The sequence below is a fragment of the Nocardia aurantiaca genome (genome assembly GCF_009708175.1).
Taxonomy (GTDB): Bacteria; Actinomycetota; Actinomycetes; order Mycobacteriales; family Mycobacteriaceae; genus Nocardia; species Nocardia aurantiaca.
In genome coordinates, this window is record NZ_WMBB01000010.1 from 115,344 (window position 1) to 172,604 (window position 57,261).

The window sequence follows — 57,261 nt, forward strand, 5'->3', positions numbered from 1 at the left end:
AGCGGACGCCGGACCATCGGACAAACAACCGGCCGTCTCCGATACACAACCAACAGTTGTCCAGCCAGGCCGGAATGCGGGACAGTGTGGCCGCAGCGGGTGAAGCGTCCGGGCGTGTCGCGGTCCAGGTCGAAATTCCCTGAAAGCCAATGGTGTTCGGTGCGAAATCTGGCTCGCAATCTTTCGACGCGGAGGGGCTCCCGATCCCGTGCCGGAGCTTTGGGTGCGATACCCTCCACAACCAACTGTTACGCGGATGCGGTATTCGAGGGAGGTGGAGTGACAGACCTGGACCTGGCGGCCGTGCGGGCCTTCGTGACGGCGGTCGACGAGGGGCAGTTCGGATATGCGGCGGCCGTGCTGGGGCTCACACAGCAAGCCGTGTCCAAGCGTATTGCGAAGCTGGAGGGCCAGCTCGGGGTGAGCCTGTTCGACCGGGCGTCCTCGGGCAGCGTGGTCAGCGCCGCCGGGAAGCGGGTGCTGCCGCATGCGCGGTCGCTGCTCGAGATCGCGGCCGATACGGTCGTCGCCGCGCGGCCGGAGACCCGTCCGCTGCGGATCGCCGTGCAGAGCGAGCGAGAGGCGGCGGCGGATTTGGTCCGCTATTACGCGGATCGGCACCCGGAGGCGGACATCGAACTCGTGATCGGCACCGCCTTCCGATCCGGGCGCGACGCCCTGCTCAACGGCCGCGTGGATGCGACCTTCGCCCGCCCGTACGGCGGCCCGCGCCGGCTACCGTCGGGAATCGGCATCGTCGCGGCGCTGGTGGACCCGTGGCATCTGCTGGTCGGTAAGAAGCATCCGCTCGCCGGGCGCCCCGCGGTCACTCCCGCCGACATCGTGCCCTACCCGAGTTGGGCGCCCGGCGCGTCGGTGCCCTCGGAATGGGCGGACTACTACGGGGATTGGGCAGAATTCAGCGGAATCACGATACTCACCGGCCGCGAACCCGGCGGCGAGCCCGAACGGGAGGACGACCGAGCTCGCGGATTGTTCGGTAAGTCGGGTGTGCTGGACCGCATCGCCGCCTCGGATTCGCTGTCGATGTTCGCCGCCGCAGGTCTGCATCTCCCATGGCATCCACACATCCGCCGCCTGCCGGTCCTGGACCCCACCCCCGCCTATCCTTACGCCCTGCTCTGGTCGACCGCCGATCCCCACCCTGCGGCGCCAGACCTGATCGATCATGTCCGGGATAACTACAGCGCCGACATCCTGGCCGACTGCTGGATTCCGGAGTCGGATCGCGCGATCTTCCAGCCGTGAGGCGCGAGGTCCCCTCGACAGGACCGTCAGCATCAATTGGCACTCAACTCGGCATGATGGCTCGGACCGGCAGGGCCACTTGATCTTCCACTGCCAAGCACTGGCAGGTTCGAACCGCACGCCACGCGGCATGTGCGGACATCCAGATCAGCGACGCCGATCCGCCAGAGCAGAACGCGCGGGACGCGGCAAGAGCGGACATTCAGCCCTCGCTGCTCGTACCGCACCAGAATGCATTGGCGCAGATGCCCTCTCGATGTTTTGTCCGTCAGGATGCGTGGTCACCGAGCGGCCCGATAGGGTCGATCTAGCGCAAGAGATGGGGACAACGTGGCGATCTGCTTCGAACGGTGGTCAACTTCGGCGACAACATCGAAGCGGCGCGCTCAGCAGCGCTGAGTCGATCGGCCCCCGCCCCGACCACCCTATCCGTGAGCGGGCGCCGGGTTCCTCTCCACGCACCGATACTCAGCACCGACGGCCCCTACATCGAGTTATCGATCCTGCCCGTAGCCGTCGGCCTCGGCGTCTCACTCGATGGTGACCTTCCTAGGTTCGCCCTGACAGCGCAGGAATTGACCGAACTCGCCAACCAGCTGTACGAGATCCTCACTGGCTTCGATGGCTACGTCGCTGCCATCGTCGGTTGGGATCCAGAATGGATAGCAAACATCGCTGCCCTCGAAACGGAGAACATCGACGACCTCAGGACCGGCGCCTTCCACGGTCTCGTTCTGTGCGAGGCACTGCACACCAAACTCGGCCTGGGGCAGGATTACGTCACCTTTCAACCCGGATACCGCTGGGTGCCGTATCGCGGTGAGGCAGCGACCACCCTCCCCGCCGACTAAGAAACGATCTCCAAGGGCCTGCAAAGATTGGTGCAGCCAACCCCATTGCACCCTCATATAAGCATCCTCAACTCGGCATTTCAGTGCGTTCGGCGGACGCGCCCGGGGCAGCCGCAGAGGCCGGCTGGTGACGTAGATTTCGCGGATGCCGGCACCCGGTTACAGAGCGTCCTCGTCTCGGATCGTGTTGCGGCTGGTTCGGTCTCGCGCCTTTCAAGCGCCGTAGGCTGCTCGGGCGGCCTCGACATCGTCCATGTGTTGTTCGGCCCAGGTCTTGACGGCCTGCATGAGCGGCAGCAGCGAGCGCCCGAGCGGGGTGAGTTCGTAGTCCACGCGGACCGGCACGCTCGGTTGCACCGTGCGCGTGATCAGGCCGTCGCGTTCGAGGTTGCGCAGGGTCTGGGTGAGCATCTTCTGGCTCACGCTGGCCAGCCTGCGCTGCAGGTCGCTGTAGCGCTGGGGGCCGTCGGCCAGGGCGTTGATCGCCAGACTCACCCACTTGTCCGAAATCCGGTCCAGCAGTTTGCGGGCGGGGCATTCGGCTAGGTAGGCGTCGTAGGCAGCGCTGCGTTCGGCGCGCAGCTGCGCCGCGGTACGAGTGGGCATGGCGAACCTCCGGGTGCGGTGGGCACTTCGAAGTAGGTACTTCCTATTGAAGAGTAACTCCCCAAGAGTTATGTGCATGAACAGTGCTGAGATGATGCGAGCCGTCGTTGCTCACGGATACGGTGGGCCCGAGGTGTTGCGGCTGGTCGACGTGCCGGTTCCGGAACCCGGACCCGGCCAGGTCCGGATCCGGGTGCGGGCGGCGACCGTCAATCCGGTCGACCTGGTTACCCGCTCCGGCGCGTTGGTCGAAGCCGGGTTGATGGCGCCGCGCGAGATGACGGGCATCGGTTGGGATATGGCCGGCACGATCGACCGACTCGGGCCGTGCGTGGATGGATTCACGGTCGGGCAGCGGGTGATCGGCTTGCGCGACCTGCTTGACGTCTCGCTCGGCGCCTATGCCGAGTACGCGGTGCTCGACGCTGATGCGGTAGCCGCGGCCCCGGCCGAGTTGACCGATGTCGAGGCGGCCACCCTGCCGCTGAACGGTCTGACCGCCGCGCAGTCGCTGGACCTGCTCGGCCTGTCGGCGGGCGACACGCTCCTGGTGACGGGCGCGACCGGCGCGGTGGGCGGCTTCGCCGTGGAAATCGCGGCGCAGCAGGGCATCCAGGTGATGGGCCAGGGCCTCGACGCGGAGTTTCTCCGCTCGGTCGGCGCGCGGTGGACCCTCGCACGCGATGCCGATGTGGCCGCCGAGGCCCGCCGCCTGGTCCCCGGTGGCGTGCACGCCGCACTCGACACCGCCGGGCTCGGCGGTCGAGCTCTCGCCGCTGTCCGCAATCGCGGCCAGTTCGTCACCGTTGTCGGCGGTGCCGATCCGATCCCGTTGCGCGGCATCACTGTCCACCACGAATGGATTCACGCCGACGGTCAAGCTCTCGCCCGCCTTGTCGAAAGAAAGCTCACCACTCGCGTCGCCGCCACCCTGCCGCTGCACGCCGCGGCCGAGGCCCACACCCGCCTCGCTGCGGGTGGTCTTCCCGGCCGCATCGTCCTGACCCTGTGACTGCTTTGGGGCAGGAGTGCCGCATCGAGCACAGTATCGGTAGACCGCCCAACCATTTCCGAACGCTGGAGGGTTCTCTCGGCCAGGTTGGTCTGTCCCTGCCCGATTCGAGGCGGGAGCTCGGCTGGATCGGTCGCGCTGATCGCATGTACGTTCCGTGTTTCGCGCCGGCGCGTGCCACCTCCTGGCCTACGCCTTTCTCGAAGAGCATTCCAACCGCTCCGGCCGTCGCCGCGGCGCACCTACATGCCGAAATGCGTCCGACGGACCGCCTCGACCGCTTCGACGGGGCCGCTGAGTTTGACCTCTGCGGCGCTTCGACGGCCGAAGAGATATAGCAGCAATTCGCTTGGAAGGCCGGTGATACGCGCTGTGGGATTTCCTCGCCGGGCTCGGATGGTCTCGGCTGTGCCGGTCCACTCGAGTTCGAGTCCCGCACCGTGCAGGCGGCGGGCGAGTAGCCATGGCGCGCAGGCGACGTTATGCCAGAGCGCGGCATCCATGGCGGACGAGTTCCCACGGGGACGGCGGCCGTTGGCTCGGCGGACATCTTCATGGTGAACGAAGAACTCGTTGAGGTTGGGGACGCGCCGCACCCATCCGATCCGGAAGAGGCCCGGCGGCGGTCCGGATCGAATGGTGGACACCAGCGAGCGGAAGTCCTTGCGCGCGAGCACCCTTCGCCGCCGCTCAGCGAAGCGACCCCAGGCACCCCGAAGGACGAGTCCGGGTCCGGCCAGCGGGTCGTGTTCGCGGAGCACGAGGTGCGCCGCGAGATCACGCGTCGTCCATGGGGTGAGAAGCGTGGGCGCCGCGGGGCCGAGCTCGTCGAGCAGATCGGCAAGCTGTTCTCGTTCGACGGCATCGAAGAACGGACCGGCCACGCACGAAATTATAGCGAGTGTCGATCTGACGAGCTTCGTTCTGCAATAAGAACATTCGAACGTCGGCATGCACGAGGCCGTCTATCGTGCAGGTCCTGTTCCTCGTCCGAGATTATTCGGATTCAGAACTCGGGTCGAAAGAGCCACGGCTCGCCGACGGTGAGATCCGCTGAAATGCCTGTGCGGAAATTCCTCGAGGATCTCGTATCGTGAGCGGAGCTGGTGGATCAGCCTTCGTCGATAGCCGAGGGGAGCCGGGTCGGGTCGGCGAAGTACACCTGGCCGGCGATGAGCAGATCGCCGGCGGCGGTGAACATCTCGGCCGTCGGCATGGCGACGACCCTTCCCGTCGTACGCCTGGCGAACTCCACGGTGCAGCTCAGGACCGCGTCGGAACCCTCGGTGATGATCCGCTCGCGGACGAAGGCGATGTCGAACAACCCGCCCATCCGGGTCAGCAGGGCGATGTAGGCATCGATGCCGGTGTGGATTCCACCCCGGGGTTTCAGGGACCGGACCGAATTTGGTCGACTAGCCGAGGTAGGGCTACGGCGAAGGCTTGTGCGGCGAACTTCCAGGTGTGGTCGCCGGGCAGGATCGTGAGTTCGGTGGGGATGCCGGCTCGCCGTGTGGCGGTGGAGAGTTGGCTGGCGTGGCGGATGTGTGCCGGCTCGGCGGTGCCGCAGACGAACAGCCCCGTCACGTCGTGGTAGGGACCGTGGTGGGCGAGCACGGTGAGTGTGTCGTGCGCGGCCCACGCCGCGGCATCACCGTTGAACAGTTTGCTGATCGTGCGCTGTTTACTGCCCAGGTTCGGGCCGAGGTCGCCGGAGATGTCGACGAAATGGTAGAAGGTGTCGGGGTGCTCGACGACCAGGTCGACGGCGCAGGTGCCGCCCATGGACCAACCGAGGACACCCCAGTCGCGGGGCGAGGGCTTGGCGTCGAAAGTGGACACTATGTAGGCGGGGATGTCCTTGACGAGGTGGTCCTCGGCGTTGCCGGCGGTGCCGTTGACGCATTCGGTGTCGGTGGTGACGTGGCCGGTGGCGTCGGTGAACGCGAGGATCGGTGCGAGCCCGCTGTGCTGATGAGCGTAGGCGTCGGCGGTTTCGATTGCGTGGCCCGCGCGGATCCAGTCGTCCGGAGCGGCGAACACACCGCCGATCAGTTCCAGTACCGGCAGCTGTGGTCGAGGCCGGTGAAACCAGGCCGGGGGCAGGTAGACGAATTCCCGGCGGTGTCGGAAGTGGCTGAGCGTATCCGGAATAGCGACGGCCACGAGCCGGCCGGTCGACGTCGTGGGTGGAACGGCGCCGAGCTGGGAAAGGTCGACCGCGGCGGGCATCGGCGCATGGGATATCGTGCGCCAGGCGTCGCGGAGCGTGGGGTAATAGCCGATCGCGGCGTTGACGGCGTTGACCGATGTTGCGGTGGTCAGCATGATGGCGAGCAGCGCGACTCCGCGCCGCCACCAACGGTTGCCGCGCCAGCCGACGATCAGCGTGAGCGCCGCGAACAGCAACACCGCGAGCCAGATCCACGCTTCGGTCGGTACGGGTTCGGTCAAGGCCAGCATGGCTGGGACAGCGACCCACGCCCCGAAGGCCCCCACTGCCGCCGCGCCCGCAGTAATCGGCAACCATCGCGCGCGCCATCGGCGATCGCGCCAACCGGTGGCGAGCACCACCAGGATCGCTGACGCGATCCGCAGTGCCCAGGGAAACCACCCGTCCAGTAGCGACACCCTCATTTCGGCCACCTCGCGGGTGTGGTGGTTGTGTAGCCGCGGCTGGCTGCCTTCGGCGCGACAGGTTCGCGACCGAGGAACTCGCGGTCGGCAATTCCGCCGATGCGTGGGTCGTCCGGCGCGGAACACGGATCCGTTGCCATGACCCGGCCCGGTTCATCGACTGCGGCGGTAACCATCCATGTCGCGATCCTACCCGCGGCCCGCTGGCGATACCGCCATACCACCAGCTACTTGCCCCTGAGAAAGTATGTCGAGTAGCTGGTGCCGCCCGTCGATGCCGATGTGGTCACGGATGAACGCCGACAGCCGTTCCGCGCCCGGGCAGCACTCGCCAACGGTGGCGTCCTGCACGCGGGCGAGCAATCATTCCGGACCCAGATCCCGTGTGCCTCATACCATCTCGACCAGGCCGCGACCACGCCATTGCCGGCTACCGGGACTGATCCAGTCCCCGCCCGATCCGACGAGCGCACTCGGGGATCTGGCGCGCTTGCTCGGCCATGAGATCCAGCAGCCCCGTTCCACCGCGAGCACCGCGCTCAGCCGGCTGCTCGACCTGATTCTCATCCGCCCGTTCGCGACGAGACGAAGCCGAAGGGCTGAGTTCGGCGACGTCTCAATGTGATTGATCGTCCGGGCATCGGCACCCATGTCCGGGAGTCGATCGATACGAAACTCGCAAAAAACCATCACGGTTGGTTTGCTATGCACTATTGTCACCCCCGAAGCGCCGAATTTCCGAAAAATAGTGCAGGCCAAGGGCATTGCGGAGGTAGGGCGCAGGGCGGCGGGCCGAGCGGCAAGCCGCACTGCCGGCGCTTCGTGTGGAAGCCGTGAATCCGTCCCGGACAGCAAGGACACACCGTGTACGCACGCAACCTCGTCACCTCCCTCGGTGCGCTCGCCGCCGCCACCGCCCTCGCCTCCGGCACCGCGAACGCCGCGGCTACCCTCACCGTTGACTCCGCCCGCGAGACCAATGGCAATGCCGTGATCAGCGTTTCGTACCAGTGCACCGCCGGGCTCGGCGCGGAACTGTCGATCACGGTCCGCGCCACCCCCTTCCTGGGCTCCGCGGTCAACGGCAGCTCCCTCGCACCCGCCAACTGCATCGGTCAGCCCCAACAGGCCACTGTCACAGTGAATCCCGTCCAACTGTTCGGCGACTCCGCCACATTTCAATCCGGATCCATCACCGACATCACGGTCACCGTCCTCGACCTCACCCTGAATTCGCCCGTCACGACTACGAAGAAGCGATTCGACCACCTCGGCTGACAGGGAGGCCGCACAGAGCCGCGCTGCTGCCGTCCACCGGGGACGCGGACGCGGGCAGACAACATCTACGCCGATGGGCTGGCGATCAAGCACCACAGGGCGATAGCGGGGTCGAGGTTGCACAATCCGCCGGCAACCGGCTCGGCCGGCGCCGGAGCCGGCGATTCGAGCGGAAGGGGGGCGGCCATGGCGGCGCCGCCGCCGACCAGGGTCGCCGCGCCGATCAGGACCCCGACGAAGATTCCACGCCGTGCGAACATTTGAAACTCCTCTGAATATGGGGCGGTTGCGACCGAGAACCAGGGTGGTAGCGAATCAGATGGCGACGCAGGCGGATCCGAGGTTGACGCCGGTGCCGACATCAACGGGCAGCCGGATCTGAGCCGACGCGTTGGGCTGGACGGCGTAGATGTAGGTGATCTTCGTCGAGGACGGAATCCATGTCGCCTTCGCGACGCCGCCGGAGGGCTTCGCCTCGGCGAATCCGCTGGGCCCCTGCCCCTCCTCGAAGAAGTAGACCGTCTGGCTGTCGTCGTCCACCGTGACGGTCACTGTGTACGAACAGGTCGTTCCGTACCGGTGTGCGCCGAGGGTGGACGCGGGCGCGATCGCGATGCCGGTGACGGTCGCCGAGGCCGACGGCGCGGTCAGCGCGGTCACGCTCGCGACGACGCCGAGTGCGGCAACGCCCGCGGCCATGCCACCGGCTCTCGCCGAGAACTGTTGAACCTTGCGCTTTTTGGGGCTCATGGTCCATTCGTCGGATGATCCCCGGACATCGTTAGCACCAGTGCGGCCCCCAAAACCAGGGGCCATCGAGCCACCACATCGGATGCGTCGTCGACCAACTCCGGACCGGCGGTGAGCGGTGATCCGCACGGCGCCTCATCGGGGCCCGATCCCTCGAACCGGCGCCCAGCGTTGTTCGAGCTTGGCCCAGCGCCAGTAGGCGACGGCGATGATCCAGGCGAGGACGAACAGGCCGACAATGCCGAATCCGACGTTGTTGAGGTTGATTCCGGCGATCCAGTCGGTGATGGGGTTGACGAAGTCGGCGTCGTCGTGGAGGACGGTGATGAGTTCGATCGAGCCGACTATCAGCGCTACGGCGATCGACAGGGCCGTGATGGTGAGGTTGTAGTAGATCTTGCGGATCGGTTCGGAGAAGGCCCAGTCGTAGGCCACGTTCATGAACAGGCCGTCGAGGGTGTCCATCAGGCTCATGCCCGCGGCGAAGAGCAGCGGCAGCACCACGATCGCGTACCAGGGCAGCCCGGCCGCGGCGCCGGAACCGGCGAGGGCCAGCAGGGCGACCTCGGTGGCGGTGTCGAAGCCCAGACCGAAGAGCACGCCCACCGGGTACACCTGCGCCGGGCGGCGTACCGCCCGCATGATGGGGCCCAGGATGCGGGCCAGCGCGCCGCGCGCCTGCAAGGCGGCTTCGAGCTCCTCGGCATCGAATTCGCCGCGGCGGGTGCGCTGGAACACGCGCCAGATCCCGATCAGCGCAACCACATTCAGCAGGCCGATCAGATACAGGAACGATCCGGACGCCACCGTGGACACGATGCCGAGGGTCTTGCGGGTGGGCGACTCATCGTCGACCAGTTCGCCGACCACCCGCGCACCGGCCACCACCAGCAACGCCAGCACGAACACGATGGTCGCGTGCCCCATGGCGAACCAGAATCCCACCGACTTGGGCCGCTGCCCGTCGGCCATCAGCTTGCGGGTGGTGTTGTCGATCGCGGCGATGTGGTCGGCGTCGAAGGCATGACGCAGACCGAACGCGTAGGCGGTGAAACCCAATCCGACGCCGAAGACCTGGGAGCCCAGCTGATAGCTGTGCGGCGCCACCGCACCGAACAACAACCCGAACGCGACCACGTGAATGGCCGCGACCACACCGAGCAGCACGCCCGCCTCGATCCAGTCCCGCCGCGACCAGTCGTGCAGGACATGACGCAGACGCCGGCGCGCAGCGGTATTCGGACGGGGTTCGACGGACATGCTCGCTGCGACCTTCTCGGGGAACCCGCGTCCCCGCACGTAGGAATGTGGCGAGGCGAGGTCTGACTCCCGAGCCGTGGTGGCCCGGACACAGTGGCGCGACCGTCCCGGATTTGCACCGGATTCCCGACATCGTCACAAGATGTCCGCCCGACTATACAGAGGCGCTGGAGACCGGCCGTGAGTACTCGAGTGCGGCAGATTCGCGGGCGTCGCGATCTTCATGACGTTTGTCGTCATCAAGTGCACACCACCGAGGAGAACGACGGTGATCCGCGCAAACAAGCTGCGAGTGATCGATCGGGATCGCTCGCGCTCGAGGCGAAATTCGGGGTTCAGGGCCTTGCAACGCGAACAGCGCCCGTGGCGTTCGGCCGCGGGCGCTGTCGACTTCTCAGCTGTCAGTCCTTGACCAGCTCCGGTGCGTGCACGCCGGCGGCGTCCAGCGCCTCGGCGGAATCCTCGATCGGCTCCGGGGATTCGGAACGGTTCGGGAGCAGCACCGCCATGACGATGACGATCACCGCGAGGGCAGCGGAGACCGCGAAGGCCAGCCGCATGCCGTCGAGGTGAGCGTTCAACGGGTTGGCGCCGCCGTCGACCAGGTGGGTGGCCCGCGAGGTCATGACCGTCACGACGAGCGCGGTGCCGAAGGCCGCGGCGACCTGCTGCAACGTGCCCAGCATGGAGCTGCCGTGCGAGTACAGGTGCATCGGCAGCGCGCCCAGGCCCAGGGTGAACACCGGGGTGAAGGCCGCGGCCAGCGAGGCCATCAGCAGCATGTGCAGCGCCAGCAGCACCGCGTACGGCGTGGTCAGCGAGATCTGCGTGAAGCCGGCGAGCGCGGCGGTGACGCCGATCGCGCCCGGAATCACCAGGACACGGCCACCGAACCGGTCGAAGACCCGGCCCACGGTGGGCCCGAGCAGACCCATGGCCAGACCGCCGGGCATGACCAGCAGACCGGTCTGCAGCGGGCTCAGCCCACGCAAGTTCTGCAGGTACAGCGGCAGCAGGATCATCGACCCCATCATGGCCAGGAAGGCCACGGCCATCAGGACGAGCGCCTTGGCGTAGGTGCCGGACAACAGGATTCGCAGATCGAGCAGCGGGGTGCCGTTGCGCTGCAGGTACACCTGGCGGAACACGAAGATGGCGACCAGGGCCAGACCACCGGCGACGATCAGCGCCGGGGAGGCCGCATTGCCCGCGCCGAACTTGCTCAGGCCGTAGACCAGGCTGCCGAAACCGAAGGCCGCGAACGCCACGCTGAACCAGTCGATCGAACCCGTCTGCGGCTCACCGACGTTCTCCAGCTTGCGCAGGCCGAGCGCGGTCACCGCCGCGGCGATGGGCAGCACCAGCGCGAACAGCCAGCGCCAGGAACCGATCTGGAGCACCAGGCCGGAGATGACCGGACCCATGGCCGGAGCCACCGATATGGCCAGGGTGACATTGCCCATCACGCGGCCGCGGTCCTGTTCGGGGACGACGGTCATCAGGGTGGTCATGAGCAGCGGCATCATGACCGCGGTACCGCCGGCCTGGACGACCCGGCCGATCAGCAGCACCGTGAAGGACGGCGCGATGGCGGCCAGCGCGGTGCCGGCCAGGAAGACGCCCATGGCGAGGGCGTACGCGTTACGGGTGGTGACGCGCTGCAGGAACCAGCCGGTCACCGGAATGACCGCCGCCATGGTGAGCATGAACGCGGTGGACACCCACTGCGCGGACCGCTCGGTCACATGGAGATCCGTCATGAGCCGCGGAATCGCATTGATCATGATGGTCTCGTTCAAGATCACCGTGAAGGTCGCGAGCACCAGCAACCGGATGACCGTTGGCGTCCGCTGCTTGGTCGAGCTAGCGGATATGTCGGGCATCGAAAACCTCCGGAGGTGTTCGTATTCGAGGAGTAGCGGTGGCCCGATACGGAGTCGGCGACTGCGCCTTCCGGCGCGCCACATGGATGCAGACGGGCACAGGTCGCTCAACTCATCGGTCGCGGACGAGTATTCCGGCGGGGTCCGACAGAATTCATCCGAATTTCAGTCGTCCGGCAGCCCTGGCGAAGACCGAAAACGGGCTACCACCAGCACTTATCACCACCATCGAGATCGGATAGTGAACCAGGTCACGTAATCTGGGCGCGAGCTCCGATCAGCGCGGAATCGGGCACCGGCCATGATGGATGAGGATGCCCCGGCGCGGTGTGGCGGCTGCGGGGCGGGAGGATGTGAGAACAACCGTGGCCGAACAGGATCCGCCGCTCCGTGGACGGGAGCGGGAACAGGAGGCGCTCGACGCCCTGATCGCGGGCGCTCGCGACGGGCACAGCGCGGCGCTGGTGCTGCGCGGCGAACCCGGGATCGGCAAGACGGCGTTGCTGGAATATGCCGTCACGCACGCGGATGGGTTGCGGGTGCTGCGTGGCACCGGCGTCGAGGTCGAAGCCGAATTGCCTTTCGCCGGACTGCAATTGGTGCTGCGTCCGGCTCTGGAACGACTGTCCGGCCTGCCGGAGCCACAGCGGCAGGCACTGGCGGGAGCCCTCGGCCTCGGGCCGGGCGGGCGCGAGCCCATGCTCACCGGTCTGGCGGTGTTGTCGCTGCTCACGGACTATGCCGACGGCGCCGGACTGCTGGTGGTCGTCGACGACGCGCAGTGGCTGGACCGGGCTTCGCAGGACGCGCTGCTGTTCGCCGCACGGCGACTGCACGCCGAGGGCCTGGCCATGCTGTTCGGTGTCCGAGAGGGCGAAGGGTCCTTCGAGGCCGTCGGACTGCCCGAGCAGCGACTGACCGGTCTATCGCACGAGGCGTCCGTGGCTCTGCTCGATGAGCACACGCTCACCCCGGCCGTGCGCTATCGACTGCTGGCCGAAGCACGTGGCAATCCCCTTGCCCTGCGGGAACTGCCCCTCGCGATGGCCGCCGAGTCGACGCCCGATCTCACCGCCGGCGCGCTGCCGCTGACCGATCGGCTGCGCCTGGCCTTCCACGGCCGCATCAGCCGATTGCCGGAGTCGACCCAGATCCTGTTGACCGTGCTCGCCACCGATGAAACCGGCGAGCCCGCCGTCGTGCTGCGCGCGGCGGCGAGCCTCGGTGCCGGTATCGATGATTTCGCACCCGCCGAGGCGGCGGGTCTGTTGCAGCGCGGAACGGGTACCGACCTGTCGATCACGTTCCGCCACCCGCTGATTCGAGCGGCGGTCTATCAACGTGCCCCGATGGGTCAACGTCTGGCGGTGCATCGCGCCCTGGCCGAGGCCCTCGACGCGCCCGAGCAGGCGGATCGCCGGGCCTGGCATCGGGCGGCCGCGACCCTCGGTCCGGATGCCGAGGTGGCGGATGCCTTGGAGCGCAGCGCCGTTCGGGCGCGCGAGCGCGGCGGGCACAAGGCGGCGGCCGCGGCCTACGATCGGGCGGCCCGGCTCAGCGATCGGCCGGAGGATCGGACGCGACGCCAGGCTCTCGCCGCGCAGGCTGCGCTGGAGTCGGGTGATGTGGAGCGGGCCGCGGACCTGGCCCGGCGCACGGCCCGCGAGGTCGGCTCGGAGTCATTGCGCGCCGGCCTTTCCCAGGTGCAGGCGCTGGCCCGGTTCTGGCAGGGCGAGTTCCCCGAGGCGCACCGGCTCTTGACCGACGCGGCGGCGAGCATTTCGTGCGCCGAACCGGAGCAGGCCGCGGGCTTGCTGGTTCAGGCCATGCACACCGGGTGGTATCTGGGCGAACCAGAATTGACCGAGGTTCTGAAGCAGCTCGCGGACCTGCGGCTGGCGGACGAGCTGGCGGTGACCCCCGTTGTGCGATACATCAGCAGGCTCTTCGATCGAGGCCCTGGCAAACCGCTGTCCCTCACCGATACGCTCGATGAAATCCGCGCGCTTGGTGAGGTTTCCGAGCAGATGCTGTCGATTCTCTGCGGAATCGCGCTGGCGCGCGGGCAGGATGAGCCCGCCTTCGATCTGGCCATGTCCCTGCAGGCGCGGCACCGCGCTGCCGGTGCGGCCGGACGATTGCCGACCGTGCTGTTCTTCGCCGTCGAAGCCGACATTTTCACCGGACGCCTCCGCGACGCGCGCACCACGACGGTCGAAGCTCGCGACCTCGCGCGTGACACCGGCCAACAGCAGTGGGTGCGACAACTCAGCAGTGTGCTGGCGCATGTGGATGCTCTGCGCGGCGACGAAGCCGAGTGCCGGGCGCACGCCGAACTGGGGCTCACCGGGGACAGGCCGGGAGCGATCGCACCCGGTGCACCCTGGGCGCACTGGTCGCTGGGGCTGCTCGAGCTCGGAGCCGGTCGCGCGGAGCCAGCGCTGTCACGCTTCGAACGTTTGACCAAAGTTCCGTTCGATCACCATATCTGCGCTATCCGAGCCGTTCCCGATCTGGTCGAGGCCGCGGTCCGGATCGGAGCCCCGGAGCGGGCCGCCGCGCCCTTCGCGAATTTCGAGGGCTGGGCCGAATCGGTGGGTCAGCCGTGGGCCGACGCTCTGGTTTTACGCTGCCGCGCGCTGCTGCAGGACGATCAGGCCGAAGATCTGTACGCGCGGGCGTTGGCGACCCATGATCGGGAAGCCCGTCCCATCGAATTCGCGCGCACCGCCCTGCTTTACGGCGAATGGTTGCGCCGAGCGCGCCGCAAGACCGAGGCGCGCACCAGGCTGCACGAGGCTCTCGAGGTCTTCGAGCGGCTGGAGCTGGAATTGTGGGCCAAGCGCGCCCGTCACGAGCTGACCGCCGCCGGCGCGCCGGAGGCCGATCCGGCCCCGTCGCGAAGTTCCGCGACCGGGCTGACCCCGCAGGAGTTGCAGATCGTTCGCCTCGCCGCACAGGGACTGTCCAATCGCGACATCGCCGCCCAGCTGTTCCTGAGTCACCGCACCGTCGGTTATCACCTGTACAAGGCGTATCCGAAGCTCGGCGTCACCTCGCGAGGCGAACTGAAAGACATCGCCGCGCAGCTTCATTGATCACTCCGACCGTCGTGCGGGAAACCTGCTGGGCCAGTGCGCTTCCCGCACCCGACCGTAATGGAGCCATCATGCCTTGATGAATTCGAGCAGGTCGGCGTTGAGCTGCTCGGCGTGGGTGACATACAGCCCGTGCCCGCCGGCCGGGTATTCGCGGTAGGTCGCGCTCGGCATCAGTTCGGCGGTGCGGCGGCCGGTCATATCGATCGGCGCCGAGAAGTCGGCGTCGCCGTGCACGATCAGCGCCGGAATGGTGATGGCGCGCACGGCTTCCCGGCTGTCGGCGTGGAAGACCGCCTCCTGGATCTTCAGCGTCGCCCACGGCGCGGTGGACAGGCACTGTCGGTAGGTGAGGTCCGACTGCTCGGGCGACACCTCATTGCCCCACTGCTCGGCGAAGTACAGCTGCGACTGCCGGGCCAGCCACTTGGGCCGATCGGCGCGAATACGGCGCAGCATGTCCTCCAGCACCGCGACCGGCGCACCGCCGGGGTTGTCGTCGGTGAACTCCAGGAACGGCAGCATCGCCGACACGAAAGCCACACGCGCCACCCGGGATTCGCCATGCCGTGCCAGATAGCGCGCGGCCTCCACGCCGCCGGTGGAATGTCCGACCAGGGTGACCTCGGTCAGGTCCAGGTGTTCCAGCAGGGCGGCCAGGTCGGCGACGGTGGTGTCGAGGTCGTAGCCGCCGCGCGGCCGATCCGAGCGACCGTGGCCGCGCCGGTCCAGGGCGATGCAGCGGTAGCCGCGCTCGGCGAAGAAGGGGATCTGGTACTCCCACATATCGGTATTGAGCATGGCTCCGGCGACGAACACGATTGCCGGGCCGGTGCCGTAATCCTCGTAGGCGAGCCTGGTGCCGTCGGTAGGGGTGGTGAAGAACATGGGAATCCCTTGTCTGACAGAGTTTTCGGTGTCGCCCTCCGTCATCTCGGCATGTTCTCGGCCGGGATCCATACCCTCCGAGCGATACCGGGTCGGGTTGGATTCCGGCCGAAAAGCACGCCGGGATGACGAAAACGGGGAGGTTCAGAGCCCGGTGGGGACCTTGTCGAGGAAGCCGTAGACGCGTTCGATGCGGCCGTCGGTGCTGATGGCGGCGACGTCGAAGCCGATGACCACTGGTTCGGTGCCGGGGGCGCCGAGGTGCCAGGTGAAGCGGGCGATGTGGTGGTTGGCGTCGACCGGGGTGCCGAGGCGGAATTCGAGGCCCGGGAACTGGGCTTGGACCGCGGCGATGGTGGCGTCGAGGCCGGCGTGGCCGCGGACGGAGACCAGCGGGTCGGTGTATTCGGCGTCGTCGGTGAACAGCTCGGCGATCAGGGCCGCCCGGGCGGCGGCGTCGGTGGTGTTCCAGGCGGTCATGTAGCGCTCGACCAGCTCGTTGATGTCGCTCATCGTGGTTCTCCTCGGTGGTGTGAAGGTGATGAGGACAACGTTATGAAGATCGCGGCGACCGGGAATCTGTCGCACTTAAGTACTCACGACCAGTCCCGCCGGGACCGGCCGGCGGTCGCATCCGGCCGCGGATTCCTCACCATCCGCCGGAGCATCGGCATACGATTGGCAAATAGTCGGGGGAGGCCACTCAGGAGTCACCGATGACCAAATTCCTCGTGCTCTACAAGTCGGATCAGAGCACCAGACAGCGAATGGCCCAGAGCACCCCGGATGCCCAGGCGGCGGGGATGCGGGCATGGAAGGACTGGGCCGCACGGGCCGGGTCCGCGATTGTCGACCTCGGGTCTCCGCTGGGGCCGGGATCCCTGAACGCCGACGGCGCGATCGGGGGTTTCTCCATCTTGCAGGCCAGCTCCACCGAGGCGCTCGTGGACGTGCTGAAGGGACATCCGCACACCGAATGTGGCGGAACCATCGACATCTACGAATTCCTCGCCATGCCGGGCATGTGAACCGGGTCCACCGATAGCGAAGCCGCCGAACCGAATTCGGCTCGGCGGCCGCGGTTCGACAGGTCAGTGCACGCCCTCCATGTGGCGGCTGATCCAGGGGGCGATCGTCCAGACAATGGCGCCGACGAGAATGGCCACCAGGCCGGTGAGGCCGAAGTAGGCCAGTTCGTGGGAGGGGTCGTAGAACTTGGACAGCACGCCCGACATCGAGGTGCCGATGCCGACGGAGAAGAAGTAGAGGGCCATCATCTGCGCGCGAAAGGCGTTGGGGGCCAGCTTGGTCGTGACCGACAGGCCGATCGGGGAGAGCATGAGTTCCGAGACGGCGAAGGCGCCGAGGATGAAGAAGACGATCACGAACGAGACCGACTTGCCGTGGGCGCCCGCGAAGAGGGTGAACAGCAGGAACGCCGCGCCCATGCCGATCACGCCCAGCGAGAATTTGCGCGGGGTGCTCGGGGAGCGCTTGCCCAGGCGGGTCCACATGATCGCGAACAGCGGCGACAGGGCGATGATCCACACCGGCTCCATGGAGCCGATCCAGTTCGAAGGTGCGGTCCAGCCGACGATGGACCAGTTCATGCGCTCGTCCGAGTACACCGCGAGCACGGTGAAGATCTGCTGGAACAGCGACCAGAACACCGCGTTGGCAATGAACAGCGGCATGTACGCGCGCACCCGGGTACGCTCCACCGCGGTCACCTTCTCGCTGGTCAGCATAACGGCGAAGTAGGCGATCGACGCCGCGACGATCACGACGGTGGTGGCGTCGGGCAGGTTGGACAGGGTCACCAGCTCGGTCGCCCACGCGATGGCGACCGCCACGAGGATCGCCGCGAGGGCCGCCATGACCTTCGTAATCGCGATGGGCGGCAACGGGTTCGGCACATCGCGGCCATGCTCGCCGAGGTTCTTGCGGAAGATGACGTACTGGGTGAGGCCGATCGCCATACCGATGGCGGCGGCGCCGAAGCCGTAGTGGAAGCCCACGTGATCCCGCAGCAGACCGGTGATCAGCGGACCGGCGAAGGCGCCCAGGTTGATGCCCAGATAGAAGAGCGTGAAGCCGCCGTCCGCGCGCGGATCGTTCTTCTCGTACAGGGTTCCCAGTAGCGAGGAGGCATTCGCCTTCAAGCCACCCGAACCCAGTGCGACCAGCACCAGACCGACGCCGACACCGGTCAGCCCCGGAAGGATCGCCAGCGCGATATGGCCGGCCATGACTATGGCACCGCCATAGAAGACGGTGCGCTCGGAGCCGAGCAGGCGGTCCGCGACCCACGCGCCGAGCACGGTCGACAGATAGACCAGACCGCCATAGGCGCCCACAATGCCGGTGGCGGTGGACTTGGCCAGACCCAGACCGCCGTCGGTGGTCGTGTAATACAGGTAGTAGCCGAGAATCGTGAGCATTCCGTAGAACGAGAATCGTTCCCACAATTCGACGCCGAACAGATTCGCGATACCGATGGGATGGCCGAACAGGGTGCGTTCGGTGGCCGGTTTCGCGTTTTGAGCTACTCCTGACATACCCGAGACCCTCCCACACAGGGCAATCTGACAGCAACCTCAGGTATTAACCCATGTCACAATTGCTCAGGGAACGTTCAGGACGAGCAGGGCGATGGACAGATGCCCCGAATTCGCTCGAAAAGGGCTCCGATCAGGCGATGGATAGCGCGATGCCATCCAGGATGTCGTGTTCGCTGACAATCAGCTCACCGATTCCCGCCCGGCGCGCCAGCTCGTCGGCGAGCACTTCGGCTACCACCGCGCCACCGCCGATCACATCCACCCGGCCCGGGTGCATGGGTCCGAGCGCGGCCCGCTCGTCGTGGTTCATGCCGATCAGCCGATCGCACACCCGGCGCAGCTCCGGCAGCGACAGACGCGTGAGATGCACCTTCTCCGAATCGTATTCGGGCAGATCCAGCGACACCGCGGCGATCGTGGTCATGGTTCCGGCCACGCCCACCCAGGTGCGCGCGCGCTCCACCGGCACCACCCCGAACGCCTGCGCCAGCCGCTCCGAAGCGAAGAAGCGCGCCGAGGCGACCTCCTCGCGGGTGGGCGGATTGCCGTGCAGGCACCGCTCGGTGATCCGGACGCAGCCGATGTCGGCCGAGTACGCCGCCTGTACGCCCGATGCGTCGCCCAGCACCACCTCGGTGGACCCGCCACCCAGATCGACCACCACGAAGGGCCCTGCGGCACTGGACAGTTCACCCACGGCACCGGCGAACGAGAGCCGCGCCTCCTCGTCGCCGGTGATGACCTCGGCCTGCGCACCGGGCACCACCCGGCCCAGCTCCACGCCGGTCATGGTGAAGAAGTCCTCGCGGTTCGAGGCATCGCGGGTGGCCGAGGTGGCGACCATGCGCACCCGCGTCACTCCATGCTTGCGCATGAGATCCACATAGTCGCGCAATGCCACCCGAGTGCGTTCGATCGCTTCGGGATTCAGCGCGCCCGCGGCATCCACGCCCTGCCCCAGCCGCACGATCCGCATTTCGCGGTGCACGTCGGTCAGATGCGGTGCGCCATCATCGTTTCGAGTGGCATCGGCGATGAGCAGCCTGATGGAGTTGGTGCCGCAGTCGACCGCCGCGATCCGCTCGTGTCCCTCGGCCGCCGCGCTCCCGGCTCCGGCCGCGCTCTGGGCGAATTCCGCCTTGCTCATCACTGACCCCTGAATTCGAGTGGTACTGAATGCGTCTCGCGACCGGTCCGACTCACGCCTGGCCTGCGGCCGAATCGGTGCGGTACTGATCGTATTTCGGCCAGTCCGCCGGAATCGCGGTGCCGCGCAACCCGTGGTCGGCGGCCAAGGCGACGGCCTCGTCGCCGAGCGGGTTGAGGCCCGGGCCCTTGGCCAGGGAGTGGGCGATCAGGACGTGCAAGCACTTGACGCGGTCCGGCATGCCGCCGCCGGCGAAGTCGGTTCCGAGGTCTTCGATGGCATTGCGTTCGGACAGATAGCTGTCGTACGCGGCGCGGTAGGCGGCGGCGAGTTCCGGATCGCGGGTGAGGCGTTCGGACATGTCGCGCATCAGACCGGTGGTCTCGAGACGGCTCGCCTCGGCGGTCAGGCGGGGGTCCGTCAGGTAGTACAGCGTCGGGAAGGGGGTGCCGTCCGGGAGCTTGGGCGCGGTCTTCACCACCGCGGGCAGGCCGTCCGGAGTGCGGTAGGCGATGGCGAGCACGCCGCGCGGAGCCCGGCCCAGTTGCTCGGCGACGATCGCGAGATCGCGCTCGCTGGGGTCGTTCTCGGCTGCGGTCACCTGGGTTGTCCTTCCTCGGTGGGGGCGGGCGGCGGGAGCGCCGGCGCGGGTGGAGCGGGGGCGGCCACGGGCTGCGGCGACGAAACGCTGTTCCACAGCTGCGTGTACCAGGGGTCGGGCTCCCGCGATTTGGCCGGCTGGGCCGGAATGGCCGGCTGCTCGATCTCGGGGATCTGCACGATGTAGGGCGTCTCGCCCGGCATCACCAGGCGCAGGCGGTCTCGGGCCTCGGCCTTGATGTAATTCGGATCCTGTTGCTGCGCACGACGATCGCGCAGGTTTGCGACCTCTTCCTCGAGCTGGCGATGCTGGGTGGCCAGCTCGCCGGCGTCCGACCGCTGCGTGTAGTAGGTGCGCAATGGCACCGCCAAGGTGAGCGCCAAGCCCGCCAATACCGCGGCCAGCAGCACGGCACGGCCCGTGGATAAGCCGAGGATCTTGCGTTCGCGCCGTTCGGGCTTCGCATTCGCCCTGGTGGCGGTCCGCCGCTTGGCAGCCGACTGCCCGGAGGCGGCGCGGGCGCCGCCCGACCTCGAGGACTTCGAGGCGGCGCCGGATTTCGAGACGGCGGTGGCGGTTTCGGTCCGCTTGGCGCCCGAGGCGTTCTTGGCGCGAACGGAGCGCGACGGGCGCCGGTCACTTCGTCCTGCCGGACTGGTTCCGCGCGCCCGTCGCTCCGTCATCTCACACCTCGAAACTCATCCGATTTTCCAACTCGTGGGGCTCTCGGGGGTACGGGCCCTGAGACCCCTCGAGCCACGTCGGGGCTCGAGCTACCGATTATTCAGCCTTCGAACGCGAAACGCGGGAAGGCGGCGTCACCGGCGTAGCGCGCCGAGTCACCCAGGGCGTCCTCGATGCGGAGCAGCTGGTTGTACTTGGCCACGCGCTCCGAACGGGCCGGGGCGCCGGTCTTGATCTGGCCGGAGCCGACCGCCACCGCCAGGTCGGCGATGGTGGTGTCCTCGGTCTCGCCGGACCGGTGGCTCATCATGGTCTTGTAGCCGTTGCGGTGGGCCAGTTCGACCGCGTCCAGGGTCTCGGTCAGGGTGCCGATCTGGTTGACCTTCACCAGGAGTGCGTTGGCCGCGCCCTTGGCGATGCCCTCCTCCAGGCGGTCCGGGTTGGTGACGAACAGGTCGTCGCCGACCAGCTGGATCTTGTCGCCGATCTGGTCGGTCAGGGCGACCCAGCCGTCCCAGTCGTCCTCCGACAGCGGGTCCTCGATGGAGACCAGCGGGTACTGGCCGAGCAGGTCGGCGTAGAACTGGCTCATCTCGGCGGCGCTGCGCACCTGGCCCTCGAACTTGTAACCCTGTCCGGCGGTGTAGAACTCGGTGGCCGCCACGTCCAGGGCCAGCGCGATCTCGCTGCCCAGCTTGTAGCCGGCCTTCTCGATGGCCGAGGCGATCAGGTCCAGCGCGGCGCGGGTGCCCGCGACGTCCGGCGCGAAACCGCCCTCGTCACCCAGACCCGTGGACAGGCCCTGCGCCTTCAGCACCGACTTGAGGGTGTGGTAGACCTCGGCGCCCCAGCGCAGCGCCTCCTTGAAGGTGGGCGCGCCGATCGGGGCGATCATGAACTCCTGCACATCCACACCGGTGTCGGCATGCGCGCCACCGTTGAGGATGTTCATCATCGGCACCGGCAGGACGTGGGCGTTCGGGCCGCCGACATAGCGGAACAGCTCCAGGCCCGAGGACTCGGCCGCGGCGCGCGCCACCGCGAGCGAGACGCCCAGCAGGGCGTTGGCGCCCAGACGCGACTTGTCCGGGGTTCCGTCCAGATCCAGCAGGGTCTGGTCGACGGTGCGCTGCTCGACGGCGTCGAGACCGATCACAGCCGGGGCGATCTCGTCGAGGACGCCCTCGACGGCCTTCTGCACGCCCTTGCCCTGGTAGCGATCGCCACCGTCCCGCAGCTCGACGGCCTCGTGCTCACCGGTGGACGCACCGGAGGGCACGGCCGCGCGGGTGAGGGTGCCGTCGTCGAGAGCGATCTCGACCTCGACGGTGGGGTTGCCACGCGAATCAAGGATCTCGCGAGCTCCGACCTGTTCGATGATGGCCACGAAACGACACTCCTTCGGCTACTGACTCGGCAGGTCGCACGGCGATCCCGTGCGCTGACGAGCCTAGCAGTGCTTTATTTGCCCCTCCGCTTCGCTCCGGGGCGGGTTCGCGGCCCTGAGGTCTCGATTCTTCCCTCCTCCGCTCCTCCGCTTCGCTCCCCCGCTCCGTCAGTCCAGAATCGAGACGGCCGCGAACCTTTGGGCGTGTCGCGATTAGTGGTGAAGGGCTTTCGTTCAGACCCGGCGGCCGACGCTGTAGGCGGCGGCTCGGTAGCGGACTGTGTTCATGTAAGTGGTGGACTGGTTGTAGGTGAGCAGGGCCTGCTGCCAGCCCGGGGCGCCGGTGAGGTCACCGCCCATCGCGCAGAGGTAGCGCGCGGCGGTCAAGGCCGCGTCGTCGATATTGTCCGGATCGATCTTCCCGTCGCCGTTCGCGTCCACGCCCCAGCGTTGCCAGGTCTCCGGAATGAATTGGAACGGACCCATCGCCCGCACGTACACCGGATTCGCCTCGGTGGAACCAATATCCAGAATCCGCGCACGCCCCGGCGAACCGTCCAGCGGCAGTCCGCGAATCGGCGGCGACACCGTCCCGTCATCGGCGATATGCGACCCTCCGTGCGACCCGTGCCGACTCTCCACGCTCGCGATCCCCGCGAGCGTCGTCCACCCGATCCCGCATTCGGGCTTGGTCCGCGCCATCACCGCCGCCGCATACCCGTAAGCCTCGAGCGCCATTACCGGAATCCCCGTCGGCCCGTGTTGCGCCTCCGCCCAGCTCCGCAGGGCGACAGCCGTGCGCCCCGGCGCATCCAGATCGATCACCGGCACGGGCGCCCCCGCCCCCGGCGGCATGTCATCCGGCACCGGCGTGAGATCGCCTGTCCCGCAACCGGTCAGCAGAACCAGCGCGGCGGCCGCGCCCAGCAGGCCGGCGCGGGTCGGTAGGGCCCGTCGGCCGGCCATTCGGATTCGCACCCCTCTCATCATCCAGGTGGATCGGGCGCGCGGCGAGAAACGTGAACACGCGCGCCGAGTCGCGACGCGCGATCGGGTCGGACCGGCCTCCGCCAACAAAGCGTTCAATACTCGTCGGCTATTTCCGCAACACACCGTTAGGTAAGGCTTGCCAAATCAAATCGCGGCTAATACGGTCGTCAGCCGAGCCAAGATCACCATGACACCGCCGAGCCAGGAAGGCCCTCCCCTTGGTGAAAAGCGTTCTCTCCGAACGTCAGACGCTTCACCCCTCGGACATCGAACGGCGCGACCTACCGGAACCCGCCGCGCGCGCGGTGCGTCACCTCGCCTGTGAGATCGCCGTCACAGTCGGCGCTCGCCCGGAGATAGCAGCCACGCTCTCACACCCGATCCTGCTGCACCACATCGACGCCGAGTACGGCCGGCTGCCGGACACGGTGCACGAGGCCATGCGCCCGCCCGCCACCGACGCGGGCGCGACCGTGATCCGCACCCTCCCCGTCACCGATGACGAACTCGGCGCCACGCCACACGATTGGCGCGAGGCGGCGGCCCGGGCCGGGGATCGCGCACAGCGCTCGGCATCCTTCGAGCTGGATATCGCCATGCTCTTGCTGGCCCGGTGTGCCGGTGAGCCATTCGGGTGGGAGGGACAACAGGGCGGGCGGCTGGTGAACAACATCGTTCCGACGCCGGGACACGAGCACGAGCAGTCGGGAGCGAGCAGCACGACACTGCTCAGCCCGCACACCGAGGACGCCTTCCACCCCGACCGAGCGAACCTGCTCATGCTGGGCTGCCTGCGCAACCCCGAACGGGTGGGGACCACGGTGTCATCGGTGCGGCGCGTGGAACTCGATGCGGCGCAACGGGAAACGCTGAGCCGCGCGCTGCTGCCCATCCTGCCCGACGTGTCCTACGGCACCGCGTTCGGCGATGCGCTCGCGCCGCCGGTCGCCGCCCTCGGCAGCGACGAGGGCAATCTGACACTGCGCTTCGACCCCGCGTACACCCCGCTCGACAGCGCCGACCTCGAATTCCGGTCCGCGTATGGACATTTGGCCGCGGAGCTCGAAAGGGTGTGCATCACCGCCGCTTTGGCCCCCGGAGAACTCCTGCTGGTGGACAATGACGTCGTGGTGCACGGGCGGGTGCCGTTCACCCCCCGCTACGACGGCACCGACCGCTGGCTCAAGCGGGTGAACATTCGGCTGCCCCAGCGTCGTCGCGACGCGTCCGAGGCCGCCGAGAACGGGTATGGCCAGCGCGTGGTAGCACCATTCCGCACGAGCCGAGGGATCGATACGTGAATGCCCGACCTACCCCGCTGCGGGTGCTGTCCCGTAGCGACCTGGCCGACGTCCCGATAAGCCCCGCCGAGGTGGTGCGCGCCGTCGAGGACGCGTATCTCGCGCTGGCGAGCGGCGATTCGGACAACCCCCGCAAGCTCAGCGTGGCGCACCCCGACGGCTGGTCGGTGGCCTACGCCATGCTGGGCCGCGACGGCCGCCGCCGGGTGGTGGCCATGAAGACCAGCTACAAGTTCGACCCGCACCACGACAGATCGAACAAGCGGTACTTCACCACGATTTCGCTGTACGACGACTCGACGGGAACCCCTATCGCGCTGATGGATTGCGCACGCGTCGGAGCGCTGCGCACACCCGCGGTGTCGGCCCTGCTGGTCCGCGAGTGCGCTCGCCCCGGCGCCCGCAGCGTGCTGCTGATCGGCACCGGCACGCAGGGCCGCAATGCGCTACCCCACCTACTGGCGGCGAATCCGCACCTGAACCGACTGATGCTCTACGGCACCCACCCCGAGGGCTTGGAAGCGGTGCATCGGCAACTGCTGCACCATCATCCGCAGGCCGAGCTGGACATCGTCAGCGATCCCGACGCGGCGGCCCGCGAAGCGGACGTCATCCTCGCCACCGCCGGCCCCGGCACCCGAGTCGCCATCGAGGCCAAGGACCTCGCGCCCGGCGCGACCGTGGTGCTGGTCGGCTACGGGCTGGCCCCTTCCACTTTGGCCGAGGCCGACCGCGTAATCGCCACCAGCGCGGAGCAGATGGCCCTCACCGGCACCGACATGGCCGGTCCCGACGGCCGGCTGCGCCAGGTGGACGCGGAGCTACCCCGGATCCTCGACCGCCGCGCCGTAGGCCGTACCACCGCCGACGAGCGCGTTTTCGTCTACAACAGCGGCTTGGTCCTCACGGACATCGCCGTGGCACACGCCCTCGCCGATCGCGCCATCGCCGAAGGTCGTGGCACGGAGGTATCGCTATGGGACTGAGACGCTTTCGGACCGCCGGATAGAAGGAGAGCACGCTGACCGACATACTGGATCCGCTGACCGTGTCGCCCGGCATCTTCGATATCACTGCCACCCCACTGCCCGCGCACCGCGACGACTGGGAACGGCGTCTACTCGAGCATCCGAATCTGCTGCGCACGATCGCCGAGAACGTCGGCGGGCCCTTCCACATCATGTATCCCGCCCGGATCGTGGAGAACATCCGCGCCTTTCAGAAGGTGTTCGCCGACGCCGAGGTCAGGGGGGACATCTACTACGCCAAAAAGGCGAACAAATCCCCGAGTGTCGTCGGCGCCTGCGCGAAAACAGGTACGGGCTTGGACGTCTCCAGCGGGGGAGAGTTCCTGGCCGCGTTGCGCGGCGGCATCCGGGGCGCGGATCTGATGGTCACCGGGCCCGCCAAATCCGATGACCTACTGGAACTCTCGGCGCGCTACAGCGCCCTGGTCGCCATCGACAACCTCGACGAGCTCGCCCGGCTGGCCGGGCTCGGCATTCCGTCGCGTGCTCTGCTGCGCGTGCAACCACCGGGCTCCGAGAGTCGTTTCGGCCTGACGGATTTCGAACTCGACCTTGCCCTGACCCGGACCGACATCACGGCGATCCGCCTGGAGGGCTTCAGCTTTCACCTCACGGGCTATGAGGCCGCGCCGCGCGCCGAGATGGCCGCGTCGCTCCTCGAGCGCTGTCCGGAAGCCCGCTCTCTCGGCCACCCGATAACCACAATCTCCATCGGCGGCGGATTCGGTGTCGACTACGTTCCAGCGGAGGCCTGGAATGCCTTCACGAAGCTGGTCAACCCCCGGTGGTTCCATAATGAGCGGTTTCTGTCCCCGAAGTCCTATTACCCCTACCATTTCCCCGAACCGGGCCCCCGCATGCTCGCGGCGGTACTGGCGAACAACGACCTCGGCGCGCGCCTGCGCGAGGCCGGAATTCGGCTGGCCATCGAGCCCGGCCGCGCTCTCCTCGACCACGCTGGTTGCAGCGTCTTCGGTATACAGGGCATCAAAACCCGCATCGCATATGGCGTCCCGTACGACATCCTCACCGTGAATGGCAGCAGCCTCAGCCTCTCCGAGCAATGGTTCAACAGTGAGTACCTGCCCGACCCCATTCTGTGGCCCCAGTCGGCGGGATCGATGACACCGACCAGCATTGGTGGATGTACCTGCCTCGAAGGCGACATGCTCAGTTGGCGGAGGGTTCCGCTTCCGCGCGCCGCGGAAATGGGTGATCTGCTCATTTACCCTAATACGGCCGGGTATCAGATGGATTCCAATGAGTCCGCTTTCCATGATCTCCCCATTCCGCCGAAAGTCGTGTTGAACGATGTTTCGGGAGTGCGAAGTTTCGAGTGGCATCTGGAAGTGCCTCGAACCGTGGACTAACGTGGCCGTCGGCTTCGTTCACGGCTCTGGTCTGCCCTATTCCGAGTAATCATGACCTTTCGAAGGAGAAAACCTCCATGCCGGTTATTGCCAGGCGTGTGTCGGAGCTGATCGGACAGACGCCGTTGTTCGAGCTGGGTGTCAGCCGAACGACCGGGTCGAGGCTGTTGCTGAAGCTGGAGACGAGGAATCCGACCGGGTCCGCCAAGATCAGGATGGCGCGGGCGATGGTGGTGGACGCCGAGCGGCGCGGGGTGTTGCGGCCGGGTGGGCACATTATCGAATCGACCTCGGGGAATACCGGATTGGGGCTTGCCGTCGTGGCGCGGGAGCGGGGGTATCGGTTCACCGCGGTGGTCGATCACCATGCGTGCGCGGCGAAGCTGAATGCCATGCGGGCCATGGGAACCGTGCTCGAATTCGTGTCCGATGAGGGCGATGACGGGCTGTCCACCTCGGCGCGCGAGGAACGTGCGGCCGAGATGGCCGAGCTGGAAGGACCGACCGCCTTCTTCTCGGCGCAACACGACAACCCGGCCAACGGCGTCGGCTATTACGGGCTCGCGGAAGAACTGCTGGAGGCCCTCGAGAAGGTCGACATCCTCGTGGGCGCGGTCGGCACGGGCGGGTCGCTGTTCGGTACCGCCCGTGGGCTGCGGGACCGTGGTTGCCGGCCACGGCTGGTAGGCGTCGAGCCGGAAGGCTCGATCGCCTTCGGCGGCCCGGCGCACGATTACTGGCAGTCGGGGACGGGGACGCCGCTGGGTGCGGAACCCGGTATTCATGTGGATCAGGACCTGCACCTGATCGATGAACGAGACCGGATCAAGGTTTCCGATGTCGACGCCTTCGCGACCGCCCGCGCGCTGGCCGCCGAACTCGGCCTGTTGATCGGCGGTTCGTCGGGCAGCACAGTGCTCGCGGCCCTCACGCGACTCGACGACTATCCGCCTCATTCCGTCATCGTGGCGATCGTCAACGATGACGGGGAGAAGTATCTGGACACGGTGTTCGACGAGCAGTGGATGCACGACCGCCACCTCGTCGACAAGACTCGCGAAATCGAGATCGTGGAATTGCTGCGGCGGCATCGGCCCGCATATCGGCCCGATCCTCGGGAAATCGAACTCATGCGCCATCTCGATCACGCGCTGCCGCATCAGGCGGGCGGCACGGACCCGACCGGCCTGACCCGGCAGGCCGAACTGATCCACACGCTGTCCGCCCTGGGCATGCCCGCCCATGAGATCGGCGACCTCCTGGCCGGAAACGACGATCGGATGCGCCTGGCCCTGGAAGAGCATCGGCAGCGGCTGACCGACCAGGCCGATCTGGTCGCGCGATTCATCGCGACCATGCACGGAACCGCGCGTGGCGATACGTACACCATTCACATGCCGGACAGCGCACCGGCGATCGCGGAGGAGGCTGCCGCGAAATGATCGGGGGGCTACGGCAATCCGATGGGCGGGCGCTGACTTCGCTTGCCGCGCCCATCGCTGTGACCCAGTTGGCTCAGGTCGCGGTGTCCACCACGAATATTGCGTTGATGGGGACGCTCGGGGTGCGGCAGGTGGCGGCGGGCGGATTGGCGTTGGTGTTGTTCAACCAGATTCGGACCATGTGCGTGGGGTTGATTACCGGGACGGGTAATCAGGTGGCCACCGTGGTGAGTCGTGCCGAGAAGCAGGGGCGGGGCGCCGAGGGAGAGGTGCGGGAGGTTGTCAGGTCGAGTTTTCTGATTGCGACCGTCGCCGGATTGCTCGGGGGCGCACTGCTCATCGGATCGGGGTGGACGCTGCGGTGGCTCGGACAGGACGCGGAGGTGCTGGTGCAGGCACGGCCGATGATGGTCGCGTTGGCGCCGGGGCTGGTGCCCTGCCTGTGGTTTCAGGTTGTGCGGCAGTACACGGTGGGGATGCAGCGGCCGCAGGCGTTGCTGCTGGTGACGTTGGGGTCGGTGGTGCTGAATCTGGTGCTGGCGCTGACCTTCATACACGGGTGGGCGGGATCGCCGGAACTGGGGTTGACGGGCGTCGGCGTGGCGACCTCGCTGGTTTTCGCGATCACCTTCGGGGTGTTCTGGGCGATGGTGCGGCGGAATCCGAATCTCGGTGCGACGCTGCCGGTTCGGATGTGGCCGGTGCGTGCGGCGACGGTGCGGGAGGAGTTGCGGCTGGGGACGCCGATCGCGCTCACCTATGGGTCCGAGGCGGGGATGTTCTCGGTGCTGGCGCTGGTGATGGGGAGCCTGGGGTCGGCGGCGCTGGCCGCGCACAATGTCGTGTCTCAGATCGTGTACATCGTGTTCCAGGTGGCGATCGGGCTCTCACACGGTGCGTCGATCCTGGTGAGCAAGGCGGTGGCGCGCGATGAGTTCGCGCACGCGCGGTCGGTGGCATGGCTGGCGCTACGGTGCGCGGGACTGATGGCCGGTGTCACGGGGATCGCGTATGTGCTGGCGCCGGACGGGGTGCTGCGGCCGTTCCTCGCCGACAGCGACTCGGCGACCGTGGCGCTCGCGCACACGCTGCTGGTGATCGCCATCGTTCTGCAGTTCTTCGACGCCGCCCAGAACATCGGAGTCGGTCTGCTGCGCGGACTCGAGGACACCGGGGCCGGCTTCCGGCTCTCCGTGGTCGGCTACTGGGGTGTGGGATTGCCCACGGCGTTGCTGCTGGCGTTCCCGGCCAGCCTCGGCGCGGTGGGCGTCTGGTGGGGGCTCACGGCCGGTCTGGCGACCACAGCCGCCCTGATGCTGCGCCGCTACTTCGCCCTGCTCCATGCCCGTGAGCAGGAACATCCGCGACTGCTGGCCGGTAGCCTCCGCCATTAGTCCCGACATCCAAATCTCACCTTCCCGCAAGCAGGTCGTCACTGGGCGGGGGCAACCTGGAGGAAACACGCTTCGCTATTCTGGCGACGAGATCGGCAAGCTCCGTCGACAGAGTCGGCAAGCCGAGGGGCGCTACCACCAACGCCGGGGAGGATGTCCGTGCACATCTCGCGAGTCGCCGAGTATCCCAGGGCAGATCATGTCCTTTTCCATTTCAGCGACACCCATCTGATCGCCGCCGACACCGGGCTCTACGGCGCGGTCGACGCCGAGGCGCGGCTGTCCACCCTGCTCGAGCAGGCCGAGGCCAGCCGCATCGCGCCGACCGCCATCGTCTTCACCGGCGACCTCACCGACCAGGGCGAGCCGGGCGCGTACCGCGCACTGCGGGACCTGGTGGAGCCGTGGGCCGAACGGATCGGCGCGCCCGTGGTGTGGGTCGCCGGCAACCACGACGACCGGGCGGTCCTGCGCGAGCATCTGCTGGATGAGCAGGGTTCCGGCGCACCGTTCGATGCCGTGCACATGTTCGACGGGCTGCGCGTCATCGCGCTCGACACCACGGTCCCGGGGCACCATTGGGGTGAGGTCACCGACGACCAATTGGCCTGGCTGCGTGAGGTTCTCGCCGAACCCGCACCCTTCGGCACCGTGCTGGCCATGCACCACCCGCCCATCCCCTGCGTCCAGGACCTGGCCGTGCTGGTGGAGCTGCGCGACCAGCGCCGCCTGGCCGATGCGCTGGACGGCACCGATGTGCGCGCCATTCTGGCCGGACACCTGCACCTTTCGAGCACCGCGACCTTCGCCGGGATACCGGTCTCGGTGGCCTCGGCAACCTGCTACAGCCAGGACATGGCGGCCGCGGAGGGCGGCCAGCGCGGCCGCGACGGCGCGCAGGCCTTCAACTATGTCCATATCTACCCCGACACCGTCGTGCATTCGGTGGTACCCATCGGCCACGGCCCGACCGTCGGTCAGCCCGCCGATCCCGAACAGGCGGCCAACCGGCTCGCCGATGCCGGAATCGTGATTCCCCCGGCGGCCCGCATCCCACACGTCTTGCGCCGCCGGACCGAGGCCCCCGAGTCCGACGGCGAGGCAGTCCTCTGAGCGAGGCCGAGACTACTGCGACGGGAGCCGAAACCGCTTCAGCCTGCGCCTGATCCGAAACCGCCCCTGGTTTCACCGCTAGAGATCACTGCGCGAGTGCGGCGATCCCCACATCAGCGCACATATCGTCATGCGCGGGAACGCCTCCGCTGACCGCGATCGCACCGACAACGGCATCGCCTCGCCGGATCGACCGAGAACCCGCGCCCGCGACAATGGGTACACCGGCAACCTGACCCATCTGCACGAACAGCGCGGGCCACGCCTGCCGCAGACCCATCAACTCACGCAAGCTGGGCTATGAATTCGACGACGACGATTGCGAACGCGGCTCAATCAATGCCCCGGATCAGTAGCCAGGTCAGGAGGCGGAGGGGGATTTGAAGGCCCGACCGGCGAACCGCGGGTCATCCGCCAAACGCTTCGCCGTTTCCAAGAACCCACGATCTGGAGAGCGCTCCAGGTCAACGGCTTGCCGTGAGACGAGGACGGTGAGGTCGCAGGTGTGCGACAAGGCGCTGTTACGGCGGGCCGGTGAAGGTGGCCTGGCGCGAGTGGATCGTGCGCGGCATCCGCCGGGACCGCCGCGGCCCGGCGATCTGCTTCGTCTAGATTCTGAATATTGTTGATTCACAATAGAATTCACGTATATCGGCGTGAATCGCATTGATAGAATTGACGTATGAAGTGGAGGGAGTTGGTTCACGCTGACGTGCCCGCGGCGGTGTCCGCGGTGCGCGAGGCGACCGACGACCTCCTGGACCTGCCTCTGGTGCCGTATGCCGACGACGAGATCGTGGACGCGATGCGTGAGGTCGAGGCGGTGCGTCGGCAGTTGGATGTGGTGGCGCGGCAGCTGGCGGCCGAGGCGCAGTCACGGTGCCTGCCCCAGCGTTCCGGGTCGGGCAAACTGTCGACGTTCCTGCGGGAGACGCTGAACCTGGGTCGGGGTGAGGCGGCCGCGCGGGCCGCGGCGGTGGATGTGCTCGCGGACACGGCCGATCCGGTCAGTGGTGTGGTGTAGTCCCCGGTGGTGGTGTGGACCGCTGCCGCCCAGGCGCGTGGTTTGGTCTCGGGTGAGCATGCGCGGGTGATCGGCAAGATCATGGCCCGGATCCCCGGCAGCGTGAACGCCGATGATCGGGAGTTGGCCGATCAGCAGTTGGTGGGGTTGGCGTTGCACATGTCCCCGGATGTGTTGCCGGTGTTGGGGGAACGGATCCTGGCCCACCTCGACCCCGACGGCCGCCGGACCGGTGATGAGGATCGCGCCCGTATGCGCGGGATCTGTCTGGGTGCCCAACGCGCGGACGGGATGCGGCCGGTGTCGGGGTTATTGTCCCCGGCGCTGTCGGCGGTGCTGGACCCGTATCTGGCCAAGGCCGCCCGCCCGGGCATGTGCAACCCCGACGACCCCTGGGTCGCCGATGATCGCCTCGACGCGAAGACGGTGGAGCAGGCCGCCGGGCGGGATCGGCGCTCGACCGCGCAACGCACCCATGATGCGGTGTTGGCGTTGCTGCGCCCGGACTTCGGGCCGGCGAAGTTCGGGGCGCATCGGGGAGTGCCGGTGTCGACGATCTTCACCATGACCGTGGCCGAGCTGGAGCGGGCCGCCGGGGTCACCACCACCGCATCCGGGGGCAGCATCTCCATCCCCGAGGCCCTGCGGCTCGCGCAGAACGCGATCCCGTTCCTGGCGGTGTTCGACCACCACGGGCTCCCGCTGCATTTGGGTCGTGGTCAACGGCTGGCGTCCCCGGCGCAGCGATTGGCGTTGATCGCCGCCGAGAAGGGGTGCACCCGACCCGGTTGCACCGCCCCCGCCACCCTGACGGCGGTGCATCATGTGCAGGAATGGTCCCAGGGCGGGACGACCGATATCGAGAATCTGACCTTGGCCTGCGATGCCTGCCACGGCCTGGTTCATGACGGGCCCGGTGGCTGGAAAACGGTGGTGCTGGGCCATGATTCGGAGTATCCGGGCCGCACCGGATGGATCGCGCCACCCCACCAAGACCCCAGCCAAACCCCACGGGTCAACCACCATCATCAGGCCCCTGAGCAGATGGCCAGAAACCTGGCTCGATCGCGGGACGAGCGGCGAGCATGGCTGTCGAGCGAGCGCACCGAGGGTAGCCCTGTCTGAGGCGGGGCCATCACGGCTGCCCGCCGCCTGCGAGCGGTCCTCGATGACGCGACCACCCAGGAATAGAGCCGGGTGATTTCATGAAGCGCTGAACGAGCGATGCTTTTCACCGGCTGAATTCGCCGTTGGCGACGCCCTTGGTGAAGGCGTCCCATTCGGCGGCGTCGTACTCGAGGGTGACGCCCTGGGGGCCGGCGAGCGTCGCGCATCCGTCGGCGAAGACGTTGACGGACAGCTGTTCTCCGATTCTGCCGGAGTTGGCGCTCAGCACCAGGTTCAGGAAGGCGGGCCAGAGGTCGCGGGCGATCGCGAGCGTCGGCTGATCGTGAGACGGGCCCGTGTACTTGCTGTCTCGGATGAGCACACGGTCGGCGCGGTGCGCGACCTCGACGCAGGTACCGTCCCCGCCGCTGAAGGTGGACTTGAAGAATTCGGCACTCACGGTTTCCACCCTAGTTCTGGCTTGCGATCTCCTTGATCAGCTCGAGTGAACGCTGGTGGTCGAGCGCGATGGATCGGATCTGGTCGAAAAGGTACTCGAGTGCGGTGACTCGCTTCGGATCATCGACGATCTCGAAGTATGCGGCGGCTTCGATCCAGCCCAGCGTGGGAAGTCGCGCACTCTTGAAGTCCAACAGATGGAATGTCGCGGAGTTGAGACTCGCGATAGCGCCGCCTGCCTCGTACGGGATGATGCGGATGTCAAGGGTGTCCGGATGCCGCTCCGCCATGGCGATCAGGTGCTGCAGTTGCCTGCTGCGAATGTCATCGTCGCCGACCCTGTACATCAGGGCCGCCTGTCCCACCACCACCGACAGCTCGAGCGGATCAGGACCTTCGAGTAGCCGCTGCCGACGCAGCCGCGCGCTGACGCGTGACTCGACCTCGGTTGGCCGCCCAGTGGTCACCCGGGCCTTCATGAGGACGCGCGTGTAGTCCTCTATCTGGAGGAGACCGGGTATCACGATGTTCTCGAAGCTGCGGACACTCTGCGCACCGGCTTCCAAGCCGTAGAAGCGCATGAGCTGTTCGTTGAACAGCGCGGAATACTCGGCGAACGGATGGCGCCCTTTCGCAATGTCACGCAGCGCCAACAACTCTGCTCGTTCGTCGATGTCGAATTCGAGCAGCGCCATGAGGTCCTTCAGCTTGTCCTCGGCGAGGGTGCCTCGCCCCCGGGTGAGAGCGGACCAATACTGCTGGCTGACATCGAGTGCCTTCGCGATCGCGGCCGTCTTCACTCCGCGGTCGTCGGCCCGGCTTCGGATGCGCAGCATCAACTCCCAGTTCGCGACCGTTGGAGACGTACCAGTCATCTCGATCCTTCCTGCGAAGAGGCAGCCAACACGGTATAGCACCGGGCAGGTCGGGAGTGCCGCGTCAATGCCTTGCCAGTTGTAACAACCTGGCGTAACTTGTTATTGGAACAACACTTCCGGCAGTGAGGCGTTCGCTGGGCGGCCTCGAATCGAAGCCCAAGATCCGCAAGCACATTCAGCGAGGAGCTGACGTAATGCTGTGGGACATTTGGTTTTTACTTCTGATCAGCGCGTTCGGGACGGCGCTTTCGGCGGTCGCGCGGTGGGGTTTCACCGATGCGCGCACCGCCTCGATGGGCGACTCGTCGCTGGTCGCGGGTGGATTCGCCCGCGTACCGCTACACAACCGCCACCGTGTCCGCGGCTGGCATCGCGCACGGTAGCGATATGTCCACTTCCCGTTCGACGATTCGGAGTCGATGATGACCAACCCCTATATCGCGCCCGCCGATCCGCCCGCGCCCGACCAGTCGGCATCGCTGCGCGATCATCCGGCCTGGCACGCACAGCCCTCACGCCACGCGGTGTTCTCCGATCGGGAGATCGAAGCCCTCTTGCGCGCCCATGGTGAGGCGTGCGCCGAGGCCGGATGCGCGCTGCGACGGCACCTCGTGCGACTGCGCGACGAGCGAGAGGCGCGGCGATCATGATCCGGCTGCCCGACTGGGTCGAAGTCGGCGCTCCCGTGCGGTTCCGGATGACCGGCAGAGACGACGTCGAGTGCACCATCAGCGCGATCACGCCGGCCGGGCGGGTCACACTCTGCAACGGCGAGTGCTTCGACCCGACCGACCTGATGCCCGGAAGTCACGACGCCACACGGTATTTCGAGAAATTCAACCGGCTGTCGGGGATGGTGAAGTCCGTCCGCAAGGCCTGACGCGAATGTGGTCAGGCCGCACCGGATTCGAAGGCCGTCATGGTTCCCGCGGTCGCCTCCGGCTTCTCCCAGGGAGCCGGTTCCGGGAAATAGGTTTCCAGGAATTCCGAGACCGCGCGCACGCGTTCGGCCTCCGGGACCTCCGGGAAGCTGCCGTCGTTGAGGCAGAAGAAGTCCACGTTGCGGCGCTTGGCCAGGCCGTCCAGGAGGGCCAAGCCGGTGTACATGGTGGTGTCGACGTAGCGCATCTTGGCCGCCTCCTGCGGGACCGCGCGGCCGGTGAGCAGGGCGTAGTAGTGGTAGAGAGAATTGGTCACCGAGATGTCGGTGGCGGCGCGGAAGCGACTGGCACGGGTGCGGGCGAAATCCTCGGCGAAGACCTGCTCCATTTCCAGTAGGACGCTGCGACGCAAGGGAACCGGGGTGTGTTCCAGGTGGCGGGTGATGACGTGGCCGAAGCGCCGGGCGAGCAGGGCGCGATTCACCCGCGCCGCGTTCTCGAAGCCGCTGCGGCGTTCGTGATCGGCGCCCGGTCCGATGCGCGTGCCGGCCTCGATGAAACGGCTGATGCCGGCCGGGGTGAAGAACATGGACGGGCGCACCGGGCGCGCGAAGAACATGTCGTCATTGGAGTAGAGGAAATGCTCCGACAGTCCCTCGATGTGCTGCAATTGGCATTCCACCGCATGGGAATTGAAGACCGGCAGCCCGCTGATATCCGAGAAATGGTCCACCGCGCGGACAATGGTGACCTTGGGGTCCTCGGCCAGCCAGTCCGGGACCCGGGAGTCGGTGGCGATGAAGACGCGGCGGATCCACGGCGCGTTCTTGTGCACCGAGCGCAGGGCGTAGCGCAGCTCGTCGATCTGTCGGATGCGGGCGTCCGCGTCGTCGCCCTCACCGACCACCACCTGCGCCATCATTCCCGCGCGGCGAGCGCGGAATTCGGGGTCGGTGCCGTCCACCCAGGAGAACACGATGTCGATATCGAAGCCGACATCGGTCGAGTGGGGGGTGAACATGCCCGCCAGGGTCGGCCAGCTGGCGTCATAGAGCAGCACGGTGGCCGGTTCCACGTCAGCGACGTCGAAGACCATGCGGGTCAGGGCATTCGGGCGCGGGCACTCGACGGTGTCGCCGTGGTACTCCCACAGCTCGAGCTCCACATGATGGGCCGGGTCCAGGTCACGACCGAGGCGGAAGACATTGTGCGGCTTCTCGTTGCAGGAGAACCCGGCTGTCATGGCGGCCCCCAGCACCCGTCTCAGGGCGGCTCTGTGAGCGCTGTCCACGGCCAGCACCAGACGATGGTCGGCATCGCGCACCAGCAGGAAGGGCACCTCCGCGGCGGCCAGTTCGCCGCGCAGGTACCGCAGATCGTCGATGACCGCGGCGGATACCATCAGATTCGCCACGGTCGCGGGTCCTATCATCTCCACCGTCTCCACCATCTCCGGCTGTCCCGGCCCCAGATCCACCATCACCATCTCCGCTCTCTTCGCGCTTTCACCTCACATCTGCAGCACCGTGTCGGCACCGCCGGGCACCGGGTGGAACCCGGTGCCCGGCGCACGCCGTGAAATCTGTTGCGCAGTCAGAAGAACGGAGCGGACAGGGTGGTGCGGGGCGTGTTCGACGGTCCTCGCTGATACGACCGGAATCCCATTCGCACTCACCTCACTCGTTCACATGGCGCGCTCCCGCGCCGGTTGGGAAAAGCTGTCGCGTTCGTCGACGCCAGGTTGGGCGGACGATCTTCACCGGGCGGTCATCGGCCGGTTACTCGCATGACCTCGATCAGTCGAGGGGCTGTAACGAATGATGCAACCGTTATCGCTTCTCGTCAATCCGTTTCCCCGCAGGTCCGGAGGTGTTTTCACAGTCGTAACGGACGAACCTCGCGAATCCGGCATGCCGTGTGACCGTCGCGGAGGCCAGCGGGCCAGTGCGGCAACGGCATACACTTGCGGGCAGCGCAGTCCAGCCCGCTGCACTGAGGTGACGCGGATGGTGGCCGAAGCGCGGGAACGTCAGGAGCCCTCGACAGTGACGCAACCGAACCACACCGACACGCGACCGGATGACGACCACCCCGAACTGGACGTTCTACCCGAATGGCCATTGGACACCATCGCGGTCCTGGTCACCACCGATCCCGCCCCGCACGCCATCCCGGTCTCCTGGCCGGTGCGCGCCGGCGATCGGCGAATCCTGCTCAGCCTCAAGTCCGATCGCGGTTCGCTGGCGCGGCTGCGGGACCGGCCCGGCATCGCGCTGCTGATCCTGGGCGGCGGCAATGTGGCGCTGTGCGCCCGCGGCACGGCGGCGGTGATCGCCGATCCCATGCCCGGCGCGGATGATTACGCGGCGGTGGAATTGACCATCGAGGTGATCGACGACCACCGGCAATCGGCTTTCTCGGTCGCCACGGGAATTCAGCGCACCGTTCTCGACGACACCGAACTACGCTATCTGGAGAAACGGGTCGCGACGCTGAAAGCAATGGCAGCCGACCGCAACTGAGTATCGAAGGAGACCGTGTGTCTGTCAGCTTGGCCAAGGGCGGAAACGTTTCGCTGTCCAAACAGGCCCCCAACCTGACCAAGGTCGCGGTGGCGCTGGGCTGGGACGTGCGCACCACCACGGGCGCCGATTACGACCTGGACGCCAGCGCCCTGGCCTGTGGATCCAATCAACGAGTGCTCTCGGACGCGCATTTCATCTTCTACAACAACCTGCGCTCCCCGGAAGGCACCATCGAGCACACCGGTGACAACCTGACCGGCGCGGGCGACGGCGACGACGAGGTGATCAATGTCGACCTGGCCGCCATGCCGCCGACCATCACCAATATCTTCTTCCCGGTCTCCATCCACGAGGCCGACATCCGCCGCCAGTCCTTCGGCCAGGTTCGCAATGCCTACATCCGCGTCATCGACGCGGTGACCAATTCCGAACTGGCCCGCTTCGACCTCACCGAGGACGCCTCCACCGAAACCGCCATGGTCTTCGGCGAGCTCTACCGCCACGGCCCCGAGTGGAAGTTCCGCGCCATCGGCCAGGGCTATGCCTCCGGCCTGGCCGGCATCGCCCGCGACTACGGCGTGAACGTGTGATCGCCGCCTTCTCCGTGACACCGCTGGGCGTCGGCGCGGACGTGGGCCGCGCCGTCGCCGAAGCGGTCCGCATCGTCCGCGCCAGCGGGCTGCCGAACGAGACCAACGCCATGTTCACCACCATCGAGGGTGAATGGGATGAGGTCATGGCCGTGGTCGAACGAGCCACCGACGCCGTCCTGGCAGTAGCCCCACGCTGCAGCCTCGTCCTCAAGGCCGACATCCGCCCGGGCGTCACCGGCGCCATGAAAGCCAAGGTCGAAACCGTCGAGCGCTACCTGGCCGAGGGGTAGGCCATAGCGCAGGGCCGAACTATCCGGCAAACGCGCTGGAAGTCGCCAATACTCCGACCACGCTCGACAACCCCTACGGCCGCGCTACCTAGATCGGGTGCCGCCTGAAAAACCCTGAACCGCAGTCGGTTCCGTGGTCAGGAGATGCGCTGGCGGAGCCAGGCGGGGATTTCGTCGCCGGCCCGGGGGTAGGTGGCCAGTTCGCGGCGGCATTCGTCGGGCTCGGGGATGGGGAGCCAGTCGGGGATTTCCGTGAAGGACAGGGTGAATTGGGCCTTGGCGGAGGTGGAGCGGAGGAGCACCTGGCCGCTGAGCCAGGTGCCGGTCATCTGGTCGTAGCAGACCTCCTTGAGGCGGTTGAGGAGCATGAGCACCTCCTCGGAGGGCTGCGCCTCCTGCTCCTCGGTCCCGGCGCCGGACAGCTCCAGTTGGATGCCGGCGTGGCCGTCGTCGCCGACCAGGGAGAACCACAGGACCGCCAGGTTCCAGCCGGCGGGGAGCTCGTCGGTCAGGGCGCTGACCAAGGCGCTCTCCACCATGTCGCGGTCGGGCGAGCGGGGCGGGGCGGGCGGCTCACCGGACGGCGCCTCCTCGACGGTCTGGATGACCAGGCCGGGATGATGCTCACGCATCACCTCCACCACGGCCGGCACCGGCACGGGCAGCCGCTCGGCCACGATGAACAGCGGGCGATCCGCATCGCGGCGCACGGTCACGTCGCCGAGAGCCCGAACGCGCTCACGGAATTCGGCGGGATCGCGCAGCACCACCTCCGCGAACAACTCCGCGCGCCCACCCTTGTGCAGCCGGCCGATGCCCAGCCGCACCCGGTCCACCTCGGCCCACGCCACATGCGGGAAGCCGCGGTAGGTGAAGCCCTGATCGGTGACCAGCAGGGTCGGCTGCGGGCGGAGCAGATCGTCCAGCATGGCGTACACCCCGAAACCGAACAACGCCATGACGAACGCGGCCAGCACCCGCATCACCAGCTGCGCGCCGCCGTCGAACACCACGAAACCGGGTAGCGCGGTCATTACCAGAAAGAAGACCAACGCGATGATCGCACCGGTTCTCGGCGGATAGTACTCGGTGATCGATTCACGCCCCGAAGCATGCACCCTTTCGACGGTAGCCGAAACGAGCCGAAGGCAACACCGCCGTTATCGCCCGGCAGCATTGCCGCATGCCCGATCCGTCCGTGAGGCCGGAATCGGTTCAGCCGCACGGCCAGTGGCGATACCAGTCCGCGGCGGTGAGCGCGCGACGTTCGCCCCGATCGCTTTCGGCGGCGTCCTCCGCGGAGCGAATGGCGGCGGCGAAGGCGAGAGTCGCCTTGCGCAAGCGTTCTTCGGCGCTATCGGGTCCGCCCAGCTCCACGACACGCAGCGCGTCCGGAATCAGATCCTCGGGTAAACCCGCCTTGATAGCTCGCGAGCGAACCTTCTCCGCCAGGGCCAGCGCGGGCTGCGCCATGGCAATGCCGTCCAGGCAGGAGCGGCGCGCCTTCTCGGCGGATTTGCGCTCCTCCCAAGCCTTTTCCTGCGCCGCGACCTTGTCGGCGACGGCGGCGTCCGGATCGATGCCGTTGTCGATCAGGTGCGGACTGCGATGCACCAGCTTGGCCACCAACGCCGCCGCCACGTCGGCAACGGTGAATTCGCCTGCGGCCTCGGCGATCCGGGAGTGGAACAGCACCTGCAGCAGCAGATCGCCCAGCTCCTCCTTGATGGTCTCGGCGTCCTCGGCCTGAATCGCGTCGAGCAGCTCGTAGGTCTCCTCCAGCAGGTACGGCCGCAGCGAATCGTGCGTCTGCGTGACCTCCCAACCGCCGAAGGTCCACAGCCGGTCCATCACCTCGACCGCGTCACCCAGGGCCTCCGTCATCCGCGCGATATCCGCCGCGGATTCGGCACTCGTCGGACGACTCATCGCGGAGCCAGCACCTCCGCGGAGACCTTGACATCCACCGCGCCCGGGGCCTTTCCGTCCAGGGCGAGGAGGAGGTCCGCGACGAACTGCAGGACTTGGACGTCCCGGACTCGCGCGGCGCCGACGCTGTCCTCGACCCGCGGCAGCGGCAGCTGGACGATGCCGGTCGCCGCGCGGTAGGTGGCGTTCGGGTAGAGCCGCTTCAGCCGCAGCTGCTTGGAATCCGGGAGTTGCAGCGGAGACACCTTCAAAGTGGTTCCGGTGACGCCGATCTCGGCGATGGCGTACTCGCGGGCCAGCAGGCGCAGCTTGGCCACCGATACCAGGCGGCCCACCTCGATCGGGAGCGGACCATAGCGGTCCACCAGCTCCTCGACCACCGCCGAGAGCGCCGAATCGTCCTGGGCGGCGGCGAGTTTGCGGTACGCCTCCAGACGCAGGCGATCGGAGGCGATGTAGTCCGGCGGGATGTGGGCGTCCACCGGCAGGTCGATGCGGACCTCCTTGACCTCCTCGTCCACCGAGATGGGCCGGCCGTCGGCGGCGGCGCGGTAGGCCTCCACCGCCTCGCCGACCAGGCGCACGTACAGATCGAAGCCGACGCCCGCGACATGGCCGGACTGCTCCGCGCCCAGCACATTGCCCGCGCCGCGAATCTCGAGGTCCTTCATGGCGACCGCCATGCCCGCGCCCAGATCCGAGTTCTGCGAGATGGTGGCGAGCCGGTCGTAGGCGGTCTCGGTGAGGGGCTTCTCCGGCGGGTACAGGAAGTAGGCGTAGCCGCGCTCGCGCGAGCGGCCCACGCGCCCGCGCAGCTGGTGCAGCTGTGAAAGGCCCAGGGCGTCGGCGCGTTCCACGATCAGGGTATTGGCATTCGAGATGTCCAGGCCGGTCTCGATGATGGTGGTGCAGACCAGCACGTCGAATTCCCGCTCCCAGAAGCCCTGCACGGTCTTCTCGAGCATGTCCTCGTTCATCTGCCCGTGCGCGACCACCACCCGCGCCTCGGGCACCAGGTCGCGAATCCGCTTGGCAGCCTTGTCGATCGACGACACCCGGTTGTGCACGTAGAAAACCTGGCCGTCGCGCAGCAACTCACGGCGGATGGCGGCGGCCACCTGCTTGTCGTTGTAGGCGCCCACGTAGGTGAGCACCGGATGCCGTTCCTCCGGCGGGGTGAGAATGGTCGACATCTCGCGGATACCGGCGAGGGACATCTCCAGGGTGCGCGGAATCGGCGTCGCGGACATGGTCAGCACGTCCACGTGGGTGCGCAGCGCCTTGATGTGTTCCTTGTGCTCGACGCCGAAGCGCTGTTCCTCGTCGATCACGACCAGGCCCAGGTCCTTCCATCGCACACCCGTCTGCAGCAGGCGGTGCGTGCCCACCACGATGTCGACGTCCTTGGTGGCCATGCCCTCCAGGACTTCCCGCGATTCGGCCGGATCGGTGAAACGGGACAGGCCCTTCACCACCACCGGGAAACCGGCCATGCGCTCGGTGAAGGTCTGCAAATGCTGTTGTGCCAACAGCGTGGTCGGCACCAGCACGGCCACCTGCTTGCCGTCCTGCACCGCCTTGAACGCCGCGCGCACCGCGATCTCGGTCTTGCCGTAGCCGACGTCACCGCAGATGACGCGGTCCATCGGGACCGCCTTCTCCATATCGGACTTCACCTCGGCGATGGCCGAGAGCTGGTCGACGGTCTCGGTGAACGCGAAGGCGTCCTCCATCTCCTGCTGCCACGGCGTGTCCGCGCCGAAGGCATGACCGGGCGCGGCCTGCCGGGCGGCATAGAGCTGCACCAGCTCGGTGGCGATCTCGCGTACGGCCTTGCGCGCCTTGCGCTTCGTATTGGCCCAGTCGGAACCGCCCAGTTTCGACAGCGATGGCATCTCGCCGCCGACATAGCGCGACAGCTGATCCAGCGAGTCCATCGGCACGAACAGCCGGTCACCGGGCTGGCCGCGCTTGCTGGGCGCGTATTCGATGACCAGGTACTCGCGGCGAGCACCGCCGACGGTCCGCTCGATCATCTCCACGAAGCGCCCGATCCCGTGCTGATCGTGGACCACCATGTCGCCGGCGGTCAGCGCCAGCGGGTCGACCTGATTGCGCCGCCGGGCGGGCAGCTTCTTGCCCTCGCCGGGCGCGGTCACCCGGTTGCCGGTGAGATCGGATTCCGCGATCACCACCAGCTTGGCATCGTCGAACACGACACCGTCGTGCAGCGAACCGCACAGCACGCCGACCAGTCCGCGCACCGGCTCGGCGCCCGCCTCCAGCGCCGCGGCGGGCACCTCGGCATCGGCCAGCCGTTCCAGAATGCGCTGCGCCGTACCATGTCCGGCCACCACGATGACCGCGCGGCCACCGGTGGCGACATGCGCGCGCAACGACGCGAAGATGGTGGCGACCAGTTCCTCCGAACCACGCGCCGAGGCGGCCGCCAGCACCGGAAGCGCGATCTCCCGCGGATCGTCGGCGGCCAGCGGGCTCAACGTCCACCAGGGCAGGCCGCGCCGTTCGGCATCGGCGTGCACCACATCCAGGCCGCGATAGCCGGAGGCAGCCAGATCCAGCCCGTGCGCGCCCAGCGGCGCGGCCCCGCCGAAGGAGGCGGCCGTCCACGACGCCTCCAGGAACTCCTGTCCGGTGCGCACCAGATCGGCGGCGCGGGTGCGAATTTTCTCCGGATCGCAGAGCAGCACATGGGTTTCCGCGGGCAGCGCGTCCACCAGCAGCTGTAGCCCACCGGGCTGCAGCACCGGCAGCAGCGCCTCCATGCCCTCCACCGGGACGCCCTGGGAGATCTTCTCCAGCATCTCCACCAGCGCGGCATCGGCCGGATTCTCGGCGGCGATCCGGGCGGCGCGCTCGCGCAGGGCGGTGGTCAGCAGCAGTTCCCGGCAGGGCGGCGCGACCATCAGATCGATCGGCACCTCGTGGATGGAACGCTGATCCTGCACCGAGAAGGCGCGCAGCTCGGAGATCTCGTCGCCCCAGAACTCCACGCGCACCGGATGATCCGCGGTCGGCGGGAAGACGTCCAGAATGCCGCCGCGCACCGCGAACTCGCCGCGCTTGCCGACCATGTCGACCCGCTCGTAGGCGAATTCCACCAGCCGCGTGAGCAATTCGTCGAAATCGAATTCGGCGCCGCGCCGCAGCACGATGGGCTCGATCTCCCCCAGCCCCGCCGCCATCGGCTGCATGAGCGAGCGCACCGTGGTCACCACCACCCGCAGCGGGCCGGCGAAGCCCGGGTCCTCCGGATGCGCCAGCCGCCGCAGCACCTGCAGCCGCCGACCCACGGTGTCCGCACCGGGCGAGAGCCGCTCATGCGGCAGCGTCTCCCAGGACGGGAACAGCGCGACCGCGTCGCCCAGCATCTCCGTCAGCTCGACGGTCAGATCGTCGGCCTCGCGACCGGTGGCCGTCACCACCAGCAGCGGGCGCTGCTCGGCAATCGTCGACGCCACGAACGGCCGCACGGCCGAGGGCGCGACCAGCATGGCCGACTCCCGCCCGATCAGGTTCCTGACCTGCTCCAGGGCCGCGTCGGCACCGGCCACCGCAGCCAGGCCCGCCAGAGGTGGACGATGGGTGGTCATGGGGCAGACTCCTCGGCGCGGATCAGCGTTTCAGACGGCCAACCGAGTCTAATCACCCGTTGTGACAGGTTCAGCACGCAGACACATTCGTTCGCCACGCAGGCGCACCGGGCCGCGCTCACCGCGCCCGGCTCGCGCTCACTGCACGTAGCGCCGCAGCCGCCGGGCCGCGAATTCCCTGAAGTAGGCGACCTTCTCCTCCGGCACGATGCTCGGCAGCAGGAAGTACCAGGCGCGCTCCATGCGGGTCGCCATCTGGTCGATGGAATCCGTGCTGACCGCGACGATGTGGACGCCGGAGGTCACCTCCTGCAGCAGCAGACCAATGGTCTCGGGATCCAGGTCGGGCTTGAGATCCCCCTGGCTGATGGCGCGTTCGGCGAGCAATCGGTGCGTCTCGCCCCACGTCTTGGCGATATTGTCGCCGCTCGCCCCGCGGTAGTCGCCGATCTGGTGGGTGAGTTTGAGCATCGCGCCGACCATGGGGTCGTTCATGGTGAGATCGGCGACCACGTACGTGATCCCGATGCACGCCTCCAGCGCGGGCACCCGCGGATCGAAGAATCCCTGGCATGCGCTGACAAGTCGCTCGTTGCCCTGATCGACGACCGCGCGCGCCAGCTCTTCCTTGGATCCGAAATGAAAGTACAACGCGCCCTTGGTCACATTCGACTGCGCGATGATCTCGGACAGGGACGCGTTCGCGTAGCCCAGTCGCAGAAAGACATCGGCCGCGCCCGCGAGCACGGAATCGCGAGTGATCTCCGCACGCGCTTGCCTAGCCATCAGATCCGCCTGTCATCAAACCAGCCATCCTGAAGTAGACCGACATCCCGAAGTTGACCGACATCACAGTTCGAACAGCACTCGAAGGATGGGTGAACCGTACCACCCGGCTGCGCGCTGCCAGCCGATTCGAGCATTCGATCCATCCTCCTTCGCAATTCGCTGGTTAACTGTCCAGTTCCGCCGCGCTACGACAGACATATCAGACCAAATTCCAGACCGCAGGGTTCTATAACCCCTTGCCGCTCGGCCATTCCGACGCCAGGACGGGGTCCGCCTCCAGATGCGCGAGGCCGTTCCAGCACAGGTTCACCAGATGCGCGGCCACCACCTCCTTGGACGGCTGGCGCTCGTCCAGCCACCAGGTCGCCGCCGTCGCAACCATCCCCACCAGCGCCTGCCCGTACAACGTGGCCAGATTCGGGTCCAGGCCGCGGCGCTCGAAATCCCCGGCGAGAATGTGCGCCACCTGATTGACGGCCTCGTTCAGCAGACTCGAGTACGTGCCCTCCGCGGCCGACACCGGCTGATCCCGCATGAGGATCCGGAACCCGTCGGTGCGCTCCTCCATATAGGTGAGCAACGCCAGCGCCACCTGCTCGAGCCGCACCCGTGAACGATTCTGGGTGAGCGAGGAGGTGATCATCTCCAGCAACGTCGACATCTCCCGGTCGACCACCACGGCGTAGAGCCCCTCCTTGCCGCCGAAGTGCTCGTACACCACCGGCTTCGACACCTGCGCCCGCGCGGCGATCTCCTCTATCGAGGTGGCGTCGTACCCCCGCTCGGCGAACAGCGCCCGGCCGATCTCGATGAGCTGCTGACGGCGCTGGGTTCCGGTCATGCGCGCCCGCGCCGGTCTGGGACCCTCGCCCGCGGTCATGCTCGCGCCTCCCTGCTTCGCCGTCATTTGCCCTACAACTGTTCCAGACTTCTCGGCACAACGCGGCCAGGGGGGACTCGCCGTCGGTATTCGCCAACGTAACAACCATTTGTCTGGATCGGGGTAACTCCCGGGGTACGGGCCGAGTCTGTCTGTCGTAACCGCCGGTCCGCGACGCGAACCGGCCCGCACCTGACTCGCCGGCAAGAAACACGGAGGGGCGGGGGTGCACAGTTCGACGCAGAGGCGTAGTTCATGCGAGGATCAGACCCGCATGACGCTGCAATCCGCCGTGGTGTAATGGCAGCACAACTGATTTTGGTTCAGTTTGTCCAGGTTCGAGTCCTGGCGGCGGAGCTCGCGAGCAGGGTCGATATGGTTGGCCCCGCACAACATCGCTGACCCACACTGTGGCCCAGCACAACCTGACTCAGCACACGATGACCGGCAGCCGAGGGAGATCCATGCCACAGCAGACCGCCGTCGTCGTTCTCGCCGCCGGAGCCGGAACCCGAATGCGGTCCAAGACACCCAAGGTGTTGCACCCGCTCGCCGGTCGGAGCATGCTCGCCCACGCGTTGCATGCCGCGCACGAGATCGATCCGACGTCGCTCATCACCGTGATCGGCCACGATCGCGAACAGGTCGGCGACGCGGTCGGCAAGGTGGGAGCCGAACTGGGCCGCCAGATCGTCCTGGCCGTGCAGGAGGAACAGCGCGGCACCGGGCATGCCGTGCAGTGCGCGCTCGCCTCGCTGCCGGAGAACTTCGACGGCGACGTCCTCGTCACCTACGCCGACGTGCCGCTGCTGGACGGGCACACGCTGCACGCACTGCTCGATGAGCACCGCAGCTACTCCGACGGATCCGCGGTCACCGTCCTGACTTTCGAACCCGAGGACCCCAACGGCTACGGGCGCATCGTGCGCGATGCCGACGGACAGGTGCTGGAGATCGTCGAGCACGCCGACGCCACCCCGGCGCAGGCCGCCATCAGCGAGGTCAACTCCGGCGTCTACGTCTTCGACGCGGCCGTGCTGCGAATCATGATCTCGCGCATCGACACCGCCAACGCCCGCCATGAGCTGTACCTCACCGACGTGCTCAAGCTGGCCCGCGAGGCCGGGCACCCGGTGCACGGCGCGCGGCTGATCGATTCCGCCAAGGTCACCGGCGTGAACGACCGGGTGCAACTGGCCGGCGCCGCTCGCACCCTCAACCGCTACATCCTGGAACGGCACATGCGCGCCGGGGTCACCATCATCGATCCGGCCACCACCTGGATCGACGGCAATGTGGTGATCGGCCGCGACGCCGTCATCCGGCCGGGCGTACAACTGTTGGGCGACACCGTGATCGGCGAGGACGCCGAGATCGGACCGGACTGCACGCTCACCGACGTCACCGTCGGCGACCGCGCCAAGGTGGTGCGCACGCACGGCGAGAAGGCGAGCATCGGCCCGGGCGCCAGCGTGGGTCCCTTCGCCTATCTGCGGCCCGGCACCTCGCTCGGAGAAGAGGGCAAAATCGGCGGCTTCGTCGAGACCAAGAACGCCACCATCGGCGCGCACTCCAAGGTCCCGCACCTCACCTACGTGGGCGACGCCACCATCGGCGAGTACAGCAATATCGGGGCGTCCAGCGTTTTCGTCAATTACGACGGGGTCAAGAAACACCACACCACGGTCGGCTCGCACGTGCGCACCGGCAGCGACACCATGTTCGTCGCACCGATCACCGTGGGTGACGGCGCGTACTCGGCGGCGGGTACTGTACTGCGCAGGAACGTCCCCCCGGGGGCGCTCGCGGTGTCGGGTGGAGCACAGCGCAATATTGACGGCTGGGTGCAGCGCAATCGCCCCGGCACCGACGCAGCCCGCGCGGCCGAAGCGGCCCTCGCGGCTATCCCGGATCCTCCGGGAACCACCGAGATATCCAACGAGCAAAAGGATGGCGAACGTCAGTGACCGCGTTCTCTACCGATAACCACAAGAATCTGATGCTGTTCTCGGGGCGCGCTCATCCTGAGCTCGCCGAGGCGGTGGCCAAGGAACTCAATGTTCACGTCACCCCCCAGACCGCGCGCGACTTCGCGAACGGTGAGACCTTCGTTCGGTTCGAGGAATCGGTCCGCGGCTCCGACGCTTTCGTGCTGCAGAGCTTCCCGGCCCCGCTGAACCAGTGGGTCATGGAGCACCTGATCATGCTCGACGCACTCAAGCGCGGTTCGGCCAAGCGCATCACCTCGGTGCTGCCCTTCTATCCCTACGCCCGTCAGGACAAGAAGCACCGCGGCCGTGAGCCCATCTCCGCCCGCCTGATCGCGGACCTGCTCAAGACCGCGGGCGCGGACCGCATCATCACCATCGACCTGCACACCGATCAGATCCAGGGCTTCTTCGACGGCCCGGTCGATCACATGCACGCGCAGGTGCAGCTGGCCGAGCACATCCGCAACAACTACGACCTGTCCAACATCACGGTCGTCTCCCCCGACGCCGGCCGGGTGAAGGTCGCCGAGAAGTGGGCCAACTCGCTGGCGGACGCGCCGATGGCCTTCATCCACAAGACCCGCGATCCGCTGGTCCCCAACCAGACCGTCTCCAACCGCGTGGTCGGTGAGGTCGAGGGCCGCACCTGCATCCTGATCGACGACATGATCGACACCGGCGGCACCATCGCCGGCGCGGTCAAGGTGCTGAAGAAGGCCGGCGCGGACGATGTCGTCATCGCCGCCACCCACGGCATCCTGTCCGCCCCGGCCTCCGAGCGCCTCGCCAACTGCGGGGCCAAGGAGGTCGTGGTGACCAACACCCTGCCGATCGAGGAAGAAAAGAAGTTCCCGACGCTGACCGTGCTCTCGATTGCCCCGCTGCTGGCGCAGACCATTCGCGAGGTCTTCGAAAACGGTTCCGTCACCGGCCTTTTCAACGGGAACGCCTAACCGGAACTCTCGCGGGCCCTCCGCTGCGCCTCTCCACGCTCGGGCTTCGAGCGTCCCGAACCCCGCTGCCGCGGGGCCGAGAACCCCGCGCGAGCGTCCGGCCGCACCGAAGAGCGCCCCTTCTGCTTACAGGAGGGGCGCTCTTCGCATGAAATGGGAGCGGCAATCGATGTCCGTTTCGGCGGGCAGGCGGTAGCGTTGAATCCGGACTCAGGGTTTGCTAATGGTGCGCTGCTCAGCGCGGAGAGGTGGTGCCGAATGGCCGACCGGCCCGACGAAGACGATGCCCGCGTGATGGACGAGGTCTTCGACACCGATCACGTCTTCGACAGCGATGTCGACAACCTCGACTACGACCTCGGCGACGACGACCAGGAAGACGAGATCCGCGAGTACGAGCGATACATCTCCGACCCGCCCGAGGAACTGGTCATCCGCAATCGCGAGAACGACGACACCGGCAGGCTCGGCATCGGAGCCGAACTGGACCAGGAGTGGTCGCGTCGCCGGCAACGCGAGGAGTTCGTCGCCGAGGACGACCGGCCCGCGGAGCTCGCCGCCATGGACATCGTGGAGGAACTCGGTGATTAGGACTGTTGCGTAGCATGTCCCGCCCGTGGATATCTCTGAAGACGCACACCACGACCGAGGAGGGCGCGACATGAGCACGCCGCCGCACGAGCCCGGCAAGCCGTCGGACGAATCCGGCACGCCGCCGGAAGAACCCGGCATCGGACCGGCCGACATGTTCAAGAAATCCGACAAACCGGCAGCTGAGACACCCGAATCCGCCTCGGAGGCACCGGTCTCGGATACGCCATCGGTCTCGCACACGCCGCCCGCGGACGATCTCACCACGCGGTACACACCGGACACTCCCCCATCCCAGCCCGAGCCCACCCAATTCAATCCGGCCGCGGCCCCACCGCAGTATCCGGCGGGCGGGGTGTACGGCTACCCGCCGCAGGGCCATCAGCCGCCGGAGGGTTCCTACCCGCCGGGCGGCGGCTACCCGTCCTATCCCCAGGGCTCGCAGCCACCGTATCCGCAGCAGTTCGGGCCGGGCCAACAGCCCTATGGGCAACAGCCGTACGGGCAACAGTCGTACGGGCAGCAGCCGTACGGGCAGTCGTATCAGCCGTATCCGGGCGGCGCGAATTACGGTGCGCCGCCGCACACCGGACCTCAGACGTTCTCGATCATCGGATTCGTCTGCGCGGCCATCGCACTCATCTTCTGCCCGCCGCTGTTCGGCATCGCCGGCATCGTGCTCGGCGTGATCGGCCACAACAAGGGCGAACCACTGGGCAAGTGGGCGGCCGTCGCCGCCGGTGTGGCCATGGTTCTCGGGATCATCATCGGGGTCGCGATCTACGGCTCCGGGGTCATGCCGAACACTAGGTGACCATGACCGCATTCACCGGATTCCCGCTCGCCGGACTGGATTTCTACGAGGACCTGGAAGCCGACAACTCCAAGGCCTTCTGGAACGCCCACAAGAAGGTGTGGGAGCAGTCCGTCCGGGATCCGATGAAAGCCCTTGTCGCCGAACTCGAGCCGGACTTCGGCGAAGCCAAGATCTTCCGCCCGTACCGGGATGTGCGCTTCGCCAAGGACAAGTCACCGTACAAGAACCACCAGGGCGCGGTGGTGTACAGCGCGCGGTATTCCGGGTGGTACGTGCAGATCGGCGCGGCCGGGCTGCGGGTGGCGGGCGGCATGTACGCCGCCGAGACCACCCAGCTCGCCGCGCTGCGGGTCGCCATCGACGACGAGGTGCGCGGGGCGGAGCTGGAAGGGCTGATCGCACAGCTGATCTCGACCGGATACCAGATCGGCGGGGACAAGCTGGTGACCAAGCCCAAGGGTTACGACATCGATCATCCGCGCATCGAATTGCTGCGGCACAAGTCCCTCACCGCTGGAAAGGATTTCGGCGCCCCCACATGGCTGAGCACCCCGCGCGCCGCCCAGGAGATCCGGGCGGCGTGGGAGGAGATGCGGCCGCTCATCGAGTGGCTGGCGGCGGTGACGGCGCAGAGGTAGCCGCCACCGGCCGAGAGCCTGTCCACGCTGCGCGGGCTACCTGCGCTCCGCGAGCACCAGGGCGAACCGCTCATCGGGATCGGTCCACACCCGCTCGGTGGTGAAACCGGCCGCATCCAGCTCGCTGTCGAGGACCTCGCGCCGGAATTTGGCGGAGATCTCGGTGCGCAACTGCTCGCCCGCCGCGAAATCGACGGTCAGGTCGAGGTCCGCGATGTGGACGGTCATGGTCTCGGTGGCCGCCAGGCGCATCTCGATCCACTCGCGCTCAATGTCCCAGACAGCGATGTGCGCGAACTTCTCCGGCTCGAAATTCGCACCCAGGCGGGAATTGAGGACGTGCAACACATTCCGGTTGAATTCCGCGGTGACACCGGCGGCGTCGTCGTAGGCGGGGACCAATACCGCCGGGTCGATGACCAGGCCCGCGCCGAGCAGCAGCTGCTCGCCCGGTTCCAGGACATCCCGGATGCCGCCGAGGAATTCGGCGCGCTCGGCGGGGATCAGATTGCCGATGGTCCCGCCCAGGAAGGCGACCATGCGGCGGCCGCCGCCGGGCAGGTTGTCCAGGGTGGCGGTGAAGTCACTGACCACGCCGTGCACGCCCAGGCCCGGGAATTCCGAGGCCACCTCATCTGCCGCCATGCGCAGGGCGGAGACGGAGACGTCCTGCGGCACATAGCTCTTCAGCGGGCCTTCGGACTTCATGGCGTTCAGCAGCAGCCGGGTCTTGGCCGCCGATCCCGCACCCAGCTCGACCAGCACCTCGGCCTGCGCGATCCGCGCGATCTCGCTGACGACCCCCTCCAGCAGGGCCCGTTCGGTCCGGGTCGGGTAGTACTCCGGCAGTTCGGTGATCTTCTCGAACAACTCGCTGCCGCGCGCGTCGTAGAACCATTTGGGCGGCAACCACTTCGGTTCCGCAGTCAGTCCGCGCCGGACGTCCGCGCGCAACGCGGTCGTCAAATCCTCGTCGGTCAGATGGATTTCCACCGTAGCCGCAGTCATGAATCAGCCCTTCCGATCTCGATATCCAGTGGTTCCACCGCGACCCGTCCGTCCCGCACGCTCACCAGCTGCCGATCGGCAACCAGCCGCCACCGCGGATCGTCATCGAACGGTTCCGAGGCCACCACCACGAACCCGTCGGCCTCCAACACCGACAACGAGTGATGCCACGTAGTCCCCCAAACCCCCGACCCATCCCCCACCAGCAGGTTCAACCGCGCCTTCGGCGACCGCCGCAATACCGCGGCCATGACCAACCGCAACGCCTCACCCGGCTCCAACCCGCCGCGGGCCGAATCCCCGCCCGGCTCCGAACCTCCCGCGATCGGACTCCCCGAACTCCGCCCGGCGCGCCCGGATTCTCCGGCCCGCCACGATACGACGGCGGCCGAATCCGCAGAATGGCCGGCCGCGGACCGGAATTCGCCGGACGCGTCGCCATCGCCCGAGGCCGCGGACCATTCCCACGCCTGGACCCGAGGCGGCTCCCCCGCCGCGGAGGTCACGCGCACGGTCGACCCGAAGGCCACGGTCGATCCGGAAACGCGACTGCCGCCCGGTTCCGATCCGGCCCCGACCGCCGCGGAATCCGCTGCGCGCGTTCCGACCCCGGACTTCACGACCGACGCGGACGACCTCATACGGCGCCGGTCATCGCCATCGGGTCCGGCAGTCGCCGAACCGGCGGCGGGCGGCCTCGCGCCCGGCTCCGTCCCGGAGGCTTCGCCCGGTTCGGGCACGGCGGCGGAAGACCCTGCTTCGTCCGAGTCCCTGCCACGCCCACCGGTCTCTCCCGATGACCGGCTTGTCACGGGAAGCGGGCCTTCGAGCAAACCCCGCAGGATCACCCACAGCGCCGCCGAATCCGTCAGCGATTCGGCCTCCAGCAGGGGCGGCGAATCGAACTCCTCGGCGACGGCGGTCAGGGCGCGCCGCCAATCCGGAATCGCGCCATTGTGGCTGAACGCCCAGCGGCCGTGCGTAAACGGCGCACAGGCCGCCCGCTCCACCGGCATCCCCACGGTGGCGGACCGGACCGCGGCCAGCACCGCCGTGGACCTGAGCTGCGGGAGAACCTCATCGACAGCCGGGTCGGTCCAGATCGGGGCGGCATTGCGGTAGCGGCTGACCATCGAATCACCCGCGATGGGCGAGGTTCCAGCCAGGTGGGCCGTCGCCGGTTCCGGTTCCGGCGCCGTGACGTCATCGCGTGCGGTGGCGGGCTCCTGCTCCAGCGGCCCGGGTCCCGGCGTGGCCGAACCGTCGGAGGGCGAGCCGCCGTGCCAGATGACGCCGGGGCCGTGGTCGGGGGCGGCGGCGTCGGGGCGGTGCCACCAGGCGACGCCGAAGCCGTCGGCATTGATGGTGCCGCCGCCGCGCATGTCGCGGGGGGCCCAGGACTGGGTGCGCAGGGAGTACGGACCCTGGGTCAGGAGGGCGCCCACCGCGGTGGGTGGGCCCAGGTAGGCGAGGTGACGGCACATCAGCGTTCGTCCGATCTCAGGTCCCGGGCGAGGCGGAAGCCGGAGAAGATCTGGCGGCGGATGGGGTGATCCCAGTTGCGGAAGGTGCCGCGGCAGGCGACCTGGTCCGCGCCGAACGAGCCGCCGCGCAGAACCCGGTAGTCGCCACCGAAGAAGACCTCGGAGTATTCGCGGTACGGGAAGGCGCGGAAGCCCGGGTACGCCTCGAAACCCGAAGCGGTCCACTCCCAGACATCGCCGATCAGCTGGTGCACACCGGCCGGGGACGCACCGGCGGGATAGGCGCCGATATCGGCCGGTTCCAGGTGGTGCTGGCCGAGATTCGCCAGAGCCTCGCTGGGATCGATGTCGCCCCAGGGATATCGGCGAGAGCGGCCCGTCGCCGGATCGAAGCGGGCGGCCTTCTCCCATTCCGCCTCGGTCGGCAGGCGCTTACCCGCCCAGTTGGCGTAGGCCTCGGCCTCGAACCAGCAGACGTGCACCACCGGCTGGTGGGCGCGCAGCGGCTGCATGGTGCCGAAAACCCTTCGCCACCAATGGCCTCCGGAATCCTGCTCCCAGAACTGCGGCGCGGTGAGCCCGGCCGCCACGCGGTGCGCCCAGCCGCGCTCGGACCACAGTTCGGCGCGCTCGTAGCCGCCGTCGTCGACGAAGGCCAGATACTGCTCATTGGTGATGGGCGCGGCATCGATGGCGAAGGCGTCGACCCACACCGGGTGGGCGGGTCGCTCGTTGTCCAGCGCCCAAGGGTCGGAGTCGGTGCCCATGATGAATTCGCCCGCGGGCAAGACGACTTCGCCGCTCACCGCCACCCGCGCGCCGGGAGCGGGCGGGGCCGACAGCACCGCCTCGCCGCTCCGCAGCTGGTGGGTGGCGAGCATGGTCTCGTCGTGCTGCTGCTCGTGCTGGGCGATCATGCCGAACGCGAAACCGTCCTGGACCAGATCATTGCCGCGTAATGGGCTGTGCTCCAGCACATCCCACACCTTGTCGCGCACGCTGCCGACATAGTCGCGGGCCTGGGCCGGGTCCAGCAGCGGCAGCGCGGGCCGGTCGGCGCGGGCGTGCTGGAAGGCGTCGTAGAGGTGATCGATGTCCTGCCGCACGGGCTCCCGCCCGCCCACATCGCGCACCAGCCAGAGCTCTTCCTGATTGCCGATGTGCGCGAGATCCCAGACCAGCGGGCTCATCAGCCGCGAGTGCTGCTCCACCAATTCGGCCTCGTCGACGCATTCGGTCAACCCGATGGTGCGGCGCCGCGCCCGGTCGAGCGCGTCCGCGATCCGCCCGCGCAGCCGTTCCGTCTCCGCCCGATCCGATCCCGGCGAATGCTGAATAGTCATGAGAGAACTTTCGATTCGTGAAGTGATGCAGGACTGGAATGTCATGCGCCGCCTCCGGATTCCTCCCCCGTGGGGGTGCGGCCATTGCGACATCGATCGACCGCGGCGGCCAATTCCTCGGCGGCCTCCGGGGTGGCGGCACGGGCCGTGGCCAGGTCGAGCAGCGCCACGGCGGTTGCCCGCAACTCCGCGTCGGCCAATCCACGCCGTGCGGCCTCGGACCACAGATTCGCGGTCGACGCGGCCAGAGCCGTTGCCTCCGTGATGGTTCCGGAATCCGAGAGCAGTGCGTCGAAGACGTGAACCGGCACCGACCACCCGTCGCCCGGCTGCGCGTCGAGGTAGCGGACCTCGAGGTGCCCGGCCGCGCGGACCGGCGGGAACACGGTGGTGAGGTGATAGTCCAGATCCGCGCGGTCGGGGCGGCGGCCGATCTCCTCGTCCAACGCCCCGCACAGCCAGTCGGCGAAGGTGGCCCCGGGCGGGGCCGTCCAATCGGCCGCCTCGGACCGCACGCACAGCAGCGGGACATCCAGCACCCACCGCGCGTACCCGGCGATGGGATCGGCCCAGTCGTGCACGGGGGGCCGGGTCCGGAGGTGGTCGAGCCGCTGCCAGGCCCGCATGCGCTGGGAGGCCCAGTCCCCCGGCGGTGCGGCGTGCAGTTCCGGTGAACAGGCGAAAGCCGCCAACAGGGCAGGACCCACGGCGTACAGGAGCTGCCACCGGGCCGCGATCTCGGCGGGATTCGCGCCCGCGTCGACGCTCACCTGCGTGGCGGCGGTATTGCACATCATGAGCGCGCCGAACGGGCCGATGCCGGCGAAGGACTGCTCCATGGCCCGGTATCGCGGCAGCTGCAGGAGCCGCAGCGGGCGCCGAGTCGCGTCGGCGGCCGCGGAAAAGGTTCGGATGTCGCGGGATTCGAGCAGCTCCCGCAGGCGTATCGCATCCGTCCGCAAGCGCTCGCACAGTTCGGCGGCGGTGCCGAACGGGGCACTGGACAGTTCGATCTGACCGCCGGGTTCGATGGTGACCCGGCTGCCGCCCGGCAACGGAACGGCCGGGGAATCGGGGGAAATGGACCGTGGCGCATGCGGTCCGAGGGCGTCGGAGAGGACTCTCAGGTCCGGACGCGAATTGGTCGCCGAAAGTTCACCCTGCGCGGTGAGCCACTCCAGTTCGGCGCCGATGAGCAGCGGTGGACCCTGTTTGAAACAGACTTTTCCGACATAAGCCTCGGCGGCGGCGCGCGACGTGAACTCGCCGCCCGGCTCCGATTCGGCCAGGCCACTCTGCAGCACATCGGTCGGTGACGCCGTGACAGCCATTGCCAACCTCCGTCTGATGCGGTCGCCGCCGCGGGTCGGACGGCGACCCAAACCAGAGTAGCGACGGACTATGACAAGAAATCTGACGAAAAGGAGAACACCGCAACCGATATGGTCGATTCCATGCTGGATATCGCTGGACTACGGGCCGAAACGCCGGGGTGTGAAAACCAGGTTTTTCTCGACAGCGCCGGGTCGTCGCTCCCCCCGCGGATCGTCGTCGACACCACCGTCGCCCACCTGCGGCGCGAGGCCGAGATCGGTGGCTATCGCGCCGCCAACGAGCGCATCGACGATCTGCACGGGGTCAAGGCGGCCATCGCCGAACTGATCAACGCCGACCCGGCCGCCCTGGCCCTCAGCGATAGCGCCAGCCGCTCCTGGAGCGACTTCTTCTACTCGGTCCCGCTGGCCCCCGGCGACCGCATCCTGATCTCCGGCTCGGACTACGGGAGCAACGCCATCGCGGCCCTGCAGCGCGCCCGGCAGACCGGCGCGGTCGTCGAGGCCATTCCCAGCGACAGCAGCGGCCAGCTCGACCTCGACGCCCTGGACGCCATGATCGACGGGCGCGTGAAGCTGGTGTCACTGGTCCATGTTCCGACCAATGGCGGCCTGGTCAATCCGGTCGCCGAAGCCACCCGCATCGCACACCGCGTGGGTGCGCTGGTGCTGCTCGACGCCTGCCAGTCCGCGGGGCAGCTGCCGCTCGACGTCGCCGAACTCGAGGTGGACGCGCTGTCCGCGACCGGCCGCAAATGGTTGCGCGGCCCGCGCGGCACCGGTTTCCTGTACGTGCGCCCCGAACTGGCGCTGAGCCTGGAACCCGGCCGGCTCGACCTGCAGAGCGCCGAATGGACCGCTCCCGACGACTACGTGCTCGCCCCCGACGCGAGCCGCTTCGAATTCTGGGAGTGCTCGGTCGCGAACCGTCTCGGCCTGGGCGCGGCCGTGCGCTACCTGCTCGATCTGGGCCCCGCGCGGGTGTACGCGGCCATTGCCGAGCGCGCCGAGTACGTGCGCAAGGCCTTGGCGGAGATCCCCGGCGTGACCGTGCGCGACCGCGGCACCCAGCACGCGGGAATCGTGTCCTTCACCGTGGACCGGCTCGAGCCGATCCAGGTGCGCGACCGATTGGCCGGGGAAGACATCACGGTGACGGTCAGCCACCGCGGCTCCACGCTGCTGGACATGTCCGCCCGCGAGCTGAACTCCGTGGTCCGCGCCGCGCCGCATTGCTTCGTGAGCTTCGAGGACCTCGATCGCTTCGTCGGGGCGGTCCGAAGCCTGACATAAGCGGCCGCATGACGCCGAAACGTGAACAGCCCTCGCCGGACGCGGGATATTTGAGGTGCTGGTTCGGCGTTTGAGGAGTCGATCGTGAGCCGCTTCACCGACGAAATGTATGCCACCGCGCACGTCTCCCGGCGAGGTCTGGTGACCGGGGAGCCGGATGCGCCGGTGCGGCACAGCTGGGGCAAGATCCACGACATCGCCCGCCACATGGCAGGCGGCCTGGCCGCGGCCGGTATCGGCCCGGGCGACGCGGTGGGCGTGCTGGCGGGCATGCCGGTGGATATCGCACC

General features: G+C 67.6%; 54 protein-coding genes, 1 tRNA gene and 2 pseudogenes (1 of these 57 cut by a window edge). 28 read left to right on the forward strand and 29 right to left on the reverse strand.

The window, feature by feature from the left end; all coding sequences use genetic code 11:
* The first annotated feature begins 279 nt into the window (after positions 1-279).
* Together GLP40_RS21815 and GLP40_RS21820 are read left to right on the forward strand one after the other, a co-directional pair.
* Positions 280-1,269: a LysR family transcriptional regulator gene (locus GLP40_RS21815; RefSeq protein ID WP_154789837.1), complete on the forward strand. Its 990-nt coding sequence runs from the start codon at positions 280-282 to the stop codon at positions 1,267-1,269.
* Between the two features lie 350 nt (positions 1,270-1,619).
* Positions 1,620-2,120 carry a hypothetical protein gene (locus GLP40_RS21820; protein WP_154789838.1) on the forward strand — a complete coding sequence of 167 codons (501 nt, stop codon included), beginning with the start codon at positions 1,620-1,622 and terminating at the stop codon, positions 2,118-2,120.
* 213 nt (positions 2,121-2,333) lie between these two features.
* Here the strand turns inward: GLP40_RS21820 and GLP40_RS21825 are convergent, their stop codons facing one another.
* Positions 2,334-2,726 carry a winged helix-turn-helix transcriptional regulator gene (locus GLP40_RS21825; protein ID WP_154789839.1) on the reverse strand — a complete coding sequence of 131 codons (393 nt, stop codon included), beginning with the start codon at positions 2,724-2,726 and terminating at the stop codon, positions 2,334-2,336.
* Between the two features lie 76 nt (positions 2,727-2,802).
* Here GLP40_RS21825 and GLP40_RS21830 point away from each other — a divergent pair, with 76 nt between their 5' ends.
* Positions 2,803-3,738 (forward strand): NADP-dependent oxidoreductase, encoded by a 936-nt coding sequence (locus tag GLP40_RS21830; RefSeq protein ID WP_230329802.1) that lies wholly within the window; start codon positions 2,803-2,805, stop codon positions 3,736-3,738.
* Positions 3,739-3,980: 242 nt separating this feature from the next.
* Here the strand turns inward: GLP40_RS21830 and GLP40_RS21835 are convergent, their stop codons facing one another.
* From GLP40_RS21835 to GLP40_RS21845, 3 genes are all read right to left on the reverse strand, one after another.
* The gene (locus GLP40_RS21835) at positions 3,981-4,622 is read right to left on the reverse strand and encodes a TIGR03085 family metal-binding protein (RefSeq protein ID WP_328290503.1); all 642 of its coding nucleotides are present in this window, start codon (positions 4,620-4,622) and stop codon (positions 3,981-3,983) included.
* 227 nt (positions 4,623-4,849) lie between these two features.
* Positions 4,850-5,071, reverse strand: coding sequence for a hypothetical protein (locus GLP40_RS33330; RefSeq protein WP_196054756.1), 222 nt, complete (start codon positions 5,069-5,071; stop codon positions 4,850-4,852).
* 56 nt (positions 5,072-5,127) lie between these two features.
* Complete coding sequence (locus tag GLP40_RS21845; protein ID WP_154789842.1) at positions 5,128-6,375, reverse strand: alpha/beta hydrolase; 1,248 nt, start codon at positions 6,373-6,375, stop codon at positions 5,128-5,130.
* 864 nt (positions 6,376-7,239) lie between these two features.
* Here GLP40_RS21845 and GLP40_RS21850 point away from each other — a divergent pair.
* On the forward strand, positions 7,240-7,653 hold the full coding sequence (locus tag GLP40_RS21850; RefSeq protein ID WP_154789843.1) for a hypothetical protein: 414 nt from the start codon (positions 7,240-7,242) through the stop codon (positions 7,651-7,653).
* Positions 7,654-7,718: 65 nt separating this feature from the next.
* Here GLP40_RS21850 and GLP40_RS21855 read toward each other — a convergent pair whose 3' ends face one another.
* The 4 genes from GLP40_RS21855 to GLP40_RS21870 form a co-directional block, all read right to left on the reverse strand.
* Entirely contained in the window at positions 7,719-7,913 is a 195-nt protein-coding gene (locus GLP40_RS21855; RefSeq protein WP_154789844.1) for a hypothetical protein, read from the reverse strand.
* A 55-nt stretch (positions 7,914-7,968) separates the two neighbouring features.
* Entirely contained in the window at positions 7,969-8,403 is a 435-nt protein-coding gene (locus GLP40_RS21860) for a hypothetical protein (RefSeq protein ID WP_154789845.1), read from the reverse strand.
* Between the two features lie 135 nt (positions 8,404-8,538).
* Positions 8,539-9,663 carry a Nickel transporter NicT gene (gene nicT / locus GLP40_RS21865; protein ID WP_154789846.1) on the reverse strand — a complete coding sequence of 375 codons (1,125 nt, stop codon included), beginning with the start codon at positions 9,661-9,663 and terminating at the stop codon, positions 8,539-8,541.
* A gap of 401 nt (positions 9,664-10,064) precedes the next feature.
* A complete protein-coding gene (locus tag GLP40_RS21870; protein ID WP_154789847.1) occupies positions 10,065-11,546 on the reverse strand; it encodes an MDR family MFS transporter in 1,482 nt (493 codons plus the stop codon).
* Positions 11,547-11,899: 353 nt separating this feature from the next.
* On the opposite strand from GLP40_RS21870, the gene GLP40_RS21875 reads away from it, so the two are divergent.
* Positions 11,900-14,644 carry an ATP-binding protein gene (locus GLP40_RS21875; RefSeq protein ID WP_328290504.1) on the forward strand — a complete coding sequence of 915 codons (2,745 nt, stop codon included), beginning with the start codon at positions 11,900-11,902 and terminating at the stop codon, positions 14,642-14,644.
* Positions 14,645-14,713: 69 nt separating this feature from the next.
* Here the strand turns inward: GLP40_RS21875 and GLP40_RS21880 are convergent, their stop codons facing one another.
* Positions 14,714-15,577, reverse strand: coding sequence for an alpha/beta fold hydrolase (locus GLP40_RS21880; protein WP_230329803.1), 864 nt, complete (start codon positions 15,575-15,577; stop codon positions 14,714-14,716).
* Positions 15,578-15,676: 99 nt separating this feature from the next.
* Positions 15,677-16,045 (reverse strand): nuclear transport factor 2 family protein, encoded by a 369-nt coding sequence (locus GLP40_RS21885; protein ID WP_154789849.1) that lies wholly within the window; start codon positions 16,043-16,045, stop codon positions 15,677-15,679.
* Positions 16,046-16,248: 203 nt separating this feature from the next.
* Between GLP40_RS21885 and GLP40_RS21890 the strand changes: the two genes are divergently transcribed.
* Complete coding sequence (locus GLP40_RS21890) at positions 16,249-16,560, forward strand: hypothetical protein (RefSeq protein ID WP_154789850.1); 312 nt, start codon at positions 16,249-16,251, stop codon at positions 16,558-16,560.
* Positions 16,561-16,623: 63 nt separating this feature from the next.
* Here the strand turns inward: GLP40_RS21890 and GLP40_RS21895 are convergent, their stop codons facing one another.
* The 6 genes from GLP40_RS21895 to GLP40_RS21920 form a co-directional block, all read right to left on the reverse strand.
* On the reverse strand, positions 16,624-18,090 hold the full coding sequence (locus GLP40_RS21895) for a peptide MFS transporter (protein WP_154789851.1): 1,467 nt from the start codon (positions 18,088-18,090) through the stop codon (positions 16,624-16,626).
* A 133-nt stretch (positions 18,091-18,223) separates the two neighbouring features.
* Positions 18,224-19,240, reverse strand: coding sequence for a Ppx/GppA phosphatase family protein (locus GLP40_RS21900; RefSeq protein ID WP_154789852.1), 1,017 nt, complete (start codon positions 19,238-19,240; stop codon positions 18,224-18,226).
* A gap of 52 nt (positions 19,241-19,292) precedes the next feature.
* Positions 19,293-19,841: a DUF501 domain-containing protein gene (locus GLP40_RS21905; protein ID WP_328290505.1), complete on the reverse strand. Its 549-nt coding sequence runs from the start codon at positions 19,839-19,841 to the stop codon at positions 19,293-19,295.
* Positions 19,838-20,524 carry an FtsB family cell division protein gene (locus GLP40_RS21910; protein WP_154789853.1) on the reverse strand — a complete coding sequence of 229 codons (687 nt, stop codon included), beginning with the start codon at positions 20,522-20,524 and terminating at the stop codon, positions 19,838-19,840. Before GLP40_RS21910 ends, GLP40_RS21905 begins: the two co-directional genes overlap by 4 nt.
* Positions 20,525-20,625: 101 nt before the next feature.
* Positions 20,626-21,912, reverse strand: a complete 1,287-nt coding sequence (eno, locus tag GLP40_RS21915; RefSeq protein ID WP_328290506.1) for a phosphopyruvate hydratase — start codon at positions 21,910-21,912, stop codon at positions 20,626-20,628.
* Positions 21,913-22,146: 234 nt separating this feature from the next.
* The gene (locus GLP40_RS21920) at positions 22,147-22,878 is read right to left on the reverse strand and encodes a lytic transglycosylase domain-containing protein (RefSeq protein WP_230329804.1); all 732 of its coding nucleotides are present in this window, start codon (positions 22,876-22,878) and stop codon (positions 22,147-22,149) included.
* A gap of 245 nt (positions 22,879-23,123) precedes the next feature.
* Between GLP40_RS21920 and GLP40_RS21925 the strand changes: the two genes are divergently transcribed.
* From GLP40_RS21925 to GLP40_RS21950, 6 genes and pseudogenes are all read left to right on the forward strand, one after another.
* On the forward strand, positions 23,124-24,203 hold the full coding sequence (locus GLP40_RS21925) for a TauD/TfdA family dioxygenase (RefSeq protein WP_328290538.1): 1,080 nt from the start codon (positions 23,124-23,126) through the stop codon (positions 24,201-24,203).
* Positions 24,204-24,226: 23 nt separating this feature from the next.
* Complete coding sequence (locus GLP40_RS21930) at positions 24,227-25,189, forward strand: ornithine cyclodeaminase family protein (RefSeq protein WP_328290539.1); 963 nt, start codon at positions 24,227-24,229, stop codon at positions 25,187-25,189.
* Positions 25,190-25,251: 62 nt separating this feature from the next.
* On the forward strand, positions 25,252-26,601 hold the full coding sequence (locus GLP40_RS21935; RefSeq protein WP_328290507.1) for a type III PLP-dependent enzyme domain-containing protein: 1,350 nt from the start codon (positions 25,252-25,254) through the stop codon (positions 26,599-26,601).
* 77 nt (positions 26,602-26,678) lie between these two features.
* Positions 26,679-27,725, forward strand: a pseudogene (locus GLP40_RS21940) (PLP-dependent cysteine synthase family protein); the annotation flags it as partial.
* 314 nt (positions 27,726-28,039) lie between these two features.
* The gene (locus GLP40_RS21945) at positions 28,040-29,437 is read left to right on the forward strand and encodes an MATE family efflux transporter (RefSeq protein WP_154789858.1); all 1,398 of its coding nucleotides are present in this window, start codon (positions 28,040-28,042) and stop codon (positions 29,435-29,437) included.
* 159 nt (positions 29,438-29,596) lie between these two features.
* The gene (locus tag GLP40_RS21950) at positions 29,597-30,550 is read left to right on the forward strand and encodes a phosphodiesterase (RefSeq protein WP_328290508.1); all 954 of its coding nucleotides are present in this window, start codon (positions 29,597-29,599) and stop codon (positions 30,548-30,550) included.
* A gap of 85 nt (positions 30,551-30,635) precedes the next feature.
* Here GLP40_RS21950 and GLP40_RS21955 read toward each other — a convergent pair whose 3' ends face one another.
* A complete protein-coding gene (locus tag GLP40_RS21955) occupies positions 30,636-30,830 on the reverse strand; it encodes a heme-binding protein (protein WP_154789860.1) in 195 nt (64 codons plus the stop codon).
* Positions 30,831-31,232: 402 nt separating this feature from the next.
* Here GLP40_RS21955 and GLP40_RS21960 point away from each other — a divergent pair, with 402 nt between their 5' ends.
* Entirely contained in the window at positions 31,233-31,574 is a 342-nt protein-coding gene (locus GLP40_RS21960) for a hypothetical protein (RefSeq protein ID WP_154789861.1), read from the forward strand.
* Positions 31,575-31,583: 9 nt separating this feature from the next.
* Positions 31,584-32,699 carry an HNH endonuclease signature motif containing protein gene (locus GLP40_RS34895; protein WP_154789862.1) on the forward strand — a complete coding sequence of 372 codons (1,116 nt, stop codon included), beginning with the start codon at positions 31,584-31,586 and terminating at the stop codon, positions 32,697-32,699.
* 106 nt (positions 32,700-32,805) lie between these two features.
* On the opposite strand, the gene GLP40_RS21970 is transcribed toward GLP40_RS34895, so the two are convergent.
* Positions 32,806-33,141, reverse strand: a complete 336-nt coding sequence (locus GLP40_RS21970; protein WP_154789863.1) for a DUF397 domain-containing protein — start codon at positions 33,139-33,141, stop codon at positions 32,806-32,808.
* Positions 33,142-33,151: 10 nt separating this feature from the next.
* A complete protein-coding gene (locus GLP40_RS21975) occupies positions 33,152-34,015 on the reverse strand; it encodes a helix-turn-helix transcriptional regulator (protein WP_328290509.1) in 864 nt (287 codons plus the stop codon).
* Positions 34,016-34,212: 197 nt separating this feature from the next.
* Here GLP40_RS21975 and GLP40_RS21980 point away from each other — a divergent pair, with 197 nt between their 5' ends.
* Genes GLP40_RS21980 through GLP40_RS21990 form a run of 3 tightly spaced genes read left to right on the forward strand, consistent with a single transcriptional unit; the run spans position 34,213 to position 34,898 of the window.
* Positions 34,213-34,401 (forward strand): hypothetical protein, encoded by a 189-nt coding sequence (locus tag GLP40_RS21980; protein WP_154789865.1) that lies wholly within the window; start codon positions 34,213-34,215, stop codon positions 34,399-34,401.
* A 39-nt stretch (positions 34,402-34,440) separates the two neighbouring features.
* Positions 34,441-34,668, forward strand: coding sequence for a hypothetical protein (locus GLP40_RS21985; protein WP_154789866.1), 228 nt, complete (start codon positions 34,441-34,443; stop codon positions 34,666-34,668).
* A complete protein-coding gene (locus tag GLP40_RS21990) occupies positions 34,665-34,898 on the forward strand; it encodes a hypothetical protein (protein ID WP_154789867.1) in 234 nt (77 codons plus the stop codon). Before GLP40_RS21985 ends, GLP40_RS21990 begins: the two co-directional genes overlap by 4 nt.
* Before the next feature lie 11 nt (positions 34,899-34,909).
* On the opposite strand, the gene GLP40_RS21995 is transcribed toward GLP40_RS21990, so the two are convergent.
* Positions 34,910-36,349, reverse strand: a complete 1,440-nt coding sequence (locus GLP40_RS21995) for a stealth family protein (RefSeq protein WP_230329833.1) — start codon at positions 36,347-36,349, stop codon at positions 34,910-34,912.
* Between the two features lie 595 nt (positions 36,350-36,944).
* Between GLP40_RS21995 and GLP40_RS22000 the strand changes: the two genes are divergently transcribed.
* The 3 genes from GLP40_RS22000 to GLP40_RS22010 are packed head-to-tail and all read left to right on the forward strand — an operon-like array spanning position 36,945 to position 38,307.
* Positions 36,945-37,421, forward strand: coding sequence for a hypothetical protein (locus GLP40_RS22000; RefSeq protein ID WP_328290510.1), 477 nt, complete (start codon positions 36,945-36,947; stop codon positions 37,419-37,421).
* Between the two features lie 17 nt (positions 37,422-37,438).
* Positions 37,439-38,014 (forward strand): TerD family protein, encoded by a 576-nt coding sequence (locus tag GLP40_RS22005; protein ID WP_328290511.1) that lies wholly within the window; start codon positions 37,439-37,441, stop codon positions 38,012-38,014.
* Positions 38,011-38,307, forward strand: a complete 297-nt coding sequence (locus GLP40_RS22010) for an MTH1187 family thiamine-binding protein (RefSeq protein WP_328290512.1) — start codon at positions 38,011-38,013, stop codon at positions 38,305-38,307. Before GLP40_RS22005 ends, GLP40_RS22010 begins: the two co-directional genes overlap by 4 nt.
* Before the next feature lie 137 nt (positions 38,308-38,444).
* Here the strand turns inward: GLP40_RS22010 and GLP40_RS22015 are convergent, their stop codons facing one another.
* From GLP40_RS22015 to GLP40_RS22035, 5 genes are all read right to left on the reverse strand, one after another.
* Complete coding sequence (locus GLP40_RS22015) at positions 38,445-39,425, reverse strand: hypothetical protein (RefSeq protein WP_154789870.1); 981 nt, start codon at positions 39,423-39,425, stop codon at positions 38,445-38,447.
* Positions 39,426-39,522: 97 nt separating this feature from the next.
* Entirely contained in the window at positions 39,523-40,236 is a 714-nt protein-coding gene (locus GLP40_RS22020; protein WP_407671644.1) for a MazG family protein, read from the reverse strand.
* Positions 40,233-43,850: a transcription-repair coupling factor gene (gene mfd / locus GLP40_RS22025; RefSeq protein WP_154789871.1), complete on the reverse strand. Its 3,618-nt coding sequence runs from the start codon at positions 43,848-43,850 to the stop codon at positions 40,233-40,235. Before mfd ends, GLP40_RS22020 begins: the two co-directional genes overlap by 4 nt.
* A 138-nt stretch (positions 43,851-43,988) precedes the next feature.
* A complete protein-coding gene (locus GLP40_RS22030; RefSeq protein WP_154789872.1) occupies positions 43,989-44,636 on the reverse strand; it encodes a TetR/AcrR family transcriptional regulator in 648 nt (215 codons plus the stop codon).
* A 229-nt stretch (positions 44,637-44,865) separates the two neighbouring features.
* Positions 44,866-45,480 (reverse strand): TetR/AcrR family transcriptional regulator, encoded by a 615-nt coding sequence (locus GLP40_RS22035; RefSeq protein ID WP_154790040.1) that lies wholly within the window; start codon positions 45,478-45,480, stop codon positions 44,866-44,868.
* A gap of 325 nt (positions 45,481-45,805) precedes the next feature.
* Here GLP40_RS22035 and GLP40_RS22040 point away from each other — a divergent pair.
* The 6 genes from GLP40_RS22040 to GLP40_RS22065 all read left to right on the forward strand — a co-directional run bounded on the left by GLP40_RS22040 (position 45,806) and on the right by GLP40_RS22065 (position 50,509).
* Positions 45,806-45,876 (forward strand) — tRNA-Gln (locus tag GLP40_RS22040).
* A gap of 107 nt (positions 45,877-45,983) precedes the next feature.
* Positions 45,984-47,486: a bifunctional UDP-N-acetylglucosamine diphosphorylase/glucosamine-1-phosphate N-acetyltransferase GlmU gene (gene glmU / locus GLP40_RS22045; protein ID WP_154789873.1), complete on the forward strand. Its 1,503-nt coding sequence runs from the start codon at positions 45,984-45,986 to the stop codon at positions 47,484-47,486.
* Positions 47,483-48,463 (forward strand): ribose-phosphate diphosphokinase, encoded by a 981-nt coding sequence (locus GLP40_RS22050; protein WP_328290513.1) that lies wholly within the window; start codon positions 47,483-47,485, stop codon positions 48,461-48,463. The genes glmU and GLP40_RS22050 overlap by 4 nt, the downstream gene beginning before the upstream one ends.
* Before the next feature lie 258 nt (positions 48,464-48,721).
* Positions 48,722-49,054: a hypothetical protein gene (locus GLP40_RS22055; protein ID WP_230329805.1), complete on the forward strand. Its 333-nt coding sequence runs from the start codon at positions 48,722-48,724 to the stop codon at positions 49,052-49,054.
* Between the two features lie 70 nt (positions 49,055-49,124).
* A complete protein-coding gene (locus GLP40_RS22060) occupies positions 49,125-49,868 on the forward strand; it encodes a hypothetical protein (RefSeq protein WP_154789874.1) in 744 nt (247 codons plus the stop codon).
* 2 nt (positions 49,869-49,870) lie between these two features.
* Positions 49,871-50,509, forward strand: a complete 639-nt coding sequence (locus GLP40_RS22065) for a DUF2461 domain-containing protein (RefSeq protein ID WP_154789875.1) — start codon at positions 49,871-49,873, stop codon at positions 50,507-50,509.
* 36 nt (positions 50,510-50,545) lie between these two features.
* Here the strand turns inward: GLP40_RS22065 and egtD are convergent, their stop codons facing one another.
* The 4 genes and pseudogenes from egtD to egtA form a co-directional block, all read right to left on the reverse strand.
* Positions 50,546-51,517 carry an L-histidine N(alpha)-methyltransferase gene (gene egtD / locus GLP40_RS22070; protein ID WP_154789876.1) on the reverse strand — a complete coding sequence of 324 codons (972 nt, stop codon included), beginning with the start codon at positions 51,515-51,517 and terminating at the stop codon, positions 50,546-50,548.
* Positions 51,518-52,848: 1,331 nt separating this feature from the next.
* Positions 52,849-53,001: pseudogene (locus tag GLP40_RS22080) on the reverse strand (ergothioneine biosynthesis protein EgtC); the annotation flags it as partial.
* Entirely contained in the window at positions 53,001-54,344 is a 1,344-nt protein-coding gene (egtB, locus tag GLP40_RS22085; RefSeq protein WP_154789877.1) for an ergothioneine biosynthesis protein EgtB, read from the reverse strand. The pseudogene GLP40_RS22080 and the gene egtB, both read right to left, overlap by 1 nt.
* A 41-nt stretch (positions 54,345-54,385) precedes the next feature.
* Entirely contained in the window at positions 54,386-55,675 is a 1,290-nt protein-coding gene (gene egtA / locus GLP40_RS22090) for an ergothioneine biosynthesis glutamate--cysteine ligase EgtA (RefSeq protein WP_154789878.1), read from the reverse strand.
* A 123-nt stretch (positions 55,676-55,798) separates the two neighbouring features.
* Between egtA and GLP40_RS22095 the strand changes: the two genes are divergently transcribed.
* A complete protein-coding gene (locus GLP40_RS22095) occupies positions 55,799-56,971 on the forward strand; it encodes an aminotransferase class V-fold PLP-dependent enzyme (RefSeq protein ID WP_154789879.1) in 1,173 nt (390 codons plus the stop codon).
* An 84-nt stretch (positions 56,972-57,055) separates the two neighbouring features.
* On the forward strand, positions 57,056-57,261 hold the start of the coding sequence (locus GLP40_RS22100; RefSeq protein ID WP_328290514.1) for a fatty acyl-AMP ligase. 1,441 nt of this gene lie beyond the right edge of the window; only the first 206 of its 1,647 coding nucleotides appear in the window; it begins with the start codon at positions 57,056-57,058; its stop codon lies off the right edge, out of view.

Coding starts and splice junctions, on each gene's coding strand:
- GLP40_RS21920 (WP_230329804.1), bottom strand. CDS start 22,878: ATGGCCGGCCGACGGGCCCTACCGACCCGCGCCGGCCTGCTGGGCGCG.
- GLP40_RS21990 (WP_154789867.1), top strand. CDS start 34,665: ATGATCCGGCTGCCCGACTGGGTCGAAGTCGGCGCTCCCGTGCGGTTC.
- GLP40_RS21830 (WP_230329802.1), top strand. CDS start 2,803: ATGAACAGTGCTGAGATGATGCGAGCCGTCGTTGCTCACGGATACGGT.
- GLP40_RS21960 (WP_154789861.1), top strand. CDS start 31,233: ATGAAGTGGAGGGAGTTGGTTCACGCTGACGTGCCCGCGGCGGTGTCC.
- egtA (WP_154789878.1), bottom strand. CDS start 55,675: ATGGCTGTCACGGCGTCACCGACCGATGTGCTGCAGAGTGGCCTGGCC.
- GLP40_RS22060 (WP_154789874.1), top strand. CDS start 49,125: ATGAGCACGCCGCCGCACGAGCCCGGCAAGCCGTCGGACGAATCCGGC.
- GLP40_RS21855 (WP_154789844.1), bottom strand. CDS start 7,913: ATGTTCGCACGGCGTGGAATCTTCGTCGGGGTCCTGATCGGCGCGGCG.
- GLP40_RS21975 (WP_328290509.1), bottom strand. CDS start 34,015: ATGACTGGTACGTCTCCAACGGTCGCGAACTGGGAGTTGATGCTGCGC.
- GLP40_RS22030 (WP_154789872.1), bottom strand. CDS start 44,636: ATGGCTAGGCAAGCGCGTGCGGAGATCACTCGCGATTCCGTGCTCGCG.
- GLP40_RS21945 (WP_154789858.1), top strand. CDS start 28,040: ATGATCGGGGGGCTACGGCAATCCGATGGGCGGGCGCTGACTTCGCTT.
- nicT (WP_154789846.1), bottom strand. CDS start 9,663: ATGTCCGTCGAACCCCGTCCGAATACCGCTGCGCGCCGGCGTCTGCGT.
- GLP40_RS21870 (WP_154789847.1), bottom strand. CDS start 11,546: ATGCCCGACATATCCGCTAGCTCGACCAAGCAGCGGACGCCAACGGTC.
- GLP40_RS21860 (WP_154789845.1), bottom strand. CDS start 8,403: ATGAGCCCCAAAAAGCGCAAGGTTCAACAGTTCTCGGCGAGAGCCGGT.
- GLP40_RS21910 (WP_154789853.1), bottom strand. CDS start 20,524: ATGACGGAGCGACGGGCGCGCGGAACCAGTCCGGCAGGACGAAGTGAC.
- GLP40_RS21985 (WP_154789866.1), top strand. CDS start 34,441: ATGACCAACCCCTATATCGCGCCCGCCGATCCGCCCGCGCCCGACCAG.
- GLP40_RS22020 (WP_407671644.1), bottom strand. CDS start 40,236: ATGAGTCGTCCGACGAGTGCCGAATCCGCGGCGGATATCGCGCGGATG.
- egtB (WP_154789877.1), bottom strand. CDS start 54,344: ATGACTATTCAGCATTCGCCGGGATCGGATCGGGCGGAGACGGAACGG.
- GLP40_RS21900 (WP_154789852.1), bottom strand. CDS start 19,240: ATGAGCAAGGCGGAATTCGCCCAGAGCGCGGCCGGAGCCGGGAGCGCG.
- GLP40_RS21980 (WP_154789865.1), top strand. CDS start 34,213: ATGCTGTGGGACATTTGGTTTTTACTTCTGATCAGCGCGTTCGGGACG.
- GLP40_RS21845 (WP_154789842.1), bottom strand. CDS start 6,375: ATGAGGGTGTCGCTACTGGACGGGTGGTTTCCCTGGGCACTGCGGATC.
- GLP40_RS22095 (WP_154789879.1), top strand. CDS start 55,799: ATGCTGGATATCGCTGGACTACGGGCCGAAACGCCGGGGTGTGAAAAC.
- GLP40_RS21890 (WP_154789850.1), top strand. CDS start 16,249: ATGACCAAATTCCTCGTGCTCTACAAGTCGGATCAGAGCACCAGACAG.
- GLP40_RS21825 (WP_154789839.1), bottom strand. CDS start 2,726: ATGCCCACTCGTACCGCGGCGCAGCTGCGCGCCGAACGCAGCGCTGCC.
- GLP40_RS22035 (WP_154790040.1), bottom strand. CDS start 45,480: ATGACCGGAACCCAGCGCCGTCAGCAGCTCATCGAGATCGGCCGGGCG.
- glmU (WP_154789873.1), top strand. CDS start 45,984: ATGCCACAGCAGACCGCCGTCGTCGTTCTCGCCGCCGGAGCCGGAACC.
- egtD (WP_154789876.1), bottom strand. CDS start 51,517: ATGACTGCGGCTACGGTGGAAATCCATCTGACCGACGAGGATTTGACG.
- GLP40_RS22055 (WP_230329805.1), top strand. CDS start 48,722: ATGGCCGACCGGCCCGACGAAGACGATGCCCGCGTGATGGACGAGGTC.
- GLP40_RS21885 (WP_154789849.1), bottom strand. CDS start 16,045: ATGAGCGACATCAACGAGCTGGTCGAGCGCTACATGACCGCCTGGAAC.
- GLP40_RS21995 (WP_230329833.1), bottom strand. CDS start 36,349: ATGGTGGAGACGGTGGAGATGATAGGACCCGCGACCGTGGCGAATCTG.
- GLP40_RS21895 (WP_154789851.1), bottom strand. CDS start 18,090: ATGTCAGGAGTAGCTCAAAACGCGAAACCGGCCACCGAACGCACCCTG.
- GLP40_RS33330 (WP_196054756.1), bottom strand. CDS start 5,071: ATGGGCGGGTTGTTCGACATCGCCTTCGTCCGCGAGCGGATCATCACC.
- GLP40_RS22065 (WP_154789875.1), top strand. CDS start 49,871: ATGACCGCATTCACCGGATTCCCGCTCGCCGGACTGGATTTCTACGAG.
- GLP40_RS21955 (WP_154789860.1), bottom strand. CDS start 30,830: ATGGGTCTGCGGCAGGCGTGGCCCGCGCTGTTCGTGCAGATGGGTCAG.
- mfd (WP_154789871.1), bottom strand. CDS start 43,850: ATGACCACCCATCGTCCACCTCTGGCGGGCCTGGCTGCGGTGGCCGGT.
- GLP40_RS21880 (WP_230329803.1), bottom strand. CDS start 15,577: ATGACGGAGGGCGACACCGAAAACTCTGTCAGACAAGGGATTCCCATG.